This window comes from Rhodococcus sp. P4_F3_2 (assembly GCF_056401335.1).
The window spans coordinates 1-57,472 of record NZ_JBFUJN010000002.1; the positions used below are offsets into that span (position 1 = coordinate 1).

General features: G+C 62.2%; 54 protein-coding genes and 2 pseudogenes (1 of these 56 cut by a window edge). 20 read left to right on the forward strand and 36 right to left on the reverse strand.

Going from position 1 to position 57,472, the window contains the following annotated elements; genetic code table 11:
- Positions 1-1,022: alpha/beta hydrolase (locus AC1DWA_RS02610; protein WP_477916460.1), on the forward strand; the 1,022-nt coding region annotated here is incomplete at its 5' end.
- 23 nt (positions 1,023-1,045) lie between these two features.
- Positions 1,046-1,537, forward strand: coding sequence for an NUDIX domain-containing protein (locus AC1DWA_RS02615; protein ID WP_477846358.1), 492 nt, complete (start codon positions 1,046-1,048; stop codon positions 1,535-1,537).
- A gap of 365 nt (positions 1,538-1,902) precedes the next feature.
- Here the strand turns inward: AC1DWA_RS02615 and AC1DWA_RS02620 are convergent.
- From AC1DWA_RS02620 to AC1DWA_RS02670, 11 genes and pseudogenes are all read right to left on the reverse strand, one after another.
- Positions 1,903-2,229: pseudogene (locus AC1DWA_RS02620) on the reverse strand (transglycosylase family protein); the annotation flags it as partial.
- A gap of 483 nt (positions 2,230-2,712) precedes the next feature.
- Positions 2,713-3,618, reverse strand: a complete 906-nt coding sequence (locus AC1DWA_RS02625) for an oxygenase MpaB family protein (RefSeq protein ID WP_020968478.1) — start codon at positions 3,616-3,618, stop codon at positions 2,713-2,715.
- Between the two features lie 24 nt (positions 3,619-3,642).
- Positions 3,643-4,200, reverse strand: coding sequence for a mce associated protein mas1a (locus AC1DWA_RS02630; RefSeq protein WP_477846357.1), 558 nt, complete (start codon positions 4,198-4,200; stop codon positions 3,643-3,645).
- Positions 4,187-5,407, reverse strand: coding sequence for an MlaD family protein (locus AC1DWA_RS02635; protein WP_021342906.1), 1,221 nt, complete (start codon positions 5,405-5,407; stop codon positions 4,187-4,189). The genes AC1DWA_RS02630 and AC1DWA_RS02635 overlap by 14 nt, the downstream gene beginning before the upstream one ends.
- Positions 5,404-6,468: an MCE family protein gene (locus AC1DWA_RS02640; RefSeq protein WP_477846356.1), complete on the reverse strand. Its 1,065-nt coding sequence runs from the start codon at positions 6,466-6,468 to the stop codon at positions 5,404-5,406. The genes AC1DWA_RS02635 and AC1DWA_RS02640 overlap by 4 nt, the downstream gene beginning before the upstream one ends.
- Positions 6,465-7,562, reverse strand: a complete 1,098-nt coding sequence (locus tag AC1DWA_RS02645; RefSeq protein ID WP_182261242.1) for an MCE family protein — start codon at positions 7,560-7,562, stop codon at positions 6,465-6,467. Before AC1DWA_RS02645 ends, AC1DWA_RS02640 begins: the two co-directional genes overlap by 4 nt.
- On the reverse strand, positions 7,559-8,614 hold the full coding sequence (locus AC1DWA_RS02650; protein WP_029537558.1) for an MCE family protein: 1,056 nt from the start codon (positions 8,612-8,614) through the stop codon (positions 7,559-7,561). The genes AC1DWA_RS02645 and AC1DWA_RS02650 overlap by 4 nt, the downstream gene beginning before the upstream one ends.
- Positions 8,614-9,645, reverse strand: a complete 1,032-nt coding sequence (locus AC1DWA_RS02655; RefSeq protein WP_182261241.1) for an MCE family protein — start codon at positions 9,643-9,645, stop codon at positions 8,614-8,616. Before AC1DWA_RS02655 ends, AC1DWA_RS02650 begins: the two co-directional genes overlap by 1 nt.
- Entirely contained in the window at positions 9,642-10,835 is a 1,194-nt protein-coding gene (locus AC1DWA_RS02660; RefSeq protein WP_238076902.1) for an MCE family protein, read from the reverse strand. Before AC1DWA_RS02660 ends, AC1DWA_RS02655 begins: the two co-directional genes overlap by 4 nt.
- 33 nt (positions 10,836-10,868) lie before the next feature.
- Positions 10,869-11,726: an MlaE family ABC transporter permease gene (locus AC1DWA_RS02665; protein ID WP_003945491.1), complete on the reverse strand. Its 858-nt coding sequence runs from the start codon at positions 11,724-11,726 to the stop codon at positions 10,869-10,871.
- Entirely contained in the window at positions 11,726-12,535 is an 810-nt protein-coding gene (locus tag AC1DWA_RS02670; protein WP_046377962.1) for an MlaE family ABC transporter permease, read from the reverse strand. Before AC1DWA_RS02670 ends, AC1DWA_RS02665 begins: the two co-directional genes overlap by 1 nt.
- A gap of 531 nt (positions 12,536-13,066) precedes the next feature.
- Between AC1DWA_RS02670 and AC1DWA_RS02675 the strand changes: the two genes are divergently transcribed.
- Positions 13,067-14,341 (forward strand): TetR/AcrR family transcriptional regulator, encoded by a 1,275-nt coding sequence (locus AC1DWA_RS02675; RefSeq protein WP_477846355.1) that lies wholly within the window; start codon positions 13,067-13,069, stop codon positions 14,339-14,341.
- 68 nt (positions 14,342-14,409) lie between these two features.
- A complete protein-coding gene (locus AC1DWA_RS02680; protein ID WP_477916461.1) occupies positions 14,410-15,645 on the forward strand; it encodes a winged helix-turn-helix domain-containing protein in 1,236 nt (411 codons plus the stop codon).
- Between the two features lie 222 nt (positions 15,646-15,867).
- On the opposite strand, the gene AC1DWA_RS02685 is transcribed toward AC1DWA_RS02680, so the two are convergent.
- Entirely contained in the window at positions 15,868-16,977 is a 1,110-nt protein-coding gene (locus AC1DWA_RS02685; RefSeq protein ID WP_051295962.1) for a 3-ketosteroid-9-alpha-monooxygenase, oxygenase component, read from the reverse strand.
- Positions 16,978-17,300: 323 nt separating this feature from the next.
- Between AC1DWA_RS02685 and AC1DWA_RS02690 the strand changes: the two genes are divergently transcribed.
- Positions 17,301-17,981, forward strand: a complete 681-nt coding sequence (locus AC1DWA_RS02690; protein ID WP_223257971.1) for an IclR family transcriptional regulator — start codon at positions 17,301-17,303, stop codon at positions 17,979-17,981.
- 77 nt (positions 17,982-18,058) lie between these two features.
- On the opposite strand, the gene AC1DWA_RS02695 is transcribed toward AC1DWA_RS02690, so the two are convergent.
- Genes AC1DWA_RS02695 through echA20 form a run of 4 tightly spaced genes read right to left on the reverse strand, consistent with a single transcriptional unit; the run spans position 18,059 to position 21,561 of the window.
- The gene (locus tag AC1DWA_RS02695) at positions 18,059-19,120 is read right to left on the reverse strand and encodes an NAD(P)H-dependent flavin oxidoreductase (protein ID WP_019746967.1); all 1,062 of its coding nucleotides are present in this window, start codon (positions 19,118-19,120) and stop codon (positions 18,059-18,061) included.
- A complete protein-coding gene (locus tag AC1DWA_RS02700; RefSeq protein ID WP_477846353.1) occupies positions 19,117-19,872 on the reverse strand; it encodes a CoA-transferase subunit beta in 756 nt (251 codons plus the stop codon). The genes AC1DWA_RS02695 and AC1DWA_RS02700 overlap by 4 nt, the downstream gene beginning before the upstream one ends.
- Positions 19,869-20,777 (reverse strand): cholesterol ring-cleaving hydrolase subunit IpdA, encoded by a 909-nt coding sequence (ipdA, locus tag AC1DWA_RS02705; protein WP_477916462.1) that lies wholly within the window; start codon positions 20,775-20,777, stop codon positions 19,869-19,871. Before ipdA ends, AC1DWA_RS02700 begins: the two co-directional genes overlap by 4 nt.
- A gap of 7 nt (positions 20,778-20,784) precedes the next feature.
- Positions 20,785-21,561, reverse strand: coding sequence for a (7aS)-7a-methyl-1,5-dioxo-2,3,5,6,7,7a-hexahydro-1H-indene-carboxyl-CoA hydrolase (echA20, locus tag AC1DWA_RS02710; RefSeq protein WP_003945611.1), 777 nt, complete (start codon positions 21,559-21,561; stop codon positions 20,785-20,787).
- Between the two features lie 102 nt (positions 21,562-21,663).
- On the opposite strand from echA20, the gene AC1DWA_RS02715 reads away from it, so the two are divergent.
- Positions 21,664-22,578 (forward strand): SDR family oxidoreductase, encoded by a 915-nt coding sequence (locus AC1DWA_RS02715; protein WP_020906294.1) that lies wholly within the window; start codon positions 21,664-21,666, stop codon positions 22,576-22,578.
- A 67-nt stretch (positions 22,579-22,645) separates the two neighbouring features.
- Here the strand turns inward: AC1DWA_RS02715 and AC1DWA_RS02720 are convergent, their stop codons facing one another.
- The 4 genes from AC1DWA_RS02720 to AC1DWA_RS02735 form a co-directional block, all read right to left on the reverse strand.
- Complete coding sequence (locus AC1DWA_RS02720; protein ID WP_182261236.1) at positions 22,646-23,317, reverse strand: GNAT family N-acetyltransferase; 672 nt, start codon at positions 23,315-23,317, stop codon at positions 22,646-22,648.
- 94 nt (positions 23,318-23,411) lie between these two features.
- The gene (locus AC1DWA_RS02725) at positions 23,412-23,825 is read right to left on the reverse strand and encodes a hypothetical protein (RefSeq protein WP_019746973.1); all 414 of its coding nucleotides are present in this window, start codon (positions 23,823-23,825) and stop codon (positions 23,412-23,414) included.
- Between the two features lie 57 nt (positions 23,826-23,882).
- Entirely contained in the window at positions 23,883-24,371 is a 489-nt protein-coding gene (locus tag AC1DWA_RS02730) for a nitroreductase family deazaflavin-dependent oxidoreductase (protein ID WP_477846352.1), read from the reverse strand.
- 1 nt (position 24,372) lies between these two features.
- The gene (locus AC1DWA_RS02735; protein ID WP_019746975.1) at positions 24,373-25,536 is read right to left on the reverse strand and encodes a steroid 3-ketoacyl-CoA thiolase; all 1,164 of its coding nucleotides are present in this window, start codon (positions 25,534-25,536) and stop codon (positions 24,373-24,375) included.
- Positions 25,537-25,710: 174 nt separating this feature from the next.
- Between AC1DWA_RS02735 and AC1DWA_RS02740 the strand changes: the two genes are divergently transcribed.
- Positions 25,711-26,961 (forward strand): cytochrome P450, encoded by a 1,251-nt coding sequence (locus AC1DWA_RS02740; RefSeq protein ID WP_003945573.1) that lies wholly within the window; start codon positions 25,711-25,713, stop codon positions 26,959-26,961.
- A gap of 194 nt (positions 26,962-27,155) precedes the next feature.
- Here AC1DWA_RS02740 and AC1DWA_RS02745 read toward each other — a convergent pair whose 3' ends face one another.
- The 6 genes and pseudogenes from AC1DWA_RS02745 to AC1DWA_RS02770 form a co-directional block, all read right to left on the reverse strand.
- Positions 27,156-27,536 (reverse strand): VOC family protein, encoded by a 381-nt coding sequence (locus tag AC1DWA_RS02745; RefSeq protein WP_020906296.1) that lies wholly within the window; start codon positions 27,534-27,536, stop codon positions 27,156-27,158.
- A 151-nt stretch (positions 27,537-27,687) separates the two neighbouring features.
- A pseudogene (locus AC1DWA_RS02750) lies at positions 27,688-28,089 on the reverse strand (nuclear transport factor 2 family protein); the annotation flags it as partial.
- Between the two features lie 9 nt (positions 28,090-28,098).
- Positions 28,099-28,962 carry a TIGR03619 family F420-dependent LLM class oxidoreductase gene (locus AC1DWA_RS02755; RefSeq protein ID WP_019746978.1) on the reverse strand — a complete coding sequence of 288 codons (864 nt, stop codon included), beginning with the start codon at positions 28,960-28,962 and terminating at the stop codon, positions 28,099-28,101.
- A gap of 35 nt (positions 28,963-28,997) precedes the next feature.
- Complete coding sequence (locus AC1DWA_RS02760) at positions 28,998-30,179, reverse strand: thiolase domain-containing protein (protein ID WP_003945946.1); 1,182 nt, start codon at positions 30,177-30,179, stop codon at positions 28,998-29,000.
- Positions 30,179-31,249 (reverse strand): thiolase domain-containing protein, encoded by a 1,071-nt coding sequence (locus tag AC1DWA_RS02765; protein ID WP_047889541.1) that lies wholly within the window; start codon positions 31,247-31,249, stop codon positions 30,179-30,181. Before AC1DWA_RS02765 ends, AC1DWA_RS02760 begins: the two co-directional genes overlap by 1 nt.
- 10 nt (positions 31,250-31,259) lie before the next feature.
- Entirely contained in the window at positions 31,260-32,237 is a 978-nt protein-coding gene (locus AC1DWA_RS02770; RefSeq protein ID WP_047889542.1) for a Zn-ribbon domain-containing OB-fold protein, read from the reverse strand.
- Positions 32,238-32,310: 73 nt separating this feature from the next.
- On the opposite strand from AC1DWA_RS02770, the gene AC1DWA_RS02775 reads away from it, so the two are divergent.
- Together AC1DWA_RS02775 and AC1DWA_RS02780 are read left to right on the forward strand one after the other, a co-directional pair.
- Entirely contained in the window at positions 32,311-33,348 is a 1,038-nt protein-coding gene (locus tag AC1DWA_RS02775) for an LLM class F420-dependent oxidoreductase (RefSeq protein WP_070385852.1), read from the forward strand.
- Positions 33,349-33,520: 172 nt separating this feature from the next.
- Entirely contained in the window at positions 33,521-34,495 is a 975-nt protein-coding gene (locus tag AC1DWA_RS02780; protein ID WP_020968491.1) for a hypothetical protein, read from the forward strand.
- A gap of 106 nt (positions 34,496-34,601) precedes the next feature.
- Here AC1DWA_RS02780 and AC1DWA_RS02785 read toward each other — a convergent pair whose 3' ends face one another.
- Entirely contained in the window at positions 34,602-35,426 is an 825-nt protein-coding gene (locus tag AC1DWA_RS02785) for a crotonase/enoyl-CoA hydratase family protein (RefSeq protein ID WP_477846351.1), read from the reverse strand.
- Between the two features lie 79 nt (positions 35,427-35,505).
- Between AC1DWA_RS02785 and AC1DWA_RS02790 the strand changes: the two genes are divergently transcribed.
- Together AC1DWA_RS02790 and AC1DWA_RS02795 are read left to right on the forward strand one after the other, a co-directional pair.
- Positions 35,506-37,179 (forward strand): acyl-CoA synthetase, encoded by a 1,674-nt coding sequence (locus AC1DWA_RS02790; protein WP_477846350.1) that lies wholly within the window; start codon positions 35,506-35,508, stop codon positions 37,177-37,179.
- Entirely contained in the window at positions 37,179-38,294 is a 1,116-nt protein-coding gene (locus AC1DWA_RS02795; protein WP_003945863.1) for an NAD(P)H-dependent flavin oxidoreductase, read from the forward strand. The genes AC1DWA_RS02790 and AC1DWA_RS02795 overlap by 1 nt, the downstream gene beginning before the upstream one ends.
- A gap of 55 nt (positions 38,295-38,349) precedes the next feature.
- Here AC1DWA_RS02795 and AC1DWA_RS02800 read toward each other — a convergent pair whose 3' ends face one another.
- The 6 genes from AC1DWA_RS02800 to AC1DWA_RS02825 form a co-directional block, all read right to left on the reverse strand.
- Positions 38,350-38,505, reverse strand: coding sequence for a hypothetical protein (locus AC1DWA_RS02800; RefSeq protein ID WP_019746984.1), 156 nt, complete (start codon positions 38,503-38,505; stop codon positions 38,350-38,352).
- Between the two features lie 67 nt (positions 38,506-38,572).
- Entirely contained in the window at positions 38,573-39,310 is a 738-nt protein-coding gene (locus tag AC1DWA_RS02805; protein WP_024487763.1) for a FadR/GntR family transcriptional regulator, read from the reverse strand.
- 60 nt (positions 39,311-39,370) lie between these two features.
- Positions 39,371-40,189, reverse strand: coding sequence for an ABC transporter ATP-binding protein (locus tag AC1DWA_RS02810; protein WP_020906302.1), 819 nt, complete (start codon positions 40,187-40,189; stop codon positions 39,371-39,373).
- Positions 40,186-42,264 (reverse strand): dipeptide/oligopeptide/nickel ABC transporter permease/ATP-binding protein, encoded by a 2,079-nt coding sequence (locus AC1DWA_RS02815; RefSeq protein WP_387405373.1) that lies wholly within the window; start codon positions 42,262-42,264, stop codon positions 40,186-40,188. Before AC1DWA_RS02815 ends, AC1DWA_RS02810 begins: the two co-directional genes overlap by 4 nt.
- Positions 42,264-43,223 carry an ABC transporter permease gene (locus AC1DWA_RS02820; protein ID WP_020906304.1) on the reverse strand — a complete coding sequence of 320 codons (960 nt, stop codon included), beginning with the start codon at positions 43,221-43,223 and terminating at the stop codon, positions 42,264-42,266. Before AC1DWA_RS02820 ends, AC1DWA_RS02815 begins: the two co-directional genes overlap by 1 nt.
- A gap of 43 nt (positions 43,224-43,266) precedes the next feature.
- Positions 43,267-44,892, reverse strand: a complete 1,626-nt coding sequence (locus tag AC1DWA_RS02825) for an ABC transporter substrate-binding protein (protein WP_477846349.1) — start codon at positions 44,890-44,892, stop codon at positions 43,267-43,269.
- A gap of 274 nt (positions 44,893-45,166) precedes the next feature.
- Between AC1DWA_RS02825 and AC1DWA_RS02830 the strand changes: the two genes are divergently transcribed.
- Genes AC1DWA_RS02830 through nagB form a run of 9 tightly spaced genes read left to right on the forward strand, consistent with a single transcriptional unit; the run spans position 45,167 to position 53,544 of the window.
- Positions 45,167-46,225, forward strand: coding sequence for a Gfo/Idh/MocA family protein (locus tag AC1DWA_RS02830; RefSeq protein WP_477846348.1), 1,059 nt, complete (start codon positions 45,167-45,169; stop codon positions 46,223-46,225).
- On the forward strand, positions 46,222-47,217 hold the full coding sequence (locus AC1DWA_RS02835; protein ID WP_019746989.1) for a Gfo/Idh/MocA family protein: 996 nt from the start codon (positions 46,222-46,224) through the stop codon (positions 47,215-47,217). The genes AC1DWA_RS02830 and AC1DWA_RS02835 overlap by 4 nt, the downstream gene beginning before the upstream one ends.
- Positions 47,214-48,272: a Gfo/Idh/MocA family protein gene (locus tag AC1DWA_RS02840; RefSeq protein WP_019746990.1), complete on the forward strand. Its 1,059-nt coding sequence runs from the start codon at positions 47,214-47,216 to the stop codon at positions 48,270-48,272. Before AC1DWA_RS02835 ends, AC1DWA_RS02840 begins: the two co-directional genes overlap by 4 nt.
- 46 nt (positions 48,273-48,318) lie before the next feature.
- Positions 48,319-49,248 (forward strand): dihydrodipicolinate synthase family protein, encoded by a 930-nt coding sequence (locus tag AC1DWA_RS02845; RefSeq protein ID WP_020906308.1) that lies wholly within the window; start codon positions 48,319-48,321, stop codon positions 49,246-49,248.
- A gap of 1 nt (position 49,249) precedes the next feature.
- Positions 49,250-50,179: an ROK family protein gene (locus tag AC1DWA_RS02850; RefSeq protein ID WP_477846347.1), complete on the forward strand. Its 930-nt coding sequence runs from the start codon at positions 49,250-49,252 to the stop codon at positions 50,177-50,179.
- Complete coding sequence (locus AC1DWA_RS02855) at positions 50,176-50,883, forward strand: N-acetylmannosamine-6-phosphate 2-epimerase (RefSeq protein ID WP_133727670.1); 708 nt, start codon at positions 50,176-50,178, stop codon at positions 50,881-50,883. Before AC1DWA_RS02850 ends, AC1DWA_RS02855 begins: the two co-directional genes overlap by 4 nt.
- Positions 50,880-51,572: an SGNH/GDSL hydrolase family protein gene (locus tag AC1DWA_RS02860; protein WP_477846346.1), complete on the forward strand. Its 693-nt coding sequence runs from the start codon at positions 50,880-50,882 to the stop codon at positions 51,570-51,572. The genes AC1DWA_RS02855 and AC1DWA_RS02860 overlap by 4 nt, the downstream gene beginning before the upstream one ends.
- Entirely contained in the window at positions 51,569-52,753 is a 1,185-nt protein-coding gene (locus AC1DWA_RS02865; protein ID WP_477846345.1) for an N-acetylglucosamine-6-phosphate deacetylase, read from the forward strand. Before AC1DWA_RS02860 ends, AC1DWA_RS02865 begins: the two co-directional genes overlap by 4 nt.
- An 11-nt stretch (positions 52,754-52,764) precedes the next feature.
- Positions 52,765-53,544 carry a glucosamine-6-phosphate deaminase gene (gene nagB, locus AC1DWA_RS02870; RefSeq protein ID WP_070796344.1) on the forward strand — a complete coding sequence of 260 codons (780 nt, stop codon included), beginning with the start codon at positions 52,765-52,767 and terminating at the stop codon, positions 53,542-53,544.
- 9 nt (positions 53,545-53,553) lie between these two features.
- Here the strand turns inward: nagB and AC1DWA_RS02875 are convergent, their stop codons facing one another.
- The 3 genes from AC1DWA_RS02875 to AC1DWA_RS02885 all read right to left on the reverse strand — a co-directional run.
- On the reverse strand, positions 53,554-55,185 hold the full coding sequence (locus tag AC1DWA_RS02875) for a long-chain-fatty-acid--CoA ligase (RefSeq protein ID WP_477916463.1): 1,632 nt from the start codon (positions 55,183-55,185) through the stop codon (positions 53,554-53,556).
- A 61-nt stretch (positions 55,186-55,246) separates the two neighbouring features.
- Positions 55,247-56,368: an acyl-CoA dehydrogenase family protein gene (locus AC1DWA_RS02880; RefSeq protein ID WP_378665865.1), complete on the reverse strand. Its 1,122-nt coding sequence runs from the start codon at positions 56,366-56,368 to the stop codon at positions 55,247-55,249.
- Positions 56,369-56,380: 12 nt separating this feature from the next.
- On the reverse strand, positions 56,381-57,472 hold the 3' portion of the coding sequence (locus tag AC1DWA_RS02885; protein WP_259117495.1) for an acyl-CoA dehydrogenase family protein. It continues 90 nt past the right edge of the window; the window shows 1,092 of its 1,182 coding nt (coding positions 91-1,182); its start codon lies off the right edge, out of view; the stop codon is at positions 56,381-56,383.

A 57,472-nucleotide genomic window follows, 5' to 3' on the forward strand; every position in this document is an offset into this window, starting at 1 on the left:
CACCCGGCCTGATCGCCAACCTCGATGGAATTCCTTCTGCGGTTCGCAGTCCTGCCAATCTCGATCGAATTCAATCGGAACGAGCACGGCTGCAAGATGATTCAGTCCGAATCTCGCAAGAACTCCACCGTGAGTTCTTCGGCGGCAGACTGAGTAACACAGGGGCGGGCCAGTGGTACGCCGAACGCAAACTCGAGGATCTGGACGCGCTCGACGAGTTGTTTCGCGCCGAACCTTGTCGACGGTTACTGCTCATGGACATGCGCTCGGGTGAACGCGGCTTCGCGGCAATCGCGATCGGTGATCCGGACACAGCGGATCACATCTCCGTGACGATTCCCGGACTGAACACCAACGTCAAGGACTCGATGCGCGGAATGGTCGGCGAGGCAACACGATTACGAGCCGAGGCGATGCGCCAACTCGAGCTGGCCGGCCGAAAGGAGAGCGTGGCCACCATCGCCTGGATCGGATACGACGCGCCACAGGTGATCGGGCCGGGAAAGTTCGACATCGGTCGGGCCAGCTTCGACGTAAGTCGATCGTCCAAGGCAGGCATAGCCGCCGACGCATTGGGTAGCTTCTTTCACGGTCTTCGTGCTGCGTCGGTCAACGACCGAGTCCATATCACCGCGTTGGGTCACTCCTACGGATCGCTCGCGACTTCTCTTGCGCTGCAACGCGGGGCAAGCGCAGCGGTCGACGACGTGGTGTTCTACGGTTCACCCGGCGTGCGGGCCAAGGTGGAGTCGGACCTCGGTATCGCCGACCGCCACGTCTACGTCATGAAAGCGGAAGGCGACAGTATCGCGGGGTTCGGCCGTTTCGGTGGCGATCCGACACGCACCGAGTTCCACCGATTGTCCACGGCCGAGGGGATCACCCCGGACGGTGTCAAGCACGAGCGGGCTTTCGGTCATGCGGAGTACGCGAGAACCGGGGACAACGGAGAACTGCGGATGTCGGGTTACAACCTCGCGGTTGTGGTTGCCGGACTGCCGGAGTTGGCCGTTGTGGCCTGACCTGCTGACTTACAGTGGCACTCATGCGTCTGAGGCATTCGGCCAGGGGGTTGGTCGTTGACGACCAGTCTCGTCTTCTGCTGTACCGATTCATCGCACCCGGGGGCGGGCTGACGGTCTGGTGTCCTCCGGGCGGAGGCTTGGAAGGAGACGAAACCCCGCCCGAGGCGCTCGCGCGCGAATTGGACGAGGAGATCGGCTTGCGTGACTACGGCGACGCCACCCATGTGTGGCATGAGGAGATCCATGATCCGACGATATTGCCGGGTTGGGACGGTGCGATCAACGACTACTTCCTCGTGCCGGTAGCGGCCGCATTCGAGCCCTGTGGGTCGTTGGGGCGCGAAGCGCTGGCCGCCGAGCTGGTCGAGCACTTCGAGTGGTGGAGCGTTGACCGCCTTCTGTCACACAATGGTCGAGAAGTGTTCGGGCCACGCGATTTACCCGACCGGTTTGCACGCCTGGTCAAGGATGGATCACCGAGTTCGCTGGAACATTTTGTTCGGGCACCATGAGGGCCGCGAGGCATCGCCGTATTCGAGCATTTCGGCATCGAAACACGGCTAAACTGGGGTTATGGAGCACTACGTGCGCAAGGAGCCCATCCCGTACGCGTCTACGGCTGCGCCGGTCAGTTCTCGCAACCGGTTCAGAAGGATGCTCCAAAGGTTGTCGATAATTCTTCGCGGGATGATGGGGGATCGGAAGGCGAGTCGATATACCTCGCTCGCACCGCGTCATCCCGACGGATCACGCACCGCTGTAACATCTTTCAACAGTAATGGTGGTGGGAAATAGGTATCGGTGTACAACACTGCCCGGGCCGTCGAATTCTCGACGAACACCGGGCAGTGACGCACTACTTGGGCTGGGCTCAGCGGAGGTACTGTCCGCAAACCGGCCACGCGCCGGCACCCTGACCGGCAAGGACGTTTTCCGCGACGCGGACCTGTTCTGCCTGGCTGGCGTTGGCGGCACTGCCGGCTCCGCCGTAGGCTTCCCACGTGCTCTGGCTGAACTGGAGCCCGCCGTAGTAGCCGTTTCCGGTGTTCGCGGCCCAGTTGCCCGAAGATTCGCATTCTGCGACACCCGACCAGTCGTGGGTGGCTGCGGATGCGGTGCCGGCGCTCAGTCCGAGGGCTCCGGCTGCGAGGGCTCCGGCTGCGGCGACAGAGGCAAGGGCACGGGTAACGGTGGTCTTGGTCATTTTTGGTAAATCCTCTCGAGTCCCGCCGACGGAGGACGGTGACCGTCTCAGCTCCGCTCCCACCACTAGGAATGTTGTCGAGTCCGAACCGCGGGGTGGGACGGGCGGTGGCGATTCGGTAATGCCCGGTTGATCGGGCTGTCACCAACCATAAGAGATGATTACGGATTGGTCACGGGTCGGCGTGTCGACGCATGTTTGTGCAACAGAAATGCATCAAAGAGTGTTTTCCCAGGTGGCGTGGCGATATGCCACCTCTCTCGGCGTTACATAATCGAGATAAAGTGTGATGCAAGTCACTGGAAATGCGTCTTGATGGCGTCGGTATGTGGCGAATGTGGCGCTCGATCGGCCGGTTTTGTCGATTTCCGGCCCCAGTTCTGGTCACACAGGAGGCTGTGTCGAACCGCGATCTATTGTCGACCGACCGCCCCGATTTACCTGTGGGGCAGCAGAATTGAAAACGAATTACGCGCTGCTGGCTCAGACGAGATTCTTGCTCGCCTTGATCCGACGACGAATGTCGCGCATCTGTATGGTGTTGCCGGCCTGACGAACGGAGCGTGGGATGAACCTGTTGACGAACGACACGAAAATGAAGAGGTGTTCGAACCGGCGGCGGTCGTCTTCGGTCCACTCGAGGTCGAGTTGGTCGCGGTAGATCGGTGGAAGGAATCCGACCGTCAGGAACCGCAACAAGTTTCGGAATACCAGGCGTATCGGCCAAGCGATCATCTGTAGATTGACCAGGTCGATCAGATACTGCTTGGTGCGTTCGTCGATCACGACGCGTTCGCAACCGAGGTTCCAGTAGCGCTCGAAGTCTGCGCGTGTGGCCGGCCACATCTCTTCGGTGACCTGCAGTGTCGTTCCCAAAGTTGATGCGGACTGATAGAACGACTCCGCCTGTTCTTCCGACATCTTGCCGTGCAACAACTGATGACTGTCTTCGAAACCGATGAACAGGCAAGCAGCAACCCATAATTGGAGTTCGCGATTGAAGGCGTTGTACTTGACCGGGCTGTTCGCATCCGACTTCACATGTCGGTGTACCGAATTCACAGCCTCGCGGTAGGCCTTTCGCTCTTCCTCGTTGCCCAGGATCGCGACCGTCAGGTACTGCGTTGTGGTTCGTGCGCGCTTCCACGGATGCGCTGTCAGAGCACCAGATTCGACCTTGCTCTCCATGACGCCGTACGCCACCTCGGGCCAACCGAGTTGCAGGATGACGTTGGCAGCGGCTCCGGCGAACGACCAGAAATCGAGTGCGTCGGTGATGTGTGCGGGTTTACGTGCCCACCGCCTACGCTCCGCCGTGATGGTGATGCGTGTCTGATCGGTCCGAAGAGACGACTCGGACTTTTCCGAATCCAGGTAGTGAGTGGGCATGGATCTTCCTCCGCGCGTGGTGAGTTACTTGGTCTCGACGTTGCTCACGAGCCACCGGTCGTCCGAGCGGACCAGGGACACGACCATGCGGTACTTCTGTGTGTTTCCCTCTGGCGCTGCGACAGTCTTCGCTTGTTGGTCGACGAACACGAGCACCTTGGCCGACGAATTGTCCAGCGATTCGATGCCGACGTCTGTCGCCGTTGCGCTCGCCTGGCCTTGCCCCCCGGCGACGACTTCGCGCAGTGAATCGACCATCGTTCGGTAGGTGCCGGCAAACTCGTCGGTCGACATCGAGGCGATGCTGTCTTTGTTGGCATCGAGGTTCTGATAGTCGAAGGAGGACATGATGGTCGAGTAATCCCGCGCGGTGTCCAAAGCCTCCTGCCGCAGCGTGTCTTCCTGATTCGCCGAGTACATCTGGAATCCGAGCACCACCAATGCTGCGACCAGCGCTACCGCTATGAGTGAGATCAGTGCGTTGCGTGGCTCCTTGAGGCGGCGAAGTAGCGACGGAGAAGTCGGATGTTCGGCCACCTCGGCTTGAGCCTCGTCGAGTAGTGCGTTGTCACCGTGTGCCATTTCCCAGTCCTTCCAACATCAATCTCCAGTAGTTCAGGGCGTCGACTCCGGTGGGGACGAGAATCGGATCTGCGACGACGGGCGGTCCGATCGGCGTACCGGGGACCGTCGAGTTCTGCAATCCGAGGTCGTTCGGGCGGGGAGCATTCTGTGCTCCGCGTTGGACGAGGTCGTCGGCGGGGGGACAGTACATCGCCAGACTTGGACTGGTGGGAGACAGATCGCCGACCTCACGCCTAGGGGTGTCGTAGTTACAGACCGGCCCCTGTGTGGCAACCAAGGCAAAGTCGGCGCGATCGCCTTTGACGATGGATGCCAGTTTGGCGAGACCTTCAGGAATCGTGACAAGTCCGGTTTCGAGGGCGTCTGTGCGGTCGGAGATGATCGGTGCGACAGTGACGAGATTGGCCAGGACCGCTCCGAAAGTGTTGTGGTACTTGTCGAACAACTGTTGAGCGCTGTTCAGGGCGGCGGGCGAATGATCGGTGAGGTAGATCAGCACCGGAGCGTTGGATTCGAGTTGTTCGGTGAAGTTCTTGGCAGCTGCCATTCCTCGGACGAACGAATCCGATTGTGTCGCCATGGAGTCCACCAACGTGGAGGTTCGCGACAGCAGCGCGGCGAGTTCGGCCGACTGGTCGTTCAACTGCGCGGACATGGTCCCACCGTTGTCGATCATCGTCGCCAAGCTCGGGCCGAGCCCGTTGAACGAATTTCCCAGTTCGGTCCCGATGTCGCTGATCGCTTGCGGATCAATCCCTTCCAGGACACCGGACGCCTGAAGCATCAACTGGCTCATCTGGACCGGTTGCTGATCCGCGGGCATGGCGATTTCGTCGCCGTCCCGAAGATACGGGCCGTGGTCTGTGTTGGGATAGATGTCGACATTCTGAATTCCGGCTGCGGTCCCCATCGTCACCTTGGCGACGCTGTCGGTAGGTATCTCGGTGTTGTCGTTGAGTGAGAGTTCCACCCGAGCCGAGCGGGTGCCTGCGTCGAGTTCGACTTCACTCACTTTCCCCACCTGTACGCCGCGATACGTGACGACCGTGCCCTTGGTCAGCCCGAAGGCGTCGGACATGTTGGCGTGCAGCCGGATTTGGCCACCGAAACCCTGAGGGCCGACCACGTAGACGATTCCGAAAGGGATTACCACAGCAGCGATCAGAGCGAACAGGACAAGTTGAACAAGCGCAAGGCGACTCAACGCAGACCTCCTTGAAGTAGATCGGTGAGAGTTCCCGCCGGTGTGATCGATTGACCGGCCATCCCGCCGCTCCAGAGCTTGTCGATCGTTCCCGGAATATCCAGGGCGCCGTCGAAAACGAGGTAGTCACCTTGGACTGCACTGGTGAAGTTCTCGAGCAGTCCGTTCATATTCGCCAGTGTCTGACCGATCTCCGAATTGAACGAATCCAGAGTCCCGACAACGGTCGACGCATCGTGCAGCATCGCGTCGAGGCCGTCGGGTGACGAGTCGAGGATGGTGTTTGCGTTGGTGGCGAGCTGAACGGTCGAGTTCAACAGGCTTGCAAGCTGATCCTTCTGTCCCACGAGAATCGACACCACCTGTGGAACGGAATCGAGGTAGTTGTCGACGACGTCGCGTTGGCCGGCCAGTTGGGAGGAGACCCGGGCAGCGAGGTCGACGGCCTCGTCGAACTCGCTGCGGTGACTGCTTGCCTCTGCCATGAGCGAGGTCAGGGTGTCGGTCAGAGAACGAACTTCACCGGAGCGCCCGGAAAACGCGGTGTTCAGCTCGCGCACCACGGTATCGAGTTGATCGATGCCGCTTCCGGTCAGAACCGTACCGAGCGTGGCAAGCGCACTTTCGACTTGCGGACCGATCTCGGTGCGAGACTCCGGAATTGTGTCGCCGTCGCTGAGCATCGAGCCGGACGGAACCTCCGGCACCAATAGTCTGATGAACGGGTTGCCCAGTGCGGACGGGAGTTCGACGGATGCTTCGACGTTGTCCGGCAACGGCGTCGCGGCGTCCAGACTCAGTGTCACATCGGCTCCGACGACGTCGGCGGACAGCGCGGATACTCGGCCGATGACTTTCTGGCCGCTGCGGACGTCTGCCCCCAACACCAGGCCGTCGGCGCCGGCCAGCTGCAGCGCCACGTTGTACGCATCACCGTCGGCCGAACGACCCAGGGGTAGGTCTTGAATGCCTGCGCTACAGCCGCCGAAGGCGAACACGGCCGCAGAACCCACACCGATGATCACGATACCGGCGACTATTCGAACCGATTGCCGCGTCAATTGCCACCTCCGGGGACGGCTCCGCCGGAAATCGCGGAGGCGATTCCGAGCGGATCAGAAGTGCTGAGGGGGAAGGAAATCGGATTCGTGAACCCGGCTCCGGTGCAGATCGGCAACTTGTAGGTGTCGCACAGCGGTTTCGCAACCGCGAACTGAGTCAATGCAGTCGAGACGTTGAGCCGAATGCGCCCGCGCTGATCAGGACCGATTGTTTGGGAAAGGTTCTGCATCATCAACGGCACAAGGTCCATGAACTCTGCGAGGCCGGGTTGTTTGGCAGCCAGAGTGTCACCGAGAACTCGCACGTTGTCGGCTATGGCACCGACATCATCGCCGTGAGTTGTCATGAAACTGTTCAACTGGTCGAAGACCACCTGCAGATCCTGCAGAGGCTGTGAGATGTCCATGTTCTGGTTCGCCCACTGATCGCCCAATGTGCCGAGGTCACCGACAAGTTCGTCGAGGCTGACCTGCCTCGCGTCCAGAGCATTCATCAAGGTATTGAGATTGTCGACAAGGGCACCGATGTCTTCCGACCGAGCGCCGACAACTCCGGTTGCCGTGCTGAGGTTGCGAATTGCGGTGTTGAATTGATCGCCCTGACCCTGCCATCCGGCAGCGCCGCGGCTCACGAGATCGCCGAGATTGCCCCCATCCCCGGCAAATGCGTCGGCCAAAGTGCTGACGCTTCCCATCAAGCCGTCGAAATCTATGGGGGAGTGGGCACGTTCGATCGGAATCTGGTCGCCGTCTTTCAGCGTCTCTCCGCCGGTGTAAGCCGGGCCGAGTTCGATGTGGCGATCGCTGATCACCGATGGATTAAGGACATAGGCCGAGGCGTCGGCGGGCAGGTCCACGGAGTTGGGCATCGACATCGCTACTCGAACAGAAGTTCCGCGAGGTTCCACCGACGTGACCGTCCCGACGCCGACTCCGAGGACGGTGACCTTGCTTCCCTCGTAGATTCCGCCGACGTAGCTGAAATCGGCGTAGACGGTCTTGGACTGATCCGTTCGTCCGAAGATGTACCAACCGGGGAGTGCAATCGCCAGGGTCACGACCAGCATGGCCGTGACGGCTTTTCGTGTATTCACTTGCAGCCCTCCATGATGCCGAGCGCGCAGAGCAGATTGTCCGGGATCACGGCGGCCGGCGCGTTGACGTCGGTCCAATTGCCGGTGCCGGTGGAATCGGTGACCGAACGCAGCGCGGAAGGAAGACGAGTCAACAGCAGGTCGATCTGATCTGCGTTGTTCTTCAGCGTGGTGGTGACCTCGACGAGGTTGTCGGTCATGGCTCCGAACTCGTCCTGACGATCGACGAAAGTGGTGGAGAGCTTCGAGATGATGATTGTCAGGTTGTCGACCAGCTGAGTCAGTGCGTCCTTGCGCATCGCAAGAGTACGAACGATCGTCTGAGCATTGGCCGCAGTACCGACTATCGAATCGGTTTGTGCCGCAGCCATGTCCGACAGCTCGCGGGACATGATGAGAATCTGGTCGATCTGTTCACTGTTCTGCGCGAAAGCCGCCGAGGCGCCGCTGATTCCGGCCAGAGCCCGGCCCACCTGATCGGAATCAGTTGGAATCACCTGCGAAAGGGTGTTCATCATGGACTCCATCGCCTGTAGGTCGACGCCGGTGGCCGCAGTGGTGGCATCACTGCTGACGTCGTCGAGGCTGTACGGCACGGTTGTGCGGGAGAGCGGGATGACCCGCGCATCGGAGTCGTCGACGACTCCGGCCGGCACGATCTCCAGGTAGCGCTTGCCAAGGACCGTCTTGAGCCTGACAGTCGCCGTGCTCTGGTTTCCCAAAGGCTGGTCCTTGTCCAAGCGGAAGTTGACGACGACGTGGTCGCCGGCAAGGTCGATCGAATCCACTCGGCCCGCGGGAACCCCGGCCACGTAAACCGGATCGGTGTCGGAAAGCCCGCTGGCATTGGCCAACTCCGCTGTGTATGCCGACGTGCGTACGTTGTACCAGAGCTTCGGAATGCCCAAGGCGGCGCCGAGTCCCACCACCAGAACGAAGATTCCGAGACTACCCAGGGCGAGAGCGGTGCCGCTACCGCTGCGACGGCGATCCCCTTTGAACAGGAAGAGCATGATGCCGACGAACACGTCGATCAGCTTGACCAGGAACATCATGAGCACACCGGCGAATGTGTCGGACCGAAGATGTTGGCTTCCATGTCGCCTGCCTTCAGAGTGAAATTGCACAGATACAGGCTGATGAAACTTCCGTAACTTCCGATCCGGTTGGCGGCGTCGGCGAACTGGGGAAGGTTGGCGAGAAGTTTGTTGAACTCGTCGGTGCTCGCAATCCAACTCCCGGTGATACTTTCGAGTTGTTGCACGGTCTGACCGAATGCGCCGTTCGACCCGGCCATGATCTGAGCCAACGACGAGACAGTTCGGTTTCCCTGATCCAAGAGCGAGACCAGTTGATCGTTCTGCCCGACGACGGAAGTACTCAGATCGTTCAAACCGTCCAGCAGACCGACCAATTCGGGTTGGCGTTCGTCGACGGAGGTGAGAAGAGTGTTCATGTTCGTGAGTAGTTGTGCGAAGACGTCCTGACGGTCGACAAGGCCGGAGCTCATGGTCGCGATCTGGTCGAGGAGGGTGGTCATCGCCTGGCCCTGGCCGTTGAAGGTTTCGACAAAACTTCGCGTGAGCGTGTTCACCTGCTCGGGTTGCAGCGCGGCGAACAACGGTTTGAACCCGTTCATCAGTGCCGTCAAGTTGATCGGCGGTGTTGTCTGCGCCAGCGGTATCGTGTCACCTGGTTCGAGCTGTCTTGCGGATACCGTTGTCGCGCTGTCGTCCTGCGTCAGTGCCAGATATCGAGCACCGAGCATGTCGCCGTAGCGCACGGCGGCACGGACATCCGACTCGAGGGAATATTGCGACTCGATTTCGACGTCGACGATCGCCTTGCTCGTGCCGCCGCCGTTGTCGGCAAACGCAACCGAGTCCACGCGGCCGATACGCACACCGGACATCGTGACCGGGTTACCCGGGTTGAGGCCTTCGACATCGGTGAACTCGAACGAATACGAATCGGTGCTTCCGCGAACCGGTACCGACAACGTGTTCGCCACGAACGACGCACAAGCGACGCCGGTGAGACAGAAGAGTGACAACCGAATTACCTGGCCAGGACGGACCTTCACGGGACGGTCACCTCATTGCCTCTGACCATCGGCCCCAACATCAGTGTTGTTGCCGGGTTGGGGGTGTCCGAGCGTTCCGGCGATCCGCCCAGTAGCTGATCTTCGAGGTAGCGCAGCGTGGCCGCTTCGGCTTCGCCGCCCACGACCGGGGCACTGACGGGTTGTGCAGGCGTCAGGTTGGAGCCTGAACACTGCGCGCCGCGCGAGTCCCCGTACTGCGGGCAATCATCGCCGGTGTATGGGAGCGGTTCGGCGAACGTGGCAACTGCTGTGATGTCGAACTTACCGGTGGCGAAGACCCGCGCGCCCGCGGCGCCGAACGTACTGGCATTGGCGAGGGTGGAACGCAGTCCTCCGGGATTGGCCGCGGTGGTTGCGAGTATCTTTCCGGCGGAATCGATCACAGTGATGATGTTTCGGTTGTTCTCCACGACAAAATCGTCGACGGTAGCGGCGAAGACTGCGGCCGCGCCGATCGAGGACTCGAGATTCGCTCTGTTGGCGACCATGTTGTTCGAGACGGTTGTGGCGGCTGCCAAGGTATCGAGAATGTCGGGGGTCGCGCGGTCCAACGCGTCGACGACCGACTTGAATTCGGGTGTCGATTCGAGGAATTGGTGTGCGGCGGGCGTCAATACGCCGGACGCGGCACTGAGATTGTCTATTGTGGTACCGATCTCGGCTCCGTTTCCGTCGAGTGCCTGGCCCAGCGCAGTCAGGGCTGTCTGCAACTTCTCGGGCTGCATCGCCGTGAGGACTCCCACCAATTTGGTGTACACGTCGTAGAGCGCAACGGCTTCGGGACCGTCGTCCATGTGGATCTCGTCTCCGTCCGACAGAGTCGTCTGGCCCTGCTCATTCGGACTGTCCACGAGCTGCATGTAGATGTCGCCGAAGAACGTGCGCGGAACGACGCGGGCCACCACGTCGGCGGGAATCTTCGACGCGTCATCGGTCTGAATCTGCAACTGCACAACGGATTCGGCGGTGCCTGATTCGATTTCGCCGATTCGGCCGACGTTGACGCCGTGGTACCGAACCGGAGCTTCACCGCTGATGAGACCGGCTGTGGCTGGAACAGCGACGAAGATATCGGTGCTCTGCTCGAGGTTTCCCGAACCGCGTAGAACCATTGTCACAGCGGCGGCGACGGCTACCACTACGGCGATCGCGCCGCGAAGGGCATACACGATCTTTGTGTGTGTAGTGAGTCTGTCCACGGCTCAGACCCCCATTCCCGGGATCTGGGGCACGAGGCCCCACAGCGCGAAAGTCATCAGTACGTCGAGGATTCCGATCGCGAGGATCGCAGTCCGGAGCGCGCGCCCGGCTGCCTGCCCGACGCCGGCCGGACCACCGGAGGCATAGTAGCCGTACGCGCAGTGAACCAGCGCGACAACAGCGGCGAACACCACGGCCTTGAGGCCCGAGTACAGGAGATCCTGCGGCGAGATCGCCAGATGGAAGAAGTAGTCGTAAGTACCTGCCGATGCACCGTTGAAGAACACGACGACCAGTCGGGTCGACAGGTAGCTGGCGAGCAGTCCGATCATGTAGATCGGGATGACGCAGATCATGGCAGCGATCACCCGCGTACCCGCGAGGAAGGGGATGGATCTGATCGCCATCGAGTCGAGGGCGTCGATCTCGTCCGAGATGCGCATAGCCCCGATCTGGGCAGTGAAACCCGTTCCGACCTTGGCGGCCAACGCGATAGCGACGACAACAGGGGCAAGCTCACGGGTGTTCGCGACCGCAGACAGCATGCCCGAGAGCGAGGTCATCCCGACGAGTTCGAGGCCCCGGTGAGTCTCGACGCCCAACATCATTGCCGCGGCGAGCGACATCGCGAAGACGATCCCGATGGTGCCGCCGCCGGACAGCAAGGAGTTCGTGCCGAAGCTGACCTCGCTGATCTGACCGAGTACGTGCTTGCGGTACTTGGTGAGCGCAAAAGGGATCGATGCGATGGTGCGGACGTAGAAAGTGACGTGCTGACCGAGGGAGACGAGGCCGTCGCCGGCGGTTCGCAGGGGTCTGCTCGCTTGACGGGCTCGAACACGGAGATCGACGAGCGACATCAGAATTCACCGACTGCCGGGACGATTACGGTGTACAACGCGGACAACACTGTGTTCACGATGAAGACGAGCGCAAACGCGATGACGACGGCCTCGTTGACTGCGTCGGCAACGCCGCGGGGGCCGCCTTTTGCATGGAGACCTTTGAAAGTGGCCACCAAAGTCGAAGCGAGGCCGAAGATCGCGGCTTTCACCAAAGCCATGACGAAGTCGGACGATCGACCGTATTGGCTGAACGTTGCCATGAACGTTCCGGCCGGAAGATGCTGCACGTAGATGTGGTACAGATAGCACGCGATCACTCCGCCGAAGGTCACCATCGAGCACAGTGCGAGGGAGACGATCACTGCCGCAACCAATCTCGGAGCTACCAGGCGTTCGATCACATCGATGCCCATCACTTCCATGGCATCGATCTCTTCGCGAATCTTTCGCGAACCAAGATCGGTGCAGATCGCCGACCCGGCAACACCGGCCATCATCAACGCGCACACCAGTGCTGCGGCCTGTCCGACGATGATGAATGCCACGACGGCGCCCGAGTAGCCACCGGCACCGATGCGGCCGGCCAGTTCGCCGACCGACACCGCGATGAAGACACCGATCGGAATCATGAGGAGCAGCGACGGACCAGTGCTGACGCGACCGATGAAGAGCGTCTGAGTGATCGTCTCGTGCAACGAGAGTCGCCTGCGGAGGATTGCCGTGAACAGGCCGAACAGTGCCTGCACCGAGAATCCGATCAGATAGCCCCCCTGCAACGCTACGTCTCGTACCGGGCCTTTCGGGGCTGGTAGCTCGTACGTCATCTAATTGAATTCCTTTGCAGATCAACATGGTTCAGCACGAAAGTCGAACTGTTCGGACGCTGGCGGTCGAGCGAACTGCTTGTGAAGCATCTCACACATATATGTGACGTGGCAAGCATTATGTGAACGAAAATTCTCGGCGGAATTTTTGGTGTAACAGCGACGGTGAGTGCGTTGACGTGCCAATATGAGTTCTGTCGGGTGGCGTCCTCGGCTTAAGTTCATCGAAATTCCGGAAGCCGTCGTCCGATGTCCCGATCGGGGAGAGAGGGGCCGCTTCGAGCGGTGACCCTACCCCTGGTTTCGACCACAGGGCAAGGCGTTGTTAACGAGAATTCTCTCGAGCTTCAGCATCGATGATCGGGGCGATGCAGTTGATGGCAACCTAAAGTTAGGGCAGCTAGCAGCGTATATAGAGCGTGGATACAGTGGAATCTCGAAAGTTTCCGATGGCGCGCAGCGATTATGATTATGCTCATTCGCAAAAGGATCGGTTTGGTGTCTGGTGGGGCTGAGAGAGGGGGTGCGCGAGTGAGCCCGAGACAGCAGTCTGTCGATGCGCAGACAGTTGACGAACAGACCTCGCGTGTAATCCTTCGAGCGGCGGGATCGGAGTCGGTCAAGCGACGTCCGAAGGACCGCAAGGCGAAGATCGCCGCTGCGGCTGCAATTGCGTTCAGCGAACGGGGATATCCTGCCGTAGGCGTCGAGGATATTGCGTCGTCCGTCGGTATTTCGGGTTCGGCACTCTATCGGCATTTTCCGAACAAGTATGCGATGTTCCGCCACGCGGCACTGGAATTGACCGACGCGCTCGAGAGTGCACTCGATGCGGTCTCCGTCGCCGCCGATGCAACTGACCGGGAGCGCCTACGCGAGGATTTGCTCGCTGTGATCCGAACGACGGTGCGTAATCGGCGCACAGCCGGGATCTACCGGTGGGAGAGTCGGTTTCTCGACGCTGCCGATCGGAAATCGGTCCGAGCTCAGTCAGCTGCTGTCAATCACCGAGTTGCACTGCATCTTTCACGCTCCGAACCGCCGGCGAGTGCTCGTGCCGAAACCATCCTCACCTCAGCGATGTTCAGCGTGATCGGCAGCATCACCGCTCACAATCTGATACTGCCCCAACGTCGGATGGAGCAAGTTCTTCTCGACGCTTGTCTGTCGATCGAACATGGTGGGAGTGCAATTACATCGCGGCGGTCGGAGCAAACTGTGTCGACGCGGTCGGTGACGACGAACAAGCGTGAACGTCTGCTGCAGGAAGCCGTGCGGCTCTTCGATTCTCGCGGTTACCACGACGTCAGTATCGAAGAGATGGCAGCCGCTGCGGGTTTGAACGCTTCCGGGATGTACCGCTACTTTCCGAGCAAAGCGGAACTTCTCGGGGCGGTGTTCTATCGAGCGGCGGACCGTCTGGACCTTGCGACGGCAGCAGTATTCGAGTCTGCGACGTCGCCGGAGGAAGCGCTGCGCGCACTGTCGGCGATGTACGTGGAGTTGTCGTTTGCACAACATGAATTGATGTCGGTCTATTTTTCCGAGATGAACAACCTTCTGCCGGGACATCGAAGCGATCTGAAGAATCGCCAGAAGCTGTACGTGGTCGAGTGGGCGCGGATACTTCGCGAAATTCGTCCGGACCTTTCGGCGATAGAGGCGAAGTTCCTGGTTCACGCTGCTTTGAACCTCGTCCCCGACATCGGACGCTTGATGAAGTTCGATGTTGCAGCAGAAAACGCCTCCACACTTCAGACGTTCATGTCAGCAGTTCTCTTCGGCCGCCCGGCTCCGCCGCCCTGAACTTCGCGCCGCCCTGAACTTCTCGCCGCCCTGAAACTTGTCGGACGGCGTGCGTAGTGTGGTCGGCTATGAGCGAAGTCGTGTCTCTGGCAGCTGCCCGCCGAATAGCGCTCGCCGCTCAAGGGTTCGGCAAATCACACCCGGCAACGGTGACGCGGCGCAATCTGGTCAGCGTGATGGACCGGCTGCAGGTCTTGCAGATCGACTCGGTCAACGTTTTCGAACGCAGCCACTACCTGCCCGTTTATGCGCGACTGGGCGCCTACGACAAGTCCAGGCTTGATCAGCTGACCTTCTCCCCGGAGTCGGGGTACCTCGAATACTGGGGACACGAAGCGACGTTCCTGCCGGTGGACATGTGGCCGCTCTTTCGTTGGCGCATGGACCAGTTTCGTGACAAAGCTTTGAGCGACAAGAACGGATGGGCGTCTGATCGGCGCCACTTCCTCGACTGGTTGCGCAACGAACTGTGTGAAAACGGTCCGATGGCGGCGAGCGAAGTCGAGCATGAAGCGAATACACGCCGCGGCCCGTGGTGGGGGTGGTCGGACGTGAAAGTCGGGCTGGAGACTCTGTTCCGGTGGGGCGAAGTGGTATCGGCGGGTCGCGCAGGAYTCGAACGTCGATACGGCCTTGCCGAACACATGCTCGCGCCCGAGATCCTCGATGCGAGGATCGATCGATCGGACGCGATCCGTGAGCTGGTGCTGCGCGGTGTGAAGGCCCACGGACTCGGTACGCTCGACGATATCGCCGACTACTTTCGGCTGCCGAGCGCTGAGGCACGAATTGCCTTGCGTGAGCTCGAAGACGCCGGCAATGTACGCAGTGTTTCCGTCGAGGGCTGGGAGCGTCGTGGCAAGCCTCGCGAGGTATGGAGTGATCCACAGGCAAAGCGTCCAAGGTCGATCCGAACCGAGGCTCTGTTGTCGCCCTTCGATCCGGTAGTGTGGGCGCGCGATCGAGCGTTGCGGCTCTTCGACTTTCACTACCGGATCGAGATCTATACTCCCGCACACAAGCGGGTTCACGGCTACTATGTGCTCCCCGTGTTGATCGACGACAATATCTGCGCGCGAGTCGATCTCAAGAACGACCGACAGAACCGTCGGCTACTCGTGCGCGCTGCTTGGGCCGAGCCCACCGCCGATGCCGACACTGCACCGCGTCTGGCTGAGCTCCTTCGTAGAACCGCAATGTGGCAAGGCTGCGACACCGTAGTCGTGGAGAACAATGGAACATTGGCATCAGAGCTGGCCGCTGTGATGGCCGGCGACGAGGTGGATGCGGTGGGCGCGCGCTAGGTCAATCTGGAACGGTGAGTCTCCCGTCGACTGCAGCTCGGTTGATGGAATCTCTTAATGCCGAACAAGTTCCGGTGCGAATTTTCGGCGACGCCTTGTCTTCGCGATACTCCGAACACACGTTGTGCGGATCCGATCGCCATTGAGTCGAGGTATGTTGCCAGCTGTTCTTCTCGACGAGGACATATGTTCCACACCGCTCGCAGTCCACTGGTTCCATGGTCACTGCGCTGCTCCTGCACGGCGTGCGAGGTTGTCTGCAACCTCCTGTTTCCACACCTCGATGGGTTTGCTTGTGTCCATCTCGAATTCGAAGCGATCGATCATCTCGGGCGTGACGTCGGCGACGTCGACGTAGAACTGTTCGTACCACCGCCTCAGTTGGTAGACCGGACCGTCCTCGGTGCAGAGTAGTGGGTTGTCGATGCGGGTCTTGTTCTTCCAGATCTCGATGTCCTGCTCGAATCCGACGCCGATGTAACCGATCATCGCGTCAACGGTTTGGTCCGCTATCCCGGCGGGAAGTTCCTCGGTCTTCTTGACGGTGATGCCGTACATCAGGACAAACTTGTTCGGGCTGACCGGATAGTGGCAGTTGATCAAAACCGAATCCACCTTGAACGTTTCGTACTGGTACACCAGATCATCGATCATGAACGACGGTCCGTGATAGGCGGCCACCGAGAAGTTCGAGACCAACTTCGGCACGTCGGGATCCGTCCAGGTCACGATGTCGTCGCGGTTGATACCGCTCTGCTCCTGGATGGCGACATGCCCCTCGAAGACGTTCTTGAAGTAAGTGGGAAACGAAAAGTGCACGTAGAAGAAGTGCGCCATGTCCACGACGTTGTCGACGATTTCTCGACAGTTGGTGTCGATGACGATTGACTTCCATACCCAATCGGTCCATTCGTGGTCCGGAGTTTTGATTACCGGTATGGCGACTTCGGCCGGAGGCGGATTGCCTTCGGGGTCATGCCAGACGAAGAGCAGTCCGTCTTGTTCGAGGGTGGTCCAGGCGCGAGTTTTGGCAAGCGGTGGAACGCGGCGTGCATAGGGGATCGCGGTGCATTTGCCGTTGCCGCCCCAACGCCAGTCGTGGAAGGGGCAGGCGACTGAATCGCCCTTGACCGTGCCCTGACTGAGGTCGCCGCCCATGTGACGGCAGTAGGCATCGAGGACCTTCAATTCGCCCTGGCTGTCGGCAAATACGACAAGCTTGGTGCCGAAGGCCTCGATCGGATGTGGGTTCCCGTCGTGGAAATCCGTTGCAAGTCCGAGGCAGTGCCATCCGCGGGCGAAACGTTCGGGAGCAGCGCCCTCGTCGATCATGCGGATGTCGTCGACTTCGCCGAGGTCCGTTGTGGTCGTCACGTCTGTAGTCAACTCGTCGTCCTTTGTTCAGTGATCTGTGTTGGCCACTGTGGTGAGGAGTTGGTCCAGGTTCAACGGGGGTAACCGGTGATCGGTATAGCTGCAGGTGGAGTGGCCAGGCAGGTTTGTCTCCCGCACGGTGGGAAACGCCCTGGCGGTTCGTCCGGTGAAGGCCCAGATTTGCAGTCAGCAGAGCACGCCCAGCGCTGTCCTCTCGACGGGCGGATCACCGAAACGGAGACGCCATGTCGGTCGGACCGATCACAGAAGAGCCCATCCCTATGTCAACCCTCGACAGGTTGGCGATGGTAGTGGATTGCTTTCGTGACACGCCGCGGTTGACGCTGGGCGAGGTGGCCCGTCGAACCGGGATTCCGCGATCGTCCGTGCACAGGATGCTTCTGAAGCTAGTGAGGATGGATTGGCTTCGCAGAGAAGGCCTCGAGTACGAAATCGGCGACAAACTCGGCGATCTTGGGGCAATCTCGTTGTATCGAAACAAGTTCGAGAGGGTGGTGGTGCCGTTGTTGTACAACCTGCACCTCGTCACCAATCAGGCCGTACATCTCGGGGTCCTCGAGGGAAGCAACGTGCGATACCTTCAGAAGATCGGCAGCCAGGCGATACCTGACCTCCAGACAGGCGTCGGCTCTCGCATCCCGGCGCGATCCTCGGCAATCGGCAAGGCACTCTTGGCAGCGGGCCGCCGTTCGACGGTCGCGCAACATTCCGCAATAGCCAACCATCGGTACGGCGTCGTATTCGGTACGTGTACTTCGGGTCTCGGCTGCATCGGTGTGAGGGTGGGTGCGCTGGGCGAAGCGGAAGTCGGTCTGTCGATCAGCGGCCCACTCGTTCGAGGCAAGATCGACGATCGACACGTTGCACCGGTACAGATGGCCGCGGTGGCAATCTCCCAGTATTTCGAGGTGCCGGGTGGTCGTCACCAGCAGACCGGTTAGCTCGGCAATGCGCAGAGTGCGCCTCCTCCGACTCCGCGTAAAGCGCAGTGGGGGAGACGCACTCGGATGAATCTGCGTCAGCGAAGAGCCGCAAGCGCGTCGATACGCTTGGCCGCGTCCTCCATGATGTTCTCGATCAGTTCCTTGCAGCTGGGCAGATCGTTGATCATTCCGACAACCTGACCCGAGGCAAGCACGCCGGCTTCCGTATTGCCCTCGACCAGACCGGCCTTGAGCAACATCGGGGTATTCGCCGCCATGATGATTTGCATCAGCGTGCGGTCACCCGAGCGCTTCATTGCGAGGCCGTCCTTGGCGAGCGTCGACCACTTCATACCTGTCATTGCCTTGAACTTGGTGGCGTTCTTGGCAGCAGCGATCAAACCGGTTGCATAGCTGGAACCTTCGAGGCTGTTGACCAGGTCGGTGTTGAGCACACGATGAGGCATGCCGTCGACCTTGCGTGAGACCGTCGTATCCGTCAGTCCTCGCTTGAGGTATTCCTGCTTGACGGAGTCCGGCACCGAAGAGTCACTGGTGAGCAAGAAACGCGTCCCCATGGCGACACCGGCAGCGCCGTACGCCAACGCTGCGGCCAGCCCGCGGCCGTCGAAGAATCCGCCACCGGCGATGACCGGAATATCGACCGCGTCGAGAACCGAGGGAAGAAGCAATGTCGTTGCCACACCGCCGGTGTGACCACCACCTTCGCCGCCCTGGACGATGACGGCGTCCGCGCCCCAAGATGCAACCTTGACCGCATGCTTCGCGGCACCGATCGACGGTACGACGACGATGCCGTGGTCCTTGAGCTTGGCGATCAGTTCCTTCTTGGGAGCCAAGGCAAACGACGCGACCTTGACGCCCTCACGGATCAGCAGGTCCGCGCGCTGCGGCGCGTCGGTGGCGTCGGCACGCATGTTGACGCCGAACGGCTTGTCCGTGAGCTGCTTCGTCTTCTTGATCGCGTGCTCGAGCTCGTCGTAGGTCATCGTGGCCGAAGCCAGGATGCCGAGACCGCCCGCGTTGGCCGTCGCCGACGTCAGCGCGGGCCCGGAAACCCAGCCCATGCCTGTCTGCACGATCGGGTACTCGACACCGACCAGTTCGGTCAGTGCTGTCTTCAGAGTGGGGGTCATGCCGAGACCTCACGGTCCCGGAGGTTGCGCGGATCGAGGGTCTCGCGAATGAGGTGGAGTTCTTCGGCGGTGGGGTCACGGGTGATACCGGCCTCGGCGAGTCCGGCTACCTCGAACGAGGTGTTCTCGGCTACCTCTTCGGCGGTGACGCCGGGATGGAGGCTCAACGCGCGGAAGGTGTTTCCCGGTCCACCAAAGTCGAAGACACCGAGGTTGGTGACAACGCGGGGGATGTTCAGGTACTTGTATGCCGGGTTCTCGGGATCGATCTGGTCGTAGCCGACACCGCACACCACGTCGACCTTGTCGACGAACACTCGCTTGGAGTGCTTGGGGACGAAGTAGCTCGTCGCGTGGTTGATGGTGTTGCCCGGGGCGCCGCGCACACCGAACATCTGACGCGTCGGCTGCTGAAGCGGGCCGAAGGCGGAGAGGTTCTGGTTGCCGTGGCGATCGAGCTGATTGGCGCCCATGACTACGTGGCGACGGCCCGAAGAGACGACGTCGAACACCTTGCGGAAAGGCATCCATCCTTCGATGGGGCCCTTCGTTCCGACTGCCGGGGTGTCCTCGAGAATGAGGGCTTCACCATCGGTGATCAGCAGGTCGGGTTCGGTGGTGAGCCGAGCCAGGCGAGCGCCGATGGTGGACGACGTCGACATCGGGCTGGCCATGATTTCGCCTGCACCGGAGAAGATTTCAGCGCACGCGAGAACAACGTACTCTGCGCGGGTGACGGTGGATTCGCTCATTTTGCCTGCTCCCCTGCCTTTGATGAATCGGCAAACTTCTTTACTGCGGCTTGGTAGTCCTCTTCGCTGCCGGAGAGGAAGGTGTCGACGAACGTCTGCCACGACTCGGGGGTCTTGGCGGCCTCGGCGTAGTGACGCTGGAACTTCTCGTCGCGGCCGTAGCTTTCGCCGGCCAACGTGAAGTGGGCACCGTTCGGGGCCTCGACGACGGCGTCGACCATCATGCGGTTGAGCAGAAGATTCTGCAGTGGAACGGATTTGACCAGTTCCTCGGTCTCGACAATGCGTTCGACGGAGACGTAACGCTTTTCGGCGGCCATGCAGTACAGGTCGTCGAAGTACGGGTCGACACCGTTGTACGCGGCATTGCCGTGCTTGTCACCGAGATTGAGATGAACGAMCGACGCATCGAGGTTGAGTGCAGGCATCGCGATCAAGGTCTCGGAGCGGCCGTCGGCCTCGGGGTACGGGGAGGTGACGGTCTTGAGTTCGTCGCCCCAGAAGTTGCGGACGTCCGAACCGAGGCCTGCGCGGATCGGGAGGAAGGGGAGGCGAGCGGCAGCGGCTTCGAGGCCGCACTTGACCATTCCCTCGTCCATCTCGCGGACTTCGATCTCACCGGCGGTGCGCGCCTTGGCAAACCACGGATCGTAGAACGGTGCGGAGTCCAGGGACACGAAACCGTAGTACGCCTTCTTGACCTTGCCGGCCGAGCACAGCAGCCCGAGATCCGGTCCGCCGTAAGTGACCACGGTCAGGTCCTTGATGTCCGAACGCAGAATCGCACGCACGAAGGCCATCGGCTTGCGGCGAGATCCCCAGCCGCCCAAGCCGATCGTCATTCCGCTGCGGAGCTCGCCGACTACCTCGTCGAGCGACTTCGTCTTGTCACGCTTGCTAGCCATGTTTGTCTCAGCCTTCCTTCTGGGTTGCGTTCTCGCGCGGCTTGCCGGTGGCGACGAATTCGTCGCGGTGTTCGTCGGACACACCGAGGAGGTTGAGTTCGAAGGTGTAGCCCTGCTCGAGTCGGTAGCTGCCCTTGACGTCGACCGGGTCGATGCCGTTGATGGCTTCCTTGGCGCACCGGATGATGCGGGTGTCCTTCGCGGCGATCTTTGCGGCGATCTCGCGAGCGCACTCGTCGAGCTTCTCGCGCGGGACCACGTCGTAGACGCTGCCGAACTGTTTGAGTGTGTGGGCGTCGACGCTCTGTGCGGTGTAGTACAGCGTGCGCATCATGTGTTGCGGCACCAGCCGTGAGAGGTGCGTGGCAGCGCCGAGTGCACCGCGGTCGACCTCGGGGAGGGAGAAGATCGCGTCGTCGGAAGCGACGATCACGTCCGCGTTGCCGACCAGTCCGATGCCACCGCCGACACAGAATCCGTTGACGGCCACGACGACGGGTACAGCGCAGTCGTAGACGGCTGCGAAGGCCGCGGCGCAACCGCGGTTGGCGGCGACCAGTGCGTCGAATCCCTCGGTCGCCTGCATCTCCTTGATGTCGACGCCGGCGTTGAATCCGCGTCCCTCGGCTCGCAGGATCACCACGTGAGTGTTGAGATCCTTGCCCGCGTCGAGGATGGCGTCGGCAAGCTCGAACCATCCCTTGGACGGGATTGCATTGACCGGCGCGTAGTCGATGGTGACCGTGGTGATGCCGGTTCCGTCGGAGGAGGTGCTGATGCCCATATCGGGATTCCTTACGTCTGTGTACCAAACCAAGCGATTGCTTGGTAAGTTAGCACACAAGCGGAGCCGACAAGCCCGAGCAGAGTGCATTAGGAGACAAATATGAGTGGATTGGTCGACGGACGCGTAGTCATCATCACCGGGGCTGGTCGCGGGATCGGACGTGCGCATGCATTGGCGTTTGCTGCCGAGGGCGCCAAGGTCGTCGTCAACGACATCGGTGCGGGTGCCGACGGTTCCGAGACCGGTGAGAGTCCGGCCGAGCAGGTTGTCGCGGAGATCATCGCCGCCGGTGGCCAAGCAGTGGTCAACGGAGACGACGTCGCTGACTGGGCGGGTGCCGAGAATCTGATCAAGACCGCGATCGACACCTTCGGTGGCCTGGACGTACTCGTGAACAACGCGGGCTTCCTGCGGGACCGCATGCTGGTCGGCATGAGCGAAGGCGAATGGGACGCGGTGATTCGCGTGCACCTCAAGGGGCACTTCGCGCCGCTGCGTCACGCTGCTGCCTACTGGCGCGCTGAGGCCAAGGCGGGCAAGACCGTCGACGCACGCATCATCAACACCAGTTCGGGTGCAGGACTGCAAGGTTCGATCGGTCAGGGTAACTACGCTGCGGCGAAGGCCGGTATCGCCGAGATGACCATTCAGGCCGCAGCCGAGCTCAAGAATTACGGCGTCAGTGTCAACGCGATCGCGCCTGCTGCGCGCACGCGCATGACCGTCGGCGCGGGTGGGGCGATGGCCGAGTCGATGGCAGCTCCCGAGGAGGGCTTCGATGCCATGGCGCCCGAGAACATCTCGCCGCTGGTCGTCTGGCTCGGTAGCGCCGAGTCCAAGGACGTCACGGGGCGGGTGTTCGAGGTCGAGGGCGGAAAGATCACCGTCGCGGAGGGCTGGCGTCACGGCCCGAGCGAGGACAAGGGTGACCGTTGGGACCCGAAGGAGATCGGGCCCGTCGTGGCAACGCTGTTGGAGAAGGCGGAGATTCCGACGCCGGTGTACGGAGCGTAGGGCCTCCGGCCCTGTGAGTGATTAAGGAGTGCAGGGACTCCTTAACCACTCACAGGTGGTGTGCCGCCTACGCAGGCGCCCGAACCACCAACACGGTGCCGGGGAACTCTGCGGCGAGCTCGCGCCGAGAATGCTTCACGCAGGCTGTGCCGTAGCCCTTCTTGCGAGATTCCGGCGCGATCCAGATCGCCACGTTGACCTCTTGGCCGTCGAGTTCGCCGAATACCAGGCCGACGCTCTTCGCGCCGTCACCGGACACGTCCTCGGCGACGAACCAGGCAGCGGTCTCGTCGTCGATCCGGCCGAGGCCACCGACGCGCTCAGCTTCGATCCGATCCTCGCTCCACGGCTTGCCGTCTTCGCCGAGCTGCTCGCCCGAACGAATCGTGAACAGCGACTTGTCTTCTGCGCTGTCGCTGAACGGACGCAGGGTGAAGTTCTGCCCGCTGCTCGCGGGACGATCGAGCGTCGTCCATTCGAGAGTGGCGTCGAGATTCTCCAGCTCGCCCTGGATGCGATCGCGCGCAGCCTTGGTGAGTGCACTGAACTTGAGGCTCAGAACTGCTTCGGCATTTGCTTCCGACGTGCCGAGGAGTTCCGCGACGGTGGTCAGTGCCTCCTGGTGGTCCTTGCTGTCGACCACTGCGTCCAGCACCTCGTGGCGACGCTCCAGCGCACGCACGAGGGCTGAGGTGATCTCGCGTCGGTCCAGGATTTGATCTTGAATATGCGTCGTCATATATGCGACTCCTTGCTGTGTTCGAGGCTCTGTCGAAACGCCGTGCGGACCGTACGAGTCAATAGTGCTCCAACTCGCTCGTTATGGCACGTGTTCAGCCTCCGGTGCGGCGAACGAGCCGTTCGTAGCGCTGGCGGGCAGCTTGAGTGCTGCCGAGCCCGAGTCCGAAGGCAATATCTTGCCAGGTCATGCCCCGTTCGCGGGCAATTCCGAGGAACAGTGCTTCCAGCTGTTCCATTTCGGCTCGGGCCTTGGGAATCAGAGTCAACGCAGCCATGACATCGGCGTCGTCGACCTCGGGTTCGTTCGCCTGCGGTGTGTCGGTGCCGCCGGCAAGACGAGCCACGACGCGCACCGCGCCGTAGGGCTCGAGCATCTCCGGATGAGATTGCCGCGCGCGCTGGCTTTGGGTCGCGCCGTGGCGCTCGCTGATCCGAAAGAGTCCGGCGTACTCGCGATGTGCGCGTTCGCGGCCGGAATCGATCGGTCTGAACTGGTCATCGGTCATGAACCCAGGCTGGCACGAACCCGGGTCAATGTAAACGTTTTGTTGTAAACAGTCCGTTTATTTCTTCATCGGCTCGCACACGATGACGGGAATGACCCGGTCGGTCCAGGCCTGATAGTTGTCGAAATCCGGATACATCGCCGTCAACATCGGCCACAGCCGAGCACGCTCGTCCTCGGTGGAGACGCGGGCTTTCATCGATCGGATCCGAGACTTGATCTGCACCGTCACCACCGGATCCGCCTTGATGTTGAGGTACCACATCGGGTTCTTCGGAAGACCACCTTGCGACGCCACCAGAATCACGTTCTCGCCGTCCTCGAGGAACAGCAACGGACTGATCCGCTCCTCGCCGGATTTGCGACCGGTGGTGGTGAGCAGGCAGATCGGCAGCCCGCGTGGGAACGCGCTGCCGACCCGCCACTTGCTACCCAGCCGCCCGTCGGTGGCGCGATACATGGCGACGTTTGCCTTCGACATCCACTTGATGATCTTGACCGTCGCCGGAGCGTCGAGTCCCTTGGGTTTAGCTGGGGGAGTAGTCATCTCAGATACGCTCGATGATGGTTCCGGTGGCCAGCGCGCCGCCGGCGCACATCGTGATCAGAGCCGTCGAGCCGTTGCGACGCTCCAATTCGTGCAGTGCGGTGGTGATCAGTCGAGAGCCCGTACTGCCGACCGGATGGCCGAGAGCGAGCGCGCCGCCGTTGACATTGACGTTGTCGAAGTCAGGTTCGTGAACCTGAGCCCAGGACAGTGCGACGGATGCGAATGCTTCGTTGATCTCGAACAGATCGAGGTCGCCGATCTTCATTCCGCTCTTCTCCAGGACACGGCTGGTTGCCTGCACCGGTCCGTCGAGGTGGAATTCCGGTTCCGAGCCGACCAGTGCCTGGGCGATGATGCGGGCTCGCGGCTTCAACCCGAGTGCGCGAGCCTTGTCCTCGTCCATGAGCAGGACTGCGGCCGCGCCGTCGGATATCTGGGAAGACGTTCCGGCCGTGTGAATCCCGCCTTCGAGGACGGGCTTCAGTCGGGCTAGGGACTCGGCCGTCGTATCGCGCAGGCCCTGATCGCGATTGACGAGCTTCGTCTCGCCCGTGAGGTTTCCTTCCTTGTCGACCTGGGGCGCCGAAAGTTCGAGAACCTCGCGGTCGAAACGCCCTTCCTCCCAGGCCTGCTTGGCCAGCGCCTGCGAGCGGACGCCGAGGGCTTCGATGTCGTCACGGGTCAGTCCGCGTCGACGCGCGATGCGTTCCGCAGCTTCGAACTGGTTGGGCATGTCGATGTCCCACGTCGCCGGCCGACGCGGTCCGGCCTGATCGCCGACGTTTGCGCCGAGGGGAACCTGGCTCATGGCTTCGATGCCGCAGGCGATGCCGGCGTCGATGGCGCCGGTGGCAATCAGTCCGGCAATCAGATGGTTCGCCTGCTGGGCCGAACCACACTGGCAGTCCACGGTGGTTGCGCCGGTCTGCCACGGAAGTCCGGCGTGCAGCCAAGCCGTGCGCGTGATGTTGTTGGACTGAGCGCCGGCCTGGGTGACGCAGCCGCCGATCACCTGCTCGATCAGCAACGGGTCGATTCCCGACCGGTCGAGAACGCCCTTTTGTGCCGCTCCGAGGATCTCGGCGGCGTGCAGACCGGCGAGCCAACCTCCGCGCTTGCCGATCGGTGTACGGACAGCCTCGACGATTACTGGTGTGCCCACAGCGGGCTCCTTTCCTTGTAATGAAAAAGTAGAACAGGTTCTCTGCGGGAAGCAAGACCTGTCGACGTTTCCTTTCCTAGTAAGCAGGCTTGTGTTTCAATGAGAGTAGAACGTGTTACACATCACGGATCCCCATCACCCCTGTGATGAAAAGGCTTAGGGCAGGAGACATCAGTGGCACAGCCCGCATTCCCCGAGGGAATCGACTTCACGGACCCCGACATCTACGCGGAACGCATGCCGTTCGAGGAGTTCGCCGAACTCCGGAAGACGGCCCCCGTGTGGTGGAATCCGCAGCCCCCGGAAATCGGTGGATTCCAGGACGAGGGCTTCTGGGTGGTCACCCGTCATGAAGAGGTCAAGGAGGTCTCGCAGCGAAGCGACATCTTCTCGACCCACGAGAACACTGCGATTCCTCGCTTCGCCGACGACATCCCGCGCGAGAACGTCGAGATGCAGCGATTCATCCTCATCAACAAGGACGCTCCGGAGCACACCAAGCTTCGCAAGCTGGTTTCGCGTGGATTCACCCCGCGAGCCATCAACAGCCTGCGCGAAGAACTGACCGAGCGCGCCGAAAAGATCGTCAAGACTGCGGCTGCCGGTGGTGCCGGAGACTTCGTGGTTCAGGTCGCGTCCGAACTTCCGCTGCAGGCAATCGCCGAGCTTCTCGGTGTGCCGCAGGAAGATCGAATGAAGCTCTTCGACTGGTCCAACCAGATGACGTCCTACGACGATCCTGAGTTCGACATCGATCCGCAGGCAGCGTCGATGGAGATTCTGGGATACGCGTACCAGATGGCGGATCAGCGCAAGAAGTGTCCCGCCGATGACATCGTCACCAAGCTCATCGAAGCTGACATCGACGGAAATGAGCTCTCCCCAGAGGAATTCGGCTTCTTCGTGATTCTGCTTGCGGTCGCGGGTAACGAGACCACTCGCAATGCCATCACACACGGCATGGTTGCCTTCCTCGACAATCCCGACCAGTGGGAGCTGTACAAGAAGGAACGCCCAAAGACTGCGGCCGACGAGATCGTTCGTTGGGCCACCCCGGTGACCTCTTTCCAGCGCACCGCGCTCGAAGACACCGAACTCGGGGGACAGAAGATCAAGAAGGGCGATCGCGTCGTGATGATGTACGCGTCGGCCAACTTCGACGAAGACGTCTTCGAGAACCCCACGAAGTTCGACATCATGCGTGACCCCAATCCGCACCTCGGATTCGGCGGCACGGGTGCGCACTTCTGCATCGGCGCCAACTTGGCTCGTCTCGAAATCGATCTGATCTTCAATGCGATCGCCGATCACCTACCCGATATCACCAGGCTCGGCGATCCCCGTCGCCTGCGCTCGGGCTGGCTCAACGGCATCAAAGAGTTTCAGGTTGATTACAAGACATCGGGCTGCCCGGTCAAACACTGATCCGGACATATACTGACCTGGTAACCGGCGAGTAGGTTCTGTGTAGGTTTTCGGGAGTTGCCTCTGCACTCTCGAACACGCAGAACTACAGTAGACGTTCCGGGGGGCCACTAGTTGGCAACCTGGAACTGCGGCGGCGTCTGCGGGATCCCTCATCTCCCGTAGGCGCCGCCGTTTGTAGTTCAATCTCTAATTCAGCCGCCGTATGGCTTGGTGATCGCTTCCAGGAAATGTCCCGACGGGTCGAGGAAGTAGACCCCACGCCCACCGTCGTTGGTGTTGAAGCCGGTACTCGACTGGCGCGGATCGGCCCAGTGATCAAGTTTCAACGCCTGTATCCGCTGGTAGATGCCGTCGAAGTCATCTTCGGAGACGAGGAAAGCGTAGTGCTGAGACGCAACCTCGGCGCCCTCTTCCACCTGTGCAAAGTCCAGTGTCACCCCGTGCTCGAGTTCGACGCCGAGAAAGTAGCCGGCCTCGACCGGGCCTGGCAGACCGAACATGTGAGTGAAGAACCACGCAGACTCTTGTCGGTCTTTTGCGGCGATGATGGTGTGGTTGAACGAAATGGTCATGAGTGACCCCTTGCAGTACGACGCCTCCATGCCTGACGCAGTCCGTCATCGACACGCGACGTTGGCAACCAGGAAACCATTTCAGGGTTCTCGGTGCAAGTACGACAGGCTGATTCGAATACGACGAGAGCGGCCCCGGTCGATGACCGGGGCGTGCCGTCTTCATCGCACGGTCCACTTCCCAGAATGCTCGAAGTGACGCGATCTTGCCTGCGTCGTTCACGCGATAGACGAACACGCCCTCGGCGTCGATGATCGAGCCGCCGATGGTGGTCCGGATCTTGCCGATGTTGACGTTCTCGTTGCCGCACACCAGTGAATCGTCGATCAGAAACTCGAGCTTGTCCGCGGTCGCGATCGTCATGTCGTAGAACTTGGAGATCGCTTCGCGTCCGTGATGGCCTTTGCCTTCGGGATCGAATCCCGACGGCCCGACCGGATCCTCCACCCAACCGTCCTCGGCGAAGAGGTCCAGCCAGGCTTCCTTGTTCTTGCCACTCGCTGCGGCGCGCGAAGCGTTACCCGCGACGCGGGCGGGGTGTTCGTCAGTCATCGCGACTCCTCAGTTGATGTACTGCTCGGCGAACTTACGCATCGAATCCTGCTTTGCCTCCAGCGGGGCATCGAAGCCGATTCCGTCGAAAACCCAAGGTACGGTGATGATGTCCGTGACGCCGGCATCTTCGAGTTCTGCGTAACCGTCCTTGCCGAAACGGTCGATGCACACCGTCTGGATTTCGAACGGCTCGTTCTCGCGGCCGTACTCGGCGCGCAGTTCGCGTAGTCGTGCGATCACACCCACCAGGTCGTCGAACTTGATCATCGCCGAGGTCCAACCGTCGCCGACTCGCGCAGCACGCTTGAGCGCCACCTCGGTGTGGCCGCCGACGTAGAACGGAACCGGCTTGGTGGGAGCCGGACTCATCTGCAGGCGATCGAAATCGAAGAACTCGCCGTGATACTCGACCATCCCGCCGCCGAGAATTAGTTTGAGAACGTCGATCATCTCGTCCACTCGGGCGCCGCGACGCTTGTACGGAGCGCCGCACCACTCGAACTCTTCAGGAGCCCAACCGATTCCGACACCGAAGCCGAAACGGTTGTTCGTCAATGCCGCTACCGATCCGACCTGCCGCGCGAGCAGGACCGGATTGCGGCTACCCAGCTTGAGCACCTGGGTGTAGAACTCGATCTTCTCGGTCACCGCGCCCATTGCAGCTGCGGCGATCAGCGGATCGACCCAGGGGGTCTCGGCATTCCACATCCGAGACCCGTCCGGGGTGTACGGGTAATCCGCCGCCTGCGTTTCCATGAAGAACAGTGAATCGGGGAGAGCGATCGACGAAAAGCCGCATTCCTCGGCCGTTTTGGCGATACCGGCTAACTGGTCCAAGGGGTTCATGGCAACCCCGACGGTGTACTTCATCTTCGGTCTCTTCCTGATCGGCGTGTGTGCTGCTGTTACGTGGTGGGACGTTCGGAGCCGACGACCCACATCGAGAAGTACTGCGAGCCACCGCCGTAGGCATGGCCGAGAGCCTTGCGCGCGTCGGCCACCTGGTGATCGCCGGCGCGGTGCATGACCTGCATCGCCGACTCGGCAAAACGGATCATGCCCGAGGCGCCGATCGGGTTGGAAGAGAGAACACCGCCCGAGGCATTGACCGGGAGCTTGCCGCCGATCGCGGTTTCGCCGGCCTCGGTCAGCTTCCAGCCCTGGCCTTCCTCCGCGAAACCGAGGTTCTCGAGCCACATCGGCTCGAACCACGAGAACGGGACATAGATTTCGGCGCAGTCGATTTCGTTGAGCGGATCGGTGATTCCCGCGGACTTCCACAGCGCGGCCGCGGCGTCACGGCCGGCCTGCGGATTGACCTGATCGCGTCCGGCATAGAAGGTCGGCTCGGTGCGCATGGCGGTTGCGTGGATCCACGCGACCGAACGACCCTCGGCCTCGACCTGTGCGGCCGCTTCCTCGTTGCCGATCACCAGAGCGCACGCGCCGTCCGAGGACGGGCAGGTCTCGTCGTAGCGGATCGGATCCCAGAGCATCTGAGATGCCTGCACCGATTCGAAGGTGATGTCCGGCTGCCGCAGGTGCGCATACGGATTGAGGCTGCCGTTGAGCCGATCCTTCACCGCGACGAGGTAGCCGATGTGCTCCGGTGCGCCCGATCGACGAATGTACGAACGGACGTGCGGGGCGAAGTATCCACCGGCGCCGGCGCCGACAGGCATGTTGAACGGTACCGGTGTGGACAGCGCCCACATGGCGTTCGACTCGGACTGCTTCTCCCAGGAAACCGTCAGAACCCGCTTGTGGACACCGGATTTGACCAGGCTGGAGGCGACGATAGCCGTCGACCCACCCACCGAGCCGGCAGTGTGAACACGCAGCAACGGCTTTCCGTTGGCGCCAAGAGCATCCGACATGGCGAGTTCGGGCATCATCGAACCCTCGAACAGGTCGGGGGCCTTTCCGATGACGACGGCGTCGATGTCGTCCCAGCCGACGTTGGCGTCGAGCATCGCGGCGTCGATGGCTTCACGAACCAAGCCCGCCATCGAGACATCATGACGCTTTGCGACGTAGTGAGTTTGGCCGGTGCCGAGCACGGCCGCGAGTTGAGGCGTTCCGGCCATCAGTTCCGTCCCTCCAAGACTGCTACCAGGTTCTGCTGCAGCACAGGGCCGCTTGTTGCATGGGCCAGAGCGCGATTCGCCTGGCCGTCGAAGATTGCCTTGGCGGCGTGGCCGATTCGTTCCAGACCACCGGCGAACAGTGGGTTGCCGCTGAGCGGACCGCCGGACGGATTGATCGTGGTGGCGTCGGTCAGGCCGATCGCTTCCTTCAAGATCAATTCCTGGTGAGTGAACGGTGCGTGCAGTTCGGCGACGTCGATGTTGCCGACCTCGCCGCCCGTTGCCGCCTTGGCTGCCGACGTAGTGGACGGCGACGTGGTCAGGTCACGTGCACCCAGGTTGGGGGAGTCGATGCGATGCTCGAGTCCGGTGATCCACGCCGGCCGATCGCAGAGATCGCGGGCGCGATTACCCGAGGCCAGGACGATTGCTGCCGCACCATCGGTGATGGGTGCACAATCGTGTGCGCGCAACGGATCTGCGAGGAACGGGCTGGCGAGTAGTGCCTCGATGTCGACCTCGCCCGCGAGCTGAGCCTTCGGATTACTCAGCGCGTGACGACGGCTGCGAGCGGCAACCTCCGCCATGTCCTCTTGCGTCCACTTACCCGCGTCGAGTCCGAGTCGGGCTTGAAGTCCGGCGATCGAGACGGAGTCCGGCCACAGCGGAGTGACGAGGTACGGATCGAGCTGCATGGACAGGATCTTGCGCAGGTGCCCGGCGGAGGATTTGCCGAAGCCGTACACCAGCGCGGTCTCGACCTCGCCGGTCAAGATCTTGATCCACGCTTCGTAGAAGGCCCACGCAGCATCCATCTCGACGTGAGATTCGTTGATCGGCGGGACCGCTCCGATGGAGTCGATGGCCGAGATGAAGGAGAACGCTCGTCCGGCCAGGTAATCGGAAGATCCGGAGCACCAGAAGCCGATGTCGGACTTGGTGATTCCCAGATCGCTGTAGAGCTGCTGGAAGCACGGGACGAGCATCTCGACGCCGTTGGTGGTGCCGTTGGTTTCGCGGACGTGGGGTGCCTGAGCAAAGCCCACGACTGCGATGTCTGCAGAAGTCATTTCAGGAGCCTCACAGGTGGTGTTGGAAGGTGGAGTACTCGGCGTCGGGTTCACCTGTCGGCCGGAAGTATTCGATGTTCTCGAGGGTGTAACCCCACTCTTCGCGAGGCTTCCACTTGGCTTCGACGCGCATGCCCATGCGTACGTCCGCGGCATCACATTCGAGGATCAAGTGCAGGAACGGAATGTCGGCTCCGTCGAGAAGCACGTAGGCGGCCACGTAGGGAGGTTTGATTCGCTGCCCGAGGAACGGGACGTTGACGATGCAGAAGGTGGTGACAATTCCCTTGTCGGGCAGTTCGATCTGCTCGCTCGTCGGCTTCCCGTTGGTGGGATTCGCGCCGCGCGGTGGGATGTAGATCTTGTCTTCGGGTCCGCTGCGACCACCGATCAGCTTGCCTTCTGCGAGACCACGGAGGTAGAAACTCTCCTCGGCCGAGGCGGAATGCATGAAGTGCAGGTCGACAGGCGTCGTGATCATGGTGACAGGATTGGCGGTGGAATCGACTGTCGCGATTCCATTTTCGCTCTCACCTGGTTCGAAGCACTCGATGTCCTTGATCTGCCCGATCCGCTCCGACGCCCAGCGAGCACGAACCCGCAGGCCGGTGCTGATGTCGTCGGGGGAGTCGACGTCGACCGCGTGGAGCATGGACGTGTCCGCGCCGTCGAGCTTGATCAGGGCCCACGCGAAAGGCTTCGTCAGGGGTTGACCCTCGATGGGTTCGGGCATCCACGTCCAACTCACGACCGTTCCGCCGTCGGAGACTCCGACGAAGTCGGTCAGTGGTTCGGCCGTATCCGGATCGAATTCCGGTGGCGGCACGAAGACACGACCGTTCGACCCGCGTGCGCCGATCACCTTGCGATCACGCAGGGCAGTCACGAACGCGCCGATGGTCGGTCCCGTCGATCTGGTGTAGTCGAAATGGAGATTCAATGGTGCGCTCAGGGGCTTGTCGGCCACCCCGCTCTTTCCGATGGTCACAAGATCGAGTAGAACAGGTTCTAGAGATTGTGGCAAGAGTCACTTCTGATCACCGGCAATGTGGAGGCCTGCGATGAAGCTTGGGTTGCAACTCGGATACTGGGGCGCACAGCCGCCGGCAAACGCCCCGGAACTGATCGAGGCCGCGGAAGGCGCGGGATTCGACGCGGTCTTCGCGGCGGAGTCGTGGGGCTCGGACGCATTCACCCCGCTCGCCTGGTGGGGATCTCGGACCGAGAACGTCCGTCTCGGCACGTCCGTCGTACAGATTTCGGCGCGAACACCGACCAGCTGTGCCATGCACGCGCTCACTCTCGATCACCTCAACGGTGGGCGAACGATCCTCGGGCTCGGCGTATCCGGACCGCAGGTCGTCGAAGGTTGGTACGGCCAGCCATTCGAGAAGCCGCTCGCGCGCACCCGCGAATACGTCTCGATCGTGCGCCAGGTCCTCGCCCGTGAAGCGCCCGTCACCAGCCCCGGCCCCCACTACCCTCTGCCGTATGCGGGGCCGGGCAGTTCGGGACTTGGCAAGCCGCTCAAGCCCATTACGCACCCGCTGCGAGCGGACATCCCGATCTGGCTCGGCGCCGAAGGGCCGAAGAACGTCGCGCTCGCCGGTGAAATCGCCGACGGGTGGCTGGCGATCTACTACACCCCGCGCCTGGCCCCGATGTACAACAAGTGGCTCGACGAAGGCTTCGCTCGCGCCGGGGCCCGTCGTAGCCGCGAAGACTTCGAGGTGGCCGCCACGTGCCAGGTCATCGTGACCGACGATCGTGCCTCCGCCATCGCCGCTCTCAAGCCGATGACCGCCCTCTACGTCGGCGGAATGGGCGCCCCCGAGTTGAACTTTCACGCACAGGTCTACAAGCGGATGGGCTACGAGAAGGAGGTCGACGAGATCGGTCGCCTCTTCATGTCGGGCCGCAAGGACGAAGCTGCTGCCGTCGTCCCCGACGAGATGGTCACCGAGACCATGATCATCGGCAACGTCGACGAGGTGCGCGCAGACGTGAAGCGTTGGGAGGAAGCCGGAGTCACGATGCTGCTGGTGACCTGCCGCGACGCCGACCATGTGCGAGAGCTCGCGGCCGCGGTGGGTGGTTGAGCGGGGCACCCCCTTTTTTCGAGCGGGACCCCCCTTTTTTTCGAGCGAACGGCACGTTCAGCGCATCTGAGGCGCTCAACGCGCCTTTCGCTCGCCGAAAGTTATCCACAGGGCCGCCAAAACCCCAGGTCGCCGCCGGGGCCCGCGGTGCTACTCGAGTCATGCTGCGACCATGCGGCGTGGAATGTGGGGCGATGATCTGGACGCGATCTACCGCGTCAGTCGAAGCGGAGTGATCCGAACGGCCGAGTTGGCGCGATTGGGCGTCTCCAACTCCGCCGTGCACACCCGGTGTCGAGTGGGTGGACCCTGGCAGCGCATATTGCCAGGAGTGATCCTGCTCCGAAATGGTCAACCGACGCCGCGTCAACGATCGATCGCTGCGCTCATGTTGAGCGGTGACGAGTCTCTGCTGACGGGGCGATCTGCCATGTCGGAGTACGGATATCGGACGCACGCCGGGGATGTGCAGGTGCTCATCCCCATCGACCGTCGTGTTCAATCGGTTGGGTTCGTCACGGTGGAGCGCACTGTTCGACTGCCTGAGCCGGAGATTCGCAACGGTCTGCGCTGTGCGCCGCTGCCGAGGGCACTACTCGACGCTGCGAGGCGGTGCAGGGCCCTCGATCCCACACGGGCACTCATTGCCGAGGTCGTTCAGCGTGGCGACGTCTCGGTGCGCGAACTTGCGAAGGAACTCGAGGCGGGCAGCAGTCGGGGGTCCGCGCTACCTCGGGTCGTGTTGCGCGAAGTGAACGCGAACGTCCACTCGGTTCCGGAGGTTCACGCGCGAAAACTGTGGCAGCGGAGCGGGCTGCCGGAAATGTTGTTCAACCATGAGATCCGGGATGCTGACGGAGACTTCATCGCAATTCCGGACGGATGGATCGATTCGGTTGCCTTCGCGTGGGACATCGACTCCTTGGAATGGCATGCCGCGCCGACGGACTACAAGCGCACGGTGGAACGTCGGACGCGTATGCAGAATGCGGGAATCATCGTGTTGCCGACGGTGCCCAGTGCACTGCGAACGGACCCTGATCGTGTGATCGACGACCTGCGTGCGCACTACAGATTGGCGCAGTCACGTCCCCGGCCACAGGTGTTCGCGAGGTCGAGGTGGGTCAAATTGGACGAAACCGGCTGAGCGAAAGTGCCTTTCGGCGCACTGAAGGCGCCGAAAGGTACGTTCGCTCGAAAAGGGGGTGGGTGCACCGAGAGGGGGAAAGGGGGGTGGGTCGGACACCCCTGACTCAGACACCCTTGAACTGGGGCGCCCGCTTCTCACCGAAAGCCCGCGGGCCCTCCTTGGCGTCCGCGCTCATGAACACCTTCATGCCCAGCTGCGCGTCGATCTGGAAGGCCTCTTCCTCGTGCATGCCCTCGGTGTCGCGGATGGTCTTGAGAATCGCCTGCACGGCGAGGGGGCCGTTTTCACTGATCAGGTCCGCGAGCTCCAGCGCCTTGTCGAGGGCCTGACCGTCCGGGACGACGTGGCCGATGAGCCCGATCTCCTTGGCCTCCGGAGCCTTGATGTGACGACCGGTGAGCAGGATGTCGGCTGCGATCGTGTACGGAATCTGTCGAACGAGACGCACCGCGGAACCGCCGAGCGGGAAGAGCCCCCACTTGGCTTCGGAGACGCCGAACTTGGCGCTCTCGCCCGCGACGCGGATGTCGGTGCCCTGCAGGATTTCGGTTCCGCCGGCGATGGCTGCACCCTCGACCGCAGCGATCAGCGGCTTGGTCAACCGGCGACCCTTGAGTAGACCTTCGATCTTGGACATGTCGATGCCGCCGCCCGCGAAGGAATCTCCCGGAGGCTTGGCGGACATGTTCTTGAGGTCGGCGCCGGCGCAGAAGTCGCCGCCAGCTCCGGTGAGGATCGCGACGCGGATTTCGGGGTCGTTGTCGACCTGATCCCAGGCGTCGACCATGATCGCCATCATTTCGCCTGTGATGGCGTTCTTACGCTCGGGGCGATTCATGGTCACGATGAGAACGTGGCCACGCTTCTCCACGAGGCAATGCGGCGCGGTTTCCGAAATGTCTGATTTTTCGGTCGTCGAAGTGGACACTGATGGCTCCTGGCGGGTCTGTGAGCTGGCTCTCAAGTTGGGTCTTGCCAGAAACGGTAACACGTTCTACTTTGAACTCGTGGCCCTTAACATCGCAGACTTCGTAGAGCACGCAATCGACCTCGTTCCGGACCGCGTTGCGCTGGTCTCGGACAACCGCGAGATGACTTATGCGCAGTTGGAGGACCGAGCAAACCGCCTCGGTCACTACCTGCGTGAACATGGCGTTCAACCGGGTGACAAGGTCGGCATCTACTGCCGGAACGTCATCGAGGCGATCGAGGCCATGGTCGCCGTTTTCAAAATCCGGGCCGTGATGGTCAACATCAACTACCGGTACGTCGAGAACGAGTTGCAGTACATCTTCGACAACTCCGACATGGTTGCGCTCATTCACGAGCGCCGCTACTCGGACAAGGTCGCGAACGTCCTGCCGAACACTCCCAAGGTCAAGTCCGTCATCGTGGTCGAGGACGGCACCGATCTGGACTTCAGTGCTTTCGGCATCGGCTACGAGGACGCACTCGCGCAGAGTTCGGGTGAGCGTGATTTCGAAGAGCGCAGCAACGACGACATCTTCATGCTCTATACCGGCGGCACCACCGGAAGTCCCAAGGGCGTCATGTGGCGCCACGAGGACTGGTGGCGTGTTCTCGGCGGCGGCATCAACTTCGTCACCGGAGTTCCGGTCGAGGACGAGTACGAGATGGCGAAGGTCGGCGCAGCCAACCCGAGCATGATCCGCTACCCGATTCCCCCGATGATTCACGGTGGTTCGCAGTCTGCGGTGTTCCACAGCCTCTTCGGCGGCGGAACCTGTTTGATGCACCCGGAATTCGACGCCCACGAGGTGTGGCAGAACATCGACAAGCACAAGGTCAACCTGATCTTCATCACGGGTGACGCGATGGGCCGTCCGATGCTCGACGCACTGATCGCCGGCAATCCGAAGACGGGTGAGCCGTACGATCTTTCGACGCTCTACGTGATGGCCAGCAGTGCTGCGCTCTTCTCGCCGAGCATCCAGGAGCAGTTCCTCGAACTGTTGCCCAACCGCCTGTTGACCGACTCCATCGGAGCATCCGAGACCGGCTTCGGCGGACTGGCCGTGCTGAGCAAGGGTCAGAAGCACACTGGCGGTCCGACGGTCAAGATCGACGCCTCCACAACGGTTCTCGACGACGACGGCAACGACGTCGAACCCGGATCGGGCAAGCGCGGCATGCTCGCGCGCAAGGGCAACATCCCGCTCGGCTACTACAAGGACGAGGTCAAGACGGCCGAAACCTTCCGCACCATCAATGGCGTTCGCTACTCGATCCCCGGCGACTATGCGCAGGTCGAAGCCGACGGCACGGTCACGATGCTCGGCCGCGGTTCGGTGTCCATCAACAGCGGCGGCGAGAAGGTTTACCCGGAAGAGGTCGAGGGCGCGTTGAAGGCGCACCCGGACATCTTCGACGTGCTGGTGGTCGGTATCCCCGACGAGCGCTTCGGTCAGCGGGTTGCCGCAGTGGTTCAGGTACGTGAAGGCACGTCGCCGACGTTGCACGACATCGCCACCGCAGCGCGCAAAGAGATTGCCGGATACAAGGTTCCGCGCAGTGTGTGGTTCGTCGACCAGATCAAGCGCAATCCGGCCGGCAAGCCCGACTACCGCTGGGCGAAGGCCGAAACGGAATCGCGCGAGGCTGACGATCACAACGGAAACGGCGCTCCTGTGGCGTCCGCAAACGAAAGCGTGGAAGCCTGATGCGTTCGGATCTCGCCGACAAGTTCGGCATCGAATACCCGATCTTCGGATTCACTCCTTCCGAGCACGTCGCGGCCGCGATCAGCCGCGCGGGCGGTCTGGGCGTGCTCGGTTGTGTCCGGTTCAACGATCCGGAAGAGCTCGAAGCCGCACTGACGTGGATGGACGAGAACACAGACGGTAAGCCGTACGGCGTCGACATCGTCATGCCGGCAAAGGTGCCGACCGAGGGCGGCGCCGTCGATCTCGACAAGCTGATTCCGGAGGAGCACCGCGCCTTCGTCAACCGCACGCTCGACGAACTGGGTGTGCCGCCGCTTTCCGACGACGTCGAGCATGCGACCGGCGTACTGGGATGGCTTCACTCGGTAGCGCGGTCTCACGTCGATGTTGCTCTGGGACACCGGATCGCGTTGATTGCGAATGCACTAGGATCGCCGCCGAAGGACGTCATCGATCAGGCACACGAGAAAGGCGTTCCGGTAGCAGCACTGGCCGGCGCCGTCGAGCACGCACGTCGTCACGTCGAGAACGGTGTCGACATCGTGATCGCGCAGGGCTACGAGGCCGGCGGTCACACCGGCGAAATTGCCTCGATGGTTCTCGTTCCGGAAATCGTTGATGCACTGGGCGATTCAGCTGCTGTACTGGCTGCCGGCGGTATCGGCAGCGGCCGTCAGGTGGCTGCTGCACTTGCACTCGGTGCGTCCGGAGTGTGGATGGGCTCGTACTGGCTCACCACATCCGAATACAAACTCGGCAGTGCGTCGGGCGAAGGCCCTTCCGCTATTCAGCGTGCACTGTTGGGCGCGACGTCGGCCGACACCGTACGTTCGCGCATCTACTCGGGTAAGCCCGCTCGGTTGCTCAAGACCAAGTGGACGGAAGCCTGGTCGAACCCGGGAGCACCGGCGCCCTTGCCGATGCCGCTGCAGAACCTACTGGTCAGCGACGCTCATCAGAGAATCGCTGCATCGGAGAACCCGGAAGTTGTGGCAATGCCCGTCGGTCAGATCGTGGGACGGATGAACGAGATCCGACCGGTCGCCGAGGTCATGGCAGAGCTGGTGTCGGGGTTCGAGGACGCGCGAACCCGACTGGATTCGATGAAGTAGTAGATGACACGTACGTATGCCCTCGGCCGAGTTTCGGCCGAGGGCATACGTCGTTTCAGCCGGCGAGGTCGTCCGGTCCGACGCTGTCCGACAACCATTCTCCGCGGCTGAGGGCGCCGTCGTCGCGGCGACGTGCGATCACGAAAATGACCAGGGCGGCAGCGAGGACAACTGCGAGAACGCGCGAAGGCGTCAGGTTCGGGTTCTTCATACCCGTAATTTTGCCGGAAGAACGGGCGCGATGGTGAGACAGCGGAGCAAAATCACGCGTTTCGAAACTACTGCGCTTCGGAAGCATGAAGGCCGGCGATCCGCTCGCGCAGGCCACCGAAGTGCACATCGAGAGTGTGCGCCGCCTCGACGGCATCACCCGTACGGATCGCGTCGAGAATCGCACGATGCTTCGACGCGATGTCGATCAGTGGTGTATCCGAATGCCCGATAGCCTGCTGGATCTCGCTGTACACCTGCCAGAAGACGTCCATCAACTGAGCGAGGACCTGGTTGTCGAGCGGGGAGTACAGGCGGGAATGGAAGGTCGCGTCGATGTCGGAGAAGTTCTTCCCGGCGGCGGCACGGACCTCCATGCCGGTGACGAGTTCGTCGAGGTCGGCGTGGTCGGCCGACGTCATCTCGGCCATCGCCGCACCGATCAGTCCGGTCTCGAGTGCCTGACGAATGTCGACCAGTTCCATCGCCTCGTGCCCGGTGCCCTGCAACGACAACCGGCCACGGAAGGTCAGGCCGTCGGCGAGAGCGTCGAAGTTGCTCGGGGCGACGAACATTCCGAAACCGTGACGGATCTCGACGACGCCCAAGGCCTGCAGAACCTTGAGTGCCTCGCGGAGCGTGTTCCGGCCGATTCCCAACTCTTCGGACAGTTCGGCCTCGGTGGGCATCGGGTCGCCTGGGGAGAGTCTGCGTTCGAGGATCAAGTTCATGATGTCCGTCTGAAGTGCGCGCATGCGGTTTTGCGCGCTGAAACGAGCGCCCTGTGTGCCACTCCGGACAGACATCGATTCCCCTTTTCTGATACGAACGTCCTTCATCCTATGTCCGGTCATCCGCTCCATTGGTCAACCCACGTCAACGGTGCGTTGCAGGAGACTGGGCGCCGCGCCCAGCAGTTTGGCCGTGTACGCATCCGACGGGTTGTCGAATACTTCCTGGGCTGTCCCCTGCTCGACGATCCGCCCGGCGTTCATGACGACGATCGTGTCGGAGACATACCGCACCGTCTGGATGTCGTGCGAGATGAACACCATGCCGAGCCCCAACCGAGCCTTGATGTCGCTGAGCAGGTTCAGGATCTGCGCTCGCACCGAGACATCGAGAGCCGACGTAGGTTCGTCGGCCACGATGACGTCGGGCTCGAGCGCGAGCGCACGCGCGATCGCGACACGTTGACGCTGACCGCCGGAGATCTGGCTCGGGATGACTTCGAGCGCAGATTGGGGGAGTCCGACCAAACCGACCAGCTCGCGAACTCGGGCTGTTCGGCTCGCGCGGTTGCCGATGCCGTGGACGTCGAGCGGATCGGTGAGGATGTCGGCCACCGTCATTCGCGGATTGAGCGCGGTAGCCGGGTCCTGGAAGACGATCGAGATCGCCCGCCCGAACTCCTTGCGCACGCCCGCCGACCGGGTCAGAGCGCTTCGGCCGCGAAATACCACGTCGCCCGACGTCGGTTTCTGCAATCCGACCATGACTTTGGCCAGAGTGGACTTGCCGCAACCCGACTCGCCCACGATGCCGATCGTCGCCCCTCGTCGTACGGCGATACTGACATCGTTGACCGCGTGAACCGTGCCGGGTTTGAACAGTGATCCCGAACGGGTCTTGTGGACGACGTGAATGTTCTTCAGTTCCAGGATGGGTGCTTCAGCTGTAGTCATCGCACGCTCTCCAATTCCGATTCTGCGTGTGCGGGAGTCGCGGACTGGTTCGCGAAGAAATGCTCGGTCTCGCCGATCCGAACCATCTCGGGCTTTCGGTTTGGATCGGAATCCGGACGCAGGGAACGTTCGGCAAAACGGTCACCGGCGGCGAAGCTGCCTGGCGACGGTACGGTTCCCTGGATCTGGTGGAGCCGCGGAGCCTCGTCCTCGATGGAGAGAACGGCGCCGAGGAGGCCCTGGGTGTATTCGTGACGCGGATCGACGAGTAGATCGCTGGTGGGCGCAGACTCGACGACCTGACCGGCGTACATCACCGTGATCTTGTGAGCGAGTGAAGCAACGAGTGCAAGATCGTGGCTCACGAAAACCATGGCAAAGCCGAGCTTTTCCCGAAGATCGTTGAGCAAGTCCACGACCTGGGCCTGGACGGTGACGTCGAGAGCGGTGGTGGGCTCGTCCGCGACGATCAACCGCGGACTGCGGGTGAGCGACATGGCGATCAGAACGCGCTGACGCTGACCACCGGAAAGCTCGTGTGGGTAGCTGGAGAGAGTGCGCACCGGATCGAGTCCGACGAGTTCGAGCAGTTCCTCGGCTGTGCGGGTACCGCCGCGCTTCGTGAGCTGCTTGAACTGCGCGCGGATCAGCATCGCCGGGTTCAGAGAACTCAGCGCATCCTGGTAGATCATCGCCATGTCGTGTCCGCGCAGCTTGTTTCGCTCCCGGTTGTTCAGTTCGAGGACGTTGACGCCGTCGAACAGGATCTCGCCGGTCACCACTGCTGTCTTGGGCAGTAGACCCATGATCGCCAGCGAAGTGAGCGACTTTCCGCAACCGGACTCGCCGACCAGTGCCATAGTCTCGTTCGGGCGGACGGTGAAGCTCACGTTGTCGACGATCGCCGTGTCTCCGTAGCGTTCGGGGAACCGGATCGTGAGATTGCGGACCTCGAGGAGGGGCGCTGCATCGCCCTCGTACACAAGACGATCGGACCGAGACCGCTCGGTTTCCGCCAGGATCTTCAGGTGAGTTTCGAGAGGGGTCGGTTCGGCGGCCGGCTTCAGAACATCTTTCACGACGCTCGGGTCGGCGAAGTCGTCGATCAACTCCGGAGTGTTGGCGACCGATGCGGCTTCGTCCTCCAGAATGAGCTCGTTGGAGGTCTCCTCCGCTGCGGCTGTCTGCGCTGCTTGGAGTGCGGAGGGCGTCTTCTTGGTCTTCTTCAGACTCGGATCGGCCATCGCGTCCGTCAGGCCCTCGGCGAGCACGTTGAGGGAGAGCACCGTCAGAAGAATCAGCAGACCGGGGAACACCGTTGCCCACCAACCACCGAGAAGGACCATGTTCTTGCCGTCGGCGATCACCGATCCCCACGACGGATCCGGGGGACGGACACCTGCTCCGATGAACGACAGGCTGGCCTCCAGCACGATGGCGTCCGCGACCATGACAGTGCAGAAGACGAGAACCGGCGCAGCACAGTTGGCTACGACGTGCTTGACGACGATGTGTGAAGTTCTTGCGCCGATGACCTTTTCGGCCGCGACGTAGTCCTCACCGTACTGAGCGAGAACGTTCGCGCGAACGACGCGGGCCACCATCGGTGTGTAGAGGAACGCGATGGTGACGATCAGAACCGGAATCGAACCACCGAAGGCTGCGACGAGTACGGCAGCGAGCGCGATGCCCGGGAACGCCATGACCACGTCGAGCACTCGCATGATGGTCTCGTCGACGCCTTTTCGGCTCGTTGCGGCGACCGACCCGATGAGAGCACCGGCGCACAATGCGAGGAAGGTGGACCCGAGACCGATGGTCAACGACCAACGTCCGCCGTAGAGCAAGCGGCTGAACAGATCTCGGCCGAGACTGTCCTGACCGAACCAGTGCTCGGCGCTGGGGCCCGCGGTACCCACCGCCTGTTCGAGCGGGGTGTACTGCGTGATCAGCGGCGCGAAGAGGCAGGCGAGCACGATGATCGCGAGAACCGCCATCGACAGCCAGGCCGAGAGGGGGAAGCGAGAGAAGGTGATGCCGGGTCGCGAAAGCTTTTCGGTGAGTTTTCTTCTCATCATGCTGCGCTCCGAAGTCGTGGATTGACGAGCAGGTAGAGGATGTCGACGGCGAGGTTGACGACGACGAAGCCGACCGCGATGACGATGACAACACCCTGAACTACTGCGGGGTCACCGTTGGTGACGCCGTTGATCATGAGCTGACCCATTCCGGGAAGACCGAAGATCTGCTCGATGACCACAGCGCCACCGAGGAGGTATCCGACCCGTAGACCCAGGACGGTGAGCGGGTTGATCAGTGCGTTACGCAAGACATTTCGCCCGATCACCACGTGATAGGGCAGGCCGCTGCCGATCGCGGTACGGACGTAGTCCTTGTCCAACTCCTCGACCATCGACGTGCGGATGATTCGCGTGAGTTGTGCTGCGACGGGCAGTGACAGGGACAGCGCCGGGAGCGCCATGTACCAGAGCCAGTCGGTGACGGAGTCGCTCGGATTGACGTAGCCACCGGTGGGGAACCATCCGAGTTGGACGGCCAGATACTGAATCATCAGCAGTGCCAACCAGAATGACGGTGCTGCCACACCGCCGAGGGAGATCACTCGGATGACCTGATCCGGCCAACGATCGCGGAACAGTGCGCTGGTGACACCGAAGATCAGCGAGAGCACGATGGCGATCACCAGTCCGAGAACCGTGAGCTGAATGGTCAGTGGCAGAGCGGTGGAGATCGAATCCAACACCGGGGTACCGGAAATCAGACTGTCACCCATATTGCCGCTGACCAGATCGGTCACGAAGTGAACGTATTGCAGCGGAAGCGGATCGAGCAGTCCGTTCTCTTCCTTGAACTGCTGCAACTGTTCCGCAGTCGGGTTGCCGCCGTTGAACGCCGCCGTTGCGGGATCGGTGGGCGCGAACTGCATCACGATGAAGACGAACGCGATGATGCCGAGGATCAGGGGGATCAGTATCAGTAATCGCCTGATCAGCATGGGGAGGACTCTTGCCATCGGGGAATCTCTCAGTTGTGGGAAACGGCCGAGCGGGCGGGTATCAGGCCGGCTTCGCCTGAAGCAGGTTGACGCCGGGGTACGGCAGCGGAGTGACGTCGGCGATCTTCTTCGGATCCCACGCAGTCAGGAGTTCCTGATGGAGAACCGGATAGTAGACAGCGTTTTCGGCGATCTGGTTCAGGTACGACTGCACAAGGGTGCTGCGCTTTGCCGGGTCTGTCTCGCGGGTGGCCTCGTCCATGGTGGCGTAGATCTTCTGTGCCTCGGGGGTGTCGTCCCACTTGGCGTAGGTCTTCGTCCACAGGCCGCCCTTGCTGTACGTGTAGCGCACGAGGAGGTCGACGTCGCTGCCGAACGCCTGTGGGTTGGACGTACCCGCAGCGATCTGGAACTTCTGGCCGCTGTTGAGCTTGCTCACCATGGCGCTGGTGTCCTGCGGTTCGAGCGTCGTGTTGAATCCGACTGCGTCCCAAGACTCTTTGATGGTCGGCAAGCAGTCGGCCAACCAGCTGACGTTGGTGGAGAGCAGCGTCAGGTCGAGGCCACTTACACCGGCGGCAGTGAGGAGCGAGCGGGCCTTGTCCGGATCGTACGAGTAGACGGTGGACGCTCGCGCGTAGTCGGGGTTGCGCTCGTACAGGTAGCTCGTGGCCGGTGCTGCCTTGCCGCCGAGGGCGATCTCGATCATCTTCGGGGTGTTGATCGCATAGAACATCGCCTGGCGAACACGAACGTCGTCGAACGGTGCCTGAGTCGTGTCGAAGAGCAGGTACATGAGGTTCATGCCCGGGTTGCCCTCGACGGTGCGCCCACCGGAGGTCAGAGTGGGGACGTTGGCGACGGGGATGTTGTCGGCGAGTTGTGCACCGGCATTGTTGCCCGAGACGCGTGCGATGCGTGAGGAGGTGTCGACGATAGAGAGCCAGTTCATGGTCGCGAAGTTGGCCGGGCGCGGCCCGTTGTACGCCTCGAAGGCCTCGAAAGCTGTGTTGCTCTTGGGGGTGTGGCTCTTGAGCTTGTACGGACCGGAACCGACGACCAGCGCTCCGGACTTGGCCTCGTCCCAGTGGCCGTCGAAGACGTGCTTGGGCATGATCTTGGCGATCGAGAGACGCTGTGCGGCAGCGCTGAACGGGTAGTTGAAGTTCAGGGTCACCGTTTGGTCGTCGACCTTGGTGACGGACTGCAACCAGGAGGAGAAGAAGGAGCGGATCAGTACGTTCTGCTGTGGATCGAGGACGCGATCGAAGGTGAAGACGACGTCGTCCGAGGTGACCGGAGTGCCGTCGTGCCAGGTTGCTCCCTCGCGGATTTTCATGGTCCAGCTCGAGGCGCTGGCGTCGGTCGGGACGGCCTGTGCGAGCGCCGCATACGTCTCACCGGTGCCTGGATCGTTTTCGAGCAGTCCCTCGTAGACGTGGTTGACCGCTGCCATGAGGAAACCGGATGCAGTCTGCATCGGGTCGAAGCTCTGGTCGTTGCCGTATCCGATGGCGGTGGTCAGATCACCGGTGCTCGCGGAACCGCCGACAACCGAGGTCGACGACGGGCCGCCGCCACAGGCCGCGAGAGTCGCGGTGATACCTGCTGCAGCTCCCAGCAGCCCGGTGTACCGGAACAGGTCTCGGCGTGTGAACGCGGAGCTCAGCGGTCGTTCGTTCTTCAAGGCGGCCTCCAAGGCGGGGAGCGGGACATCAAGGGAGTGGATAGGGGATGTCCTATGTTCGACGTCCGATGTTGCGTAACTTACATTGTGGATCAGAAAGCGTCTAGAGAATCTTCGGAACTGGCGGCGCTGAACTTCGACGTTTCGTCGGTTTCGAACCAAAAATAGTGCGCTCACCTGCATAGATGAAGACTGTGTTACCGACGTCGAATTGACGACCGATGACGCTGGCCGTATAACATAGGACATCCCTCATCCAATCTTTGGAGACTTCATGACCCGATACAAAGTCGGTGTGGTCGGTTGCGGATTCTTCGGTAGTTCCCTCGCTCGCGAGCTGGCTGCCCATCCACGTTTCGAACTGGCGATGCTGTGCGACCGTGACGTCGAGCGGGCCAAGGACGTCGCCGCAGAGTTCTCGGCAACCCCGACAGACGATCACGACGCGGTGGCCGCTCACCCGGAGTTGGCCCTCGTTGTCGTCGCGACGCCCAATCACGCGCACGCCGAACCTGCCATCGCGGCACTCGAACACGGCAAGGCAGTTTTTGTCGAGAAGCCACTCGCCGTCGAACTGGTCGATGCGCAGAACATGATCGCGAGCGCCGACGCGAGCGGTTCGCCGTTGATGGTCGGGCACATCATGCGGATGATGCCGGGTGTACGACGTCTGGCGGACCTGCTGGCGTCGGGGGAGCTCGGCGAGGTCGCTGCGATCGAAACGTCTCGCTCACGCTGGATCGACACCGACGGCGCAGATCCACAGTGGTGGAAGCTCGACAAGAGCCGAACGGGTGGAGAACTGACTCACGAGATTCACGAACTGGACCTGATGTGCTGGCTCGGCGGCGAGGTGACTGCCGTGTCGAGCATCGCCACCGCAGACGACGGCTTCCGCAACACAGTGGTGTCGTTCGCCGGCGGCGCGATCGGCAGGCACACCATCTCGACGCGTTCACACACTTCTTCGTGGGAGCTGACGGTCGATGCCGCCGAAGGCTCGGTCCACGCGGACTTCCACACCGGCCGGGTCAGCCGACTGCGCGGGGGACGGGTCGAAGAGTCGTGGCCGATCTTCGACGTCGACGCCGAGAACCAATCGTTGATCGACTCTGCGAGCAGGACGCAGAAGTACAACTCGGGGAACGGAGGATCCTCGCTGTGGATGCAGGCTGCGATTCGCCACGAAATCGACGAGATGGCAGCAGTTCTCGACGGCAAGGCTGACTCCGGCTCACCGTTGACATACGCACGTGAACGCGCACTCGTCGTCGCCGAGCAGGTGCGACTCGGTGGCGGGGAACCGGCGGCGCTGTCGGGAAGTGCGAAGTGACCGTGCGTGTAGCCGTCATCGGCAGCGGCGCAATCGCGCGGGACCACGTCAGCGCTTTGGCGCGCATCCCGTCGGTCGAAGTCGTCTACGTATTCGGCAGTGACTTGGACCGTGCCGCATCGGTCGCGGCATTGGCGCCGGGCGCGAAGGCCAGTACCGATCTGGCGAAGATTCTCGCAGACCCGAGCGTGCACGCGGTCAACGTCGTCGGGGCCACTCCGGACCACGCGCCCGTGACGATAGCCGCAGGCCGCGCGGGAAAGCATGTGCACGTGGAGAAGCCCGCAGCGCTGACAGTCGCGGACTTCGACGCGATGGTCGAGGCCACCGAAGGTGGCGGCACCTCACTGATGGTCGGACAGACCGTACGATTCCAGCCGTCGATCACCTCGATCGGAAACTCGGTTGCACAAGGCGCCATCGGCGACCCCCGGCTGATCCACCTCAGTTGGTACACCGGCCACGTCTGGCCAGGGGGCTGGCGAGGCTGGCAACACGACAAGGACCGCTCGGGTGGTCACCCCGTTCACAACGGAACCCACGCTCTCGATCTGGTGACGTGGCTGATCGGTCGTCGTCCGATCCGTGTGTTCGCTCGTAGTTTCCCCACCTTCGCGGCGGGGATGCCCGTGCACGACAGCTTCCATCTGACCGTTCGCTTCGAGGACGGATCGCTGGCGCTCATCGAATTGGCTTACGCACTGCCGCAATCGGGAAAGATGGTGCGCCGGATCGTGGTGTCGGGGACATCCGGCACGCTCGCGCACGACACCGGCGACGACCCAGGCCTGATGACGGATACGACAAACGCGCCGCCGTCGTCGATCGAAGATGCGATGGCGCATCAGATGCGCCACTGGATCGCCACTCTCGACGGTTCCGCGACCCCGATAGTCGAGAACTGGCAGGTACGTGCAGCTCTCGCGACTGCCATCGCTGCACAACAGTCACTCGACACCGGCCGCGCGATTTCGATCGGAGAACACCGATGACCGGCACCGGTTCGATCCGCGTCGGATTTGTCAGCGGCGTAAGGCATGCCGGCTCCTATGCGGACCTGTTGCGCTCCGATCCTCGAGTGAGCTTGATCGGGGCCTCCGACGAATCCTCGGTCCCCGATTGGATTCGTGAGGACGGAATCGCGATGGCAAAGGCCGCAGACATCGAGTGGATCGACGAACTCGGCGAGCTGCTCGACCCCGAACGGATAGACCTGGCGATCATCTGCAGTGAGCCGACCAGGCATGCACGGCTTGCGATTGCCGCACTGAACGCGGGACTCGACGTCCTGGTGGACAAGCCGGTGGGTATCGACGAGTCGGAGGCCGCGGCGGTCGAGGAAGCGGCACGGTCGAACGGGCGAATCTGTACGGTGGTGAACCGCACTCATTCACCTGCGCTCCGGCGACTGCGCCGCTGGATCGATGCCGGAAACCTCGGACTGCCGCGCCACGTGGACATCGAGTTCCTGGCAAGCGGAACACATTTCGCGACGTCCGTCGAGCGTCCCGAACTGGTGGTGGATCCCGCGCTTTCCGGCGGGGGAGAAGTAGTGAACTTCGCCGGTTACGCCGCCGACTACCTCAGATACCTCACCGGCCTGGACGTCACCGAGGTGTACGCCGAGACGAGCACACTCTACGGCGGGGCCCACCAGCAGTTCGGAGTCGAAGACACGGCGTTGATCTCGCTCGCCCTGGAAAACGGCGTCACCGCGACGGTGACCGTCGGAAGAATCCCCGCAGCACCGGGTTTCGGCGCGAATACCGCGACGCTTCGGGTCCTCGGCTCCCACGGATACGCGAGTTCCGACGACGACAAACCCGCGGTGACCCACTTCGCATCCTCGGGAGACGTGACCGCACTACCCATCGGCGGCTTCGGTTCGGACAACGCGGTGTCGAGCTTTCTCTCTCACGTGCTCGATCGACTTCCCACACGGACCGAACCCGACTACACCGTGGCAGACGCCCGCGCGTCGATGCGCGTGATCGATGCTGCCTATCTGTCCGCCTCGAGCGGTCAGCCGGTCTCCGTCTCTCCCTGACAGCCGCACCCACAACTCAATCCGACAACCAACATATGGAGACCCCATGAGCACGGAAACCACCACCTTCAGCGGAATCGTCCCGCCGATCGTCACACCACTGACGCTCGAGGGCGAGGTCGACACCACGTCGCTCGAACGCCTGCTCTCACTGCAGATCGAAGCCGGAGTCGACGGCTTGTTCGTCCTCGGTTCCTCGGGTGAGGTCGGTTACCTCACCGACGCTCAGCGCGCCCAGGTGGTGCAGACGGCCATCGGTCACGTCGGCGGCCAGGTACCGGTCCTCGTCGGCGTGAACGACATGACCACCAACCGGGTCATCGCCGTCGCCGAGCAGGCGCGTGAAGCGGGTGCGGATGCCATCGTCGCGACGGCGCCGTTCTACGCGATCACCGACGCAGCCGAGACGGCAACGCATTTCCGCTCCATCCACGCCGCAGTGGATCTTCCGTTGTTCGCCTACGACGTCCCGGTTCGTGTCCACAGCAAGCTCAGCCCGGCAATGCTGGTCGAGCTCGGTCGCGAGGGAGTCATCGCCGGCGTGAAGGATTCGAGCGGCGACGACGTCAGTTTCCGTATGTTGCTCCGTCAGTCGGCCGGGCTCGAAAACTTCGCCGTCTTCACCGGGCACGAGGTAGTCGTCGACGGATGCCTGCTGATGGGTGCTTCGGGCGCTGTGCCCGGCCTGGCGAACGTGGACCCGCACGGTTACGTGCGACTGTGGCGCGCTGCGCAGGCAGGAAACTGGGCGGCGGCGAAGGCCGAGCAGGATCGACTCACCGATCTGTTCTCCATCGTCGAGGCACCGACACCGGGTCGCGTCAGTGCCGGTGCTGCGGGTCTGGGCGCATTCAAGACGGCTCTGGCCCTGCGCGGCGTCATCACCGGCAACACGATGTGCGCCCCGATGCTCTCGCTCGACGAGTCCGAGACCGCAACGATCAAGGTCGTTCTGGAACAGGCCGGGCTCCTCTGACATGACATCTGGGCAGAAGCGATGGATCGGCATCGACATCGGCGGCACCAAAGTGGCTGCCGCGGTGGTGACGTCCGACGGATACGTGATCGACACCGTTCGTGCGGTAACACCGACGGCCGGTAGGGAGGCTGTTCTCGAGACCGCCACCGCGTTGGTCGACCGTTTGAGGGCGGATCACCCGGTAGCCGGAATCGGAGTCGGTGCACCGGGAATCATCGATCGGGTGCGTGGCCGCGTCGTCTTCGCCTCCGACATTCTGTCCGGATGGAGTGGCGCCGAGGTTCGCGGGGAACTCGAGGCGCACTCGGGTCTACCGGTGACGGTGGACAACGACGTGCGCGCGATGGCCCACGGCGAGAACATGATCGGCGCCGGTCGCGGTCGAACCTCTGCACTGTTCGTCTCGATCGGTACTGGAATCGGTGGCGCGTTGACCGTGGGCGGACAGCTGTATCACGGCGCCCACGGAACAGCCGGCGAGCTCGCGCATCTGCTGGTTCCGGTCTCCGGGGCGATAGGTTGCGGTTGCGGTAGAACCGATCACCTCGAGGCAGTCGCCTCTGGCCCGGCGATGGAGGCCGAGTACGCAGCGCGGGCGGGTGTGCCCACTCAACCGTTGCAGAAGGTGGTGGCACTCATGCGCTCCGGCGACCCGATCGCCCGTGGCGTGGTCACCGACGCCGGTACTCTGCTCGGCCGAGTCCTGGCCGGCGTCGCCACCGCATTCGATCCCGAGGTGATCGTCATCGGCGGCGGCGCAGCCCAGATCGGAGCCGACCTCTTGTCGCCGCTGACGTCCGCTTTCCGGGTGGAAGCGATGGGTCCCATTGCCGAAACCGCCATTCTTCCTGCCCGTTTGGGCACCGATGCGCCGCTCGTCGGAGCTGCGCTCCTGGCCGCCGCAACACGAATCGAGGTAACACCGTGACTGTCGAAGAACTGCTCACGATCATCAGCGGGAAGCTGATCGTGTCCTGTCAGGCCGGACACGGCCATGCCTTGCGCGACACCGGGACCATCGAGAGGATGGCCCGCGCCGCGGTCGACGGCGGTGCAGTGGCGATCCGCTGCGGCGGTGTGGGCGGAACCCCGGATGTCGCCGCAGTCGTGTCGGCAGTGAAGGTACCGGTGATCGGTTTGACGAAGATCGGCTCGGAGGGCGTGTTCATCACGCCGACAAGGGAATCAGCCCTCGAAGTCGTGGATTCGGGTGCGCAGATCGTGGCTGCCGATGCCACGCTGCGACCGCGTCCGGACGGGCTGACCTTTGCCGACACCGTCGACGCGGTCCATGATCGCGGCGGCCTCGTCATGGCTGATTGTGGAACACTCGAGGACGGCATCGCTGCCGCCGCGGCGGGCGCCGACATCATCTCCAGCACACTGGCGGGATATACCGAGAACAGCCGACGGCTGGCAGGCCCGGACCTGGAGCTGGTTTCGGAACTGCGGCAGGCACTTCCAGATGTAGTCCTCATCGCCGAGGGGCGATACCACAGCCCGGAGGATGCGGCACGCGCCATCGCCCTGGGTGCAGACTCGGTGGTTGTCGGAACCGCAATCACGGATCCGGCGTTCATCACGTCGAAATTTGCAGCCGCAGTATCGGGCGCCGAAAGGCAGAGGGTGTGACCCCGACGTCGAAGGCTTTGAAGTCCAAGACTGCTGAACGGATTCGACTGGAGACTTTGCTCGGCGACTCCTCGACGCCGATCCGGTGGGTATTCACCGGCGACAGCATCACTCAGGGATTGACGCACACCGACGGTCATCGAAGTTACGTCGAACACTGCGCCGAGCGCGTCCGTGGTGAACTTTCCTTGTTCAACCACGTCCTTGTCAACACCGGGGTGAGCGGCAATCGATCCTCCGATGTGCGTGCGGGTTTCGCACACCGCATCGAAGTGTTCGAACCCTCGGTGGTGTTGATCATGCTCGGTACGAATGACGCATTGGATGGCGAAGAAGGACTGGAGCGGTTTCGAGACGACCTCTCGGACATGATTTTCCGGACGCGAGCGATCGGTGCGGTGCCGATTCTGCAGACGCCGCCACCGATCGACGTCGAGAATGCGCCCACCAGAGCTGGATTGCTTCAGTACGTCGAGGTCGTGCGACAGGTTGCCGCCTCGACGCGTGTGGTGTTCGTCGACCACTACGCGCAGTGGACGGCCCATTCTCCCGAGGGCCCACCGCCGGCTCTCCTGGCTGACGCGTTCCATCCGAACGAACAAGGGCACTACGTGCTCGCGGACGCCGTGCTCCGTGAGTTGTCGATCGCGGATACCGAAGTTCCCGTTGTACCGCAGGTGATGTCGTGATACTTCGTAGACAAATTCTGCGTGGACAATTGGTGACCGGTGGTCGATTGCTGTCGGACGGGGTTGTCGAGATCGCCGGTGATCGTGTGGTGTGGGCCGGACCCGCGTCGCAGCGAACCGACCCGTTACCCGAACGGGCAGCTGCGGGAACAACGATCATTCCGGGTTTGGTGGACGTTCACTGCCACGGCGCCGGCGGATTCGGTTTCCCCGAGGCAGACGAGTTCGGATCAACCGTGGCTGCCGATCACCATCGGACGAACGGCACGACCTCGGTGATCGGTTCGCTCGTCTCCGCGCCGCCGCAGATCCTGCGCAGTCGCATCGCGCTCCTGGCAGGACTGGTGGACGAGGGCACGCTGGCCGGAATTCACCTGGAAGGTCCATTCCTTTCGGTACTCCGTTGTGGCGCCCAGGATCCCGACAGCATTCTCGACGGCGACCCGGCTCTGCTCGAGTCGCTGCTCGAAGCCGGCCGTGGGCACATTCGCTCGATGACGATCGCTCCGGAGACAGCACACTTCGACGAACTTGCCTCATTGCTGGAGCGTCACGGTGCCGTCGTGAGTATCGGACACACCGATGCGTCCAACCCGATTGCGACACGTTCGATCGCACACTCGGCGCATACACCGCTCAGTGCCACTCACCTGTTCAACGGTATGGCTCCGATGCATCACCGTGCTCCCGGCGCAGTGGCGGCATGTCTTGCCGCGGCTGCGAAAGGACAGATGGTGGTCGAGTTGGTCGGGGACGGAGTACATCTGGCCGACGAGACGGTAGCGACGGTGTTCGATCTTGTCGGTCCGCATCAGATCGCGTTGGTCTCCGACGCGATGGCTGCCGCCGGAATGCCCGACGGCCGTTACCCACTCGGGCCTCTCGACGTCGACGTGGTCGGTGGCGTGGCGCGATTGGCCGGCCAGGGGGAAACGGCCATTGCCGGCGGGACGAGTCGGTTGATGGACATAGTCCGCCGGGCTGTCAATCACGCCGGCGTCGATCTGCTTTCGGCTGTCATCGCAGCGACAGCAACGCCTGCTTCGCTGATGGGGCTGGCCGGAATGGTCGGCGATCTCGTGCCGGGTTGCCGCGCCGATCTGATCGTCACCGGTCCAGAACTCGAAACCCGCGCCGTCATGGCCGCTGGGAACTGGCTCATGAACTACACCGAAAGCTGAGGAATCAACCGATGGAAATTGTCATTGTCGACAGTGCGGAGGCGGCCGGCACCGTTGTTGCCGACATCTTCGAACACGCGGTGCATTCAGGTGCACGGACTTTGGGCCTGGCGACAGGATCTTCACCGCTCTCTGTCTACCGCGAACTCGCGCGCCGTCACCGCGAGGGCGGGTTGAGTTTTGCCGGCGTGCAGGCGTTCCTGTTGGACGAATACGTCGGCCTGCCGGAAGGCCACCCGGAGTCGTATGCCCAGGTGATCCGCACCGAACTGGTGAATCACCTGGACCTGGACGCGGCAAGGGTATTCAGCCCCGACGGCACCGCGCCGGATCCATTTGCCGCCGCGGCAGCCTACGACCGGGCGATTGCGTCGAATGGTCCGGTGGACGTACAACTTCTGGGCATCGGCGGCAACGGTCACATCGGTTTCAACGAACCGACGTCCTCGCTGAATTCGAGGACCCGGGTCAAGACGCTGACGGAACAGACTCGAACCGACAACGCCCGATTCTTCGAGAGTCCGGACGAGGTACCACGGCACGTGATCACCCAGGGCCTCGGAACTATCTGCGAAGCAAATCATCTGGTGATGATCGCAACCGGCGAGCACAAGGCCGCTGCGGTTGCCGCTGCCGTCGAGGGGCCGCTGGCCGCGGTGTGCCCGGCATCGGTCCTCCAACTGCATCCACACGCGACGGTGGTGATCGACGATGCAGCGGCATCACAGCTTCGGCTCACCGAGTTCTACAAAACGGTGTCTGCGCACAAACCGCTTGCTCAGCACTACTGAGATATCGGGCTAGACGGGCTCTCGCGTCTTCTCGAGGCCGAGTGTCATTTCGGGAGTGAGTAATTGGAAGTCGGATTCTCCGCGCCGGCGGATCCACACCGGATCGGATGTGTTCCAGCGTTCGGCGCTCTGCGTTCGAGTGACCACCTTGAACGTCGCCGTTCTCGGGAACTCAATGCACACGCGGATCAAGGTCGGCTTCTGCTTCGGCCCGAGTTCCGGCCGGGAATCGATGTATTCGGCTACGGCTACCGGGTCGAAGTTGTCGACGTCGCCGACCGGAATCACCGACGCCATGACGCGGTCGCCGACATCGCTGTCGGGGACTGCGTACACGGACACCTGCGCGAAGCCCGGGTAACCGACGAGCGAGCGTTCGATGGGTGCGGCGCCGATGTTCTCGCCGTCCACTCGTAGCCAACCGGAACTGCGTCCCGCGAAGTAGACGTAGCCGTCGAGGTCGGTGTACGCCAGATCGCCGCTCCAGTACTGGCCGTTGCGCATTCGCTCGGCGTCGGCTTCCGGGTTCTTGTAGTACCCGGCGAATGTGCCTGGGCCGGTGACGTTGACCAGTTCACCGGTTGCCTCGTCGGCATTGGTGATCCGGCCGTCAGCGTCGAAGACTGCAGGCGGGCATGGGGCTCCGGTCTCGGGATCGAGGATCTTGACCCCGTCCGGGAGAAGTCCGAGGGCGCCGGTCCTCGGCACCGGCGCCGCGGAAATCGAAATGCCGCCCTCGGTGGAACCGAACCCGTCGATGACGCGGGCATCGAAGCGCCGGACGAAGGTGGCGACGGCGGGCGCCGAACCCTCGTTGCCGTACATGATCTTCAAGGTGTTCTCCCGCTCGTTCGGCACCTCGGGGGTGGAAGCGATGAAGGACAACGGCTTTCCGACGTAGTTGGAGTACGTGATTCCGTACTTGTGAACGTCGGGCAGAAAGCCCGAAGCGGAGAACTTGCGGCGCATGGCAATTCCCGCACGAGCGTGCAGCGCGACCGTCCACGCCGCCATCATGGCGTTGGAATGGAACATGGGCATCGCCATGTAGACGACGTCGTCGGCGCCGAGCCCGAAACGATCGGCAAGCATGACTCCGGGAGAGGCCAACTTGTGGTGCGTGCACCGTACCGCTTTGGGATCACCGCTTGTTCCGGAAGTGAAAATGAGCATCAACAGATCGTCGGGCTGCGCCGTCGACGCGTAGGCCGGCGTATCGGCGAAGGGCGCCAACAATTGCGTCCAGGCCGGAGAATCCACGTTGATCACCCGGACGTCACCGAGATCGACGTCGTCGAGTAGATGTGCCTGGTTGTTCTCGGTGAAGATGACCTGGCAGTCGGAGAGTTGGATGTCTCGCGCCAATGCCGGGCCGCGCCTGGTCGTGTTCAGTCCGGCAGCAACCGAACCCGAGAACGATGCTGCGCCGAGCAATAGTGAGAATTCGGGGACGTTCTCCATCAGAAGACCGAAATGCCGGGGGCGCGTTCGATCGAGCAGCGTGTCCAGCAGCGCTGCTCGATCGAACGAGCCTTGAATGTGCTCGCGCCAGGTGATGACCTGGTCCTCGAAACGGATACCGCGGTCGTCGATCTCGCTGACTCCGAGGAGTAGATCGGAAACAGTGGGGCTCTGACTCATAGCTGCATCATCATCGATTCGTCTCGGACCAGGTCATGGATTTCCACTCGGTGGGACGCACTCAGGCAGGAACTGCGGCAAGTTCCTTGCCCAGTGCGCGAAGCTGATCTGTTGCGTTGCCGAGCAGGAACTCGTGATGCTTGGCCGCGAGGAAGTAGCGGTGAACCGGATGGTCCTCGTCCAGACCAACGCCGCCGTGAACGTGAACAGCGGTGTGCCCGACGCGGTGTCCCGCATCTGCAGCCCAGAACTTGGCCGTCTGTACGGCCCCGTCGGACGGAAGTCCTTCGCTCAAACGCCACGCTGCGGCCCAGAGAGTCAGGCGAACGCCCTTGACGTCGATGTATCCGTCGGCGAGGCGCTGGGCCACGGCCTGGAAACTACCGATCGGACGGCCGAACTGCACACGCTCGGTGGCGTATTCGGCGGTCAGCTTCAGCGCTTGATCGAGCACCCCGTACTGGTAGGCGCTGGAACCGAGCTGAATTCGTTCGACGATCCATGCCGCGATGTCGGATCCTTGGGCAACCGAGCCGAGAACACGATCGGCCGGGATCTGCACCGAATCGAACTCGACCAGGGCCGCACTCGAGAAATCCGTGGTCGATTGCCTGGTAATGCTCACGCCCGCGTCCGACGGTTCGACGAGGAAGACCGCGACACCGTCCTCGGTGATGGCGGGGACGAGGAACAGATCTGCCAGCGGAGCACTGTCGACGGTGATCTTGGCTCCGTCGATGCGCCAACCATCGGCGGTCTTCTCGGCACGCGTGATCGGGTGCGCCGGGTCGTCGTTGTATTCCTCGGCGAGGGCCGCGGTGAGTATCTTCTCACCGGCAGCGGCAGCGCTTGCCCAGTCGTCGCGCTGCTTGTCCGAGCCGAATTCGGCTATCGCTGCGGCGGACCCGACGATGGACGTCAGGAACGGAACAGCTGCGACACCGCGGCCGAGTTCGGCCAGGATGCTGCACTGCTCGAGGACACCGAATCCGTCGCCGCCGACCGACTCCGGAAGAGCCGCGCCGAGAACGCCGGCCGAAGCCAGCGCATTCCACAAGGTGGCGTCGAAACGGTCTTCGGCGGCGTCGAGTTCACGAAGGCGGTCGTTGGTGACCAGTTCGGCGACGACGGATCGTGTCAGTCCGGACAGGTCCTGCTGGGCCTCGGTAAGGGTGAATTCCATGATCGTTGGTCCTTATCGCTTCGATGCGGGAAGCCGCAGAGCTGTCATGCCGATGATGTCGCGTTGCACTTCGTTGGTACCGCCGCCGAACGTCAGGATCAGCGAAGAACGATGCATGCGTTCGATGCGTCCGCGTAGAAGAGCGCCGGGGGAGTTCTGCCTGATCGTGGCGGAAGATCCCAGAACCTCCATGAGCAAGCGGTAAGCCTCGGTGGCGAATTCGGTACCGAACACCTTGTTGGCCGACGCCGCTTCGGGACCGGGAGCGTGATCGGTTGCGGAGGCGATTTCCCAGTTCATCAACTTCAGGTACTCGGCCTTGGCATGCACGCGAGCCAGATTGATCTGCACCCATTCCTGGTCGATCATGCGTCGGCCGTCGGGCAGCTTGGTGTTCTGTGCCCACTCGCGGACCTCACGCTGCGCGGTCAGAATCGGTCCGGCCGAGGTGAGGGCAACACGCTCGTGGTTGAGCTGATTGGTGATCAGTGCCCAGCCGCCGTGTTCCTGGCCGACTATCGACGACGCCGGGACCCGTACGTCCTGGTAGTAAGTGGCGCTGGTGTCGGGGCCGGCCATGGTGTGAACCGGGGTGTAGGAGAAGCCTTCTGCGGTGGTCGGGACGATCAGCATGCTGATTCCCTTGTGCTTCTTGGCTTCCGGATCGGTGCGGCACGCCAACCACACGTAGTCGGCGTACTGGATCAGGCTCGTCCACATCTTCTGCCCGTTGATGACGTAATCGTCACCGTCACGGACGGCCGACGTGCGCAGAGACGCCAGGTCGGTGCCGGCCTCGGGCTCGGAGTAACCGATCGCGAAGTGGAGCTCACCGCGGGAGATCTTGGGCAGGAAGAAGGCCTTCTGCTCGTCCGTCCCGAAATGCATGATTGTCGGCGCTACGGAATTGATCGTCAGGAACGGCACGGGCGCACCGGCAATGGCAGCTTCGTCGGTGAAGATCAGCTGGTCCATCGCGGAGCGTTCCTGTCCGCCGTACTCTTTCGGCCAACCCAGCGTGAGCCAGCCGTCCTGGCCCATCTGCGCGACGACTTCGCGGTACACATTGCCTTCGCCGTACTCACCCGTCGTGGCAGCGAGTGC

What these genes read in the sequence shown, in the direction of transcription:
- AC1DWA_RS02615 (WP_477846358.1), top strand. Translation starts at nt 1,046, where the DNA reads ATGCGTCTGAGGCATTCGGCCAGGGGGTTGGTCGTTGACGACCAGTCT.
- AC1DWA_RS02625 (WP_020968478.1), bottom strand. Translation starts at nt 3,618, where the DNA reads ATGCCCACTCACTACCTGGATTCGGAAAAGTCCGAGTCGTCTCTTCGG.
- AC1DWA_RS02630 (WP_477846357.1), bottom strand. Translation starts at nt 4,200, where the DNA reads ATGGCACACGGTGACAACGCACTACTCGACGAGGCTCAAGCCGAGGTG.
- AC1DWA_RS02650 (WP_029537558.1), bottom strand. Translation starts at nt 8,614, where the DNA reads ATGTTCCTGGTCAAGCTGATCGACGTGTTCGTCGGCATCATGCTCTTC.
- AC1DWA_RS02665 (WP_003945491.1), bottom strand. Translation starts at nt 11,726, where the DNA reads ATGTCGCTCGTCGATCTCCGTGTTCGAGCCCGTCAAGCGAGCAGACCC.
- AC1DWA_RS02670 (WP_046377962.1), bottom strand. Translation starts at nt 12,535, where the DNA reads ATGACGTACGAGCTACCAGCCCCGAAAGGCCCGGTACGAGACGTAGCG.
- AC1DWA_RS02685 (WP_051295962.1), bottom strand. Translation starts at nt 16,977, where the DNA reads ATGATCGACGAGGGCGCTGCTCCCGAACGTTTCGCCCGCGGATGGCAC.
- AC1DWA_RS02690 (WP_223257971.1), top strand. Translation starts at nt 17,301, where the DNA reads ATGTCAACCCTCGACAGGTTGGCGATGGTAGTGGATTGCTTTCGTGAC.
- AC1DWA_RS02695 (WP_019746967.1), bottom strand. Translation starts at nt 19,120, where the DNA reads ATGACCCCCACTCTGAAGACAGCACTGACCGAACTGGTCGGTGTCGAG.
- AC1DWA_RS02700 (WP_477846353.1), bottom strand. Translation starts at nt 19,872, where the DNA reads ATGAGCGAATCCACCGTCACCCGCGCAGAGTACGTTGTTCTCGCGTGC.
- echA20 (WP_003945611.1), bottom strand. Translation starts at nt 21,561, where the DNA reads ATGGGCATCAGCACCTCCTCCGACGGAACCGGCATCACCACGGTCACC.
- AC1DWA_RS02715 (WP_020906294.1), top strand. Translation starts at nt 21,664, where the DNA reads ATGAGTGGATTGGTCGACGGACGCGTAGTCATCATCACCGGGGCTGGT.
- AC1DWA_RS02720 (WP_182261236.1), bottom strand. Translation starts at nt 23,317, where the DNA reads ATGACGACGCATATTCAAGATCAAATCCTGGACCGACGCGAGATCACC.
- AC1DWA_RS02725 (WP_019746973.1), bottom strand. Translation starts at nt 23,825, where the DNA reads ATGACCGATGACCAGTTCAGACCGATCGATTCCGGCCGCGAACGCGCA.
- AC1DWA_RS02730 (WP_477846352.1), bottom strand. Translation starts at nt 24,371, where the DNA reads ATGACTACTCCCCCAGCTAAACCCAAGGGACTCGACGCTCCGGCGACG.
- AC1DWA_RS02745 (WP_020906296.1), bottom strand. Translation starts at nt 27,536, where the DNA reads ATGACCATTTCGTTCAACCACACCATCATCGCCGCAAAAGACCGACAA.
- AC1DWA_RS02755 (WP_019746978.1), bottom strand. Translation starts at nt 28,962, where the DNA reads ATGAAGTACACCGTCGGGGTTGCCATGAACCCCTTGGACCAGTTAGCC.
- AC1DWA_RS02760 (WP_003945946.1), bottom strand. Translation starts at nt 30,179, where the DNA reads ATGGCCGGAACGCCTCAACTCGCGGCCGTGCTCGGCACCGGCCAAACT.
- AC1DWA_RS02765 (WP_047889541.1), bottom strand. Translation starts at nt 31,249, where the DNA reads ATGACTTCTGCAGACATCGCAGTCGTGGGCTTTGCTCAGGCACCCCAC.
- AC1DWA_RS02775 (WP_070385852.1), top strand. Translation starts at nt 32,311, where the DNA reads ATGAAGCTTGGGTTGCAACTCGGATACTGGGGCGCACAGCCGCCGGCA.
- AC1DWA_RS02780 (WP_020968491.1), top strand. Translation starts at nt 33,521, where the DNA reads ATGCGGCGTGGAATGTGGGGCGATGATCTGGACGCGATCTACCGCGTC.
- AC1DWA_RS02795 (WP_003945863.1), top strand. Translation starts at nt 37,179, where the DNA reads ATGCGTTCGGATCTCGCCGACAAGTTCGGCATCGAATACCCGATCTTC.
- AC1DWA_RS02800 (WP_019746984.1), bottom strand. Translation starts at nt 38,505, where the DNA reads ATGAAGAACCCGAACCTGACGCCTTCGCGCGTTCTCGCAGTTGTCCTC.
- AC1DWA_RS02805 (WP_024487763.1), bottom strand. Translation starts at nt 39,310, where the DNA reads ATGTCTGTCCGGAGTGGCACACAGGGCGCTCGTTTCAGCGCGCAAAAC.
- AC1DWA_RS02810 (WP_020906302.1), bottom strand. Translation starts at nt 40,189, where the DNA reads ATGACTACAGCTGAAGCACCCATCCTGGAACTGAAGAACATTCACGTC.
- AC1DWA_RS02815 (WP_387405373.1), bottom strand. Translation starts at nt 42,264, where the DNA reads ATGAGAAGAAAACTCACCGAAAAGCTTTCGCGACCCGGCATCACCTTC.
- AC1DWA_RS02820 (WP_020906304.1), bottom strand. Translation starts at nt 43,223, where the DNA reads ATGGCAAGAGTCCTCCCCATGCTGATCAGGCGATTACTGATACTGATC.
- AC1DWA_RS02830 (WP_477846348.1), top strand. Translation starts at nt 45,167, where the DNA reads ATGACCCGATACAAAGTCGGTGTGGTCGGTTGCGGATTCTTCGGTAGT.
- AC1DWA_RS02840 (WP_019746990.1), top strand. Translation starts at nt 47,214, where the DNA reads ATGACCGGCACCGGTTCGATCCGCGTCGGATTTGTCAGCGGCGTAAGG.
- AC1DWA_RS02845 (WP_020906308.1), top strand. Translation starts at nt 48,319, where the DNA reads ATGAGCACGGAAACCACCACCTTCAGCGGAATCGTCCCGCCGATCGTC.
- AC1DWA_RS02850 (WP_477846347.1), top strand. Translation starts at nt 49,250, where the DNA reads ATGACATCTGGGCAGAAGCGATGGATCGGCATCGACATCGGCGGCACC.
- nagB (WP_070796344.1), top strand. Translation starts at nt 52,765, where the DNA reads ATGGAAATTGTCATTGTCGACAGTGCGGAGGCGGCCGGCACCGTTGTT.
- AC1DWA_RS02875 (WP_477916463.1), bottom strand. Translation starts at nt 55,185, where the DNA reads ATGAGTCAGAGCCCCACTGTTTCCGATCTACTCCTCGGAGTCAGCGAG.
- AC1DWA_RS02880 (WP_378665865.1), bottom strand. Translation starts at nt 56,368, where the DNA reads ATGGAATTCACCCTTACCGAGGCCCAGCAGGACCTGTCCGGACTGACA.